Genomic DNA, 56,212 nt, shown 5'->3' with positions numbered 1-56,212 from the left:
CGGCCATCTGCTGCCGATGATTGCGACCACGGAAGAGGCGCATCTGGGAAAGGCGTCCCGCACCCTGCTCGCCCATGCCTATGACGAGATGTAGGGAAACCCCTAATATTTGTGTGGATATTGATTTAAAGCCCGCAATCGAAACTGACAGTACCTCAAGAATTTCCGCGTATGTCCACAAGCCAATGCTAATTTTTGGACCTACGATTGATGCTTCTCCCGATTCTTACCGGTCAGCCGCGCGACACGACGAGCTCCACCGGCAGCACATCCACCAAGCCACCATCGAATCCCACGCCAGCACCGACGCCAACAACGGAGCCGGTGGCGGAGCCATCTTCAGACTCCAGCCCAAATACGGACCCGAGCGACATCGACGACGGCACCTATCAGCCGCCTGTCGCCGAGGACGGCGGGGCCGAAGCAGCAATTCCAACTGAACCCGAGGCGACCACTGCTTCTGAAGAGCCGGCACCCGGAGAGCCTGATGCCGCACCGGTAGATGATGAAGCAGCGCCGGTGGAAGCTGAAGTGGTGCCGGACGATTCACCGGCAGAAGACACCAGCGCCGACGCGTCGGTTGCCGAGGAGCCCGCCCCTGCCCCCGCCCCTGGCGAGGATCGCGCTGCGGACGCATCGATCGACGCGAATGCGGCTTCGGATGACGTGGCCGTCGACGAGGCTGACACCCCACCGGATGAGCCGGCAGCAGACCCCGTCGCCTCCGATGGACCTCCGGAAACCGAAGCCTCGTCGCCCGAACCTGTCGTCATCCCCTCGCCGACCACCGGCGACAGGCCGGTCGCGGATGCCCAAACCGAACTGCAGCCGTCCCGTAGGCGCGCCGCGGTCGAAGCGATCGAAGCGGCGGCTCTGGCAGCCTATACTGGCGGAGCGCAACGCAACGACGCCTCGGCACAGCTTCGCGAACAGCTGCAATCGCTCGTGGCCATCGAACAGAATCGCGGCCGCGACCGGGCCGTCGATGCGCTCCAGTCGCGGCTCGTTTCCGGCCTTCTCGATGATCTGGCGAAACCGGACGATCAGCAATCTTCCCGTCTGCTGGCCAATGCCCCTGAGCGCTCGGCCGAGACGACAGGCGCCGCTGTGGAGCGCGCGGTTAAGGCCTATCGCCAGGTCTGAGCCAGCCGTTTTCATGCGCGCAATCATCAGGGCCCGCCGGAATGCGGGCCCTGTTTTTGTCTGCGGTCGCCGCCATTCCTTCCGCCAAGGCTTGCCCTTCGCGATCCCCTGTGGCATCAGGCGCCCTCTTCGAAGGCCGGCCCTGACCGGCGGTTCTGCCGGTTCGTCCGGCCCACCTCACATCGTCAGACGACAGAAAGCGACGGCCATGGCACAGGCGCTCGGACTGGATTTCGGCACAACCAACACCGTGATGTCGGTAACCAGCGAACAGGATGAAACGCGTTCGGTTTCCTACACCTCGTCGGCGGGCACAACGGATAGCATGCGCACAGCGCTTTCCTTCATGAAGGACGCACAGCTTGGTGCCGGCGTCCTTAAGGTCGAGGCAGGCCAGGCCGCCATCCGGACCTTCATCGACAATCCCGGCGAATGTCGCTTCCTGCAGTCGATCAAGACCTTTGCCGCCTCGGCCCTGTTCCAGGGAACGCTGGTGCATGCCCGGCGCTTCCAGTTCGAGGATCTCATGGAAGTCTTCCTCAAGCGCCTCGAAGCCTATGCCGCAGATGGCTGGCCGGGGGATGCGAAGCGTCTGGTTGTCGGCAGACCGGTGCATTTCGCCGGTGCCAGCGCCGATCCGGCGCTCGCCACCACACGCTACAACGAAGCGCTGACGCGGCTTGGTTTTCCAGAGATCCACTATGTCTATGAGCCGGTGGCTGCTGCCTTCTACTTTGCCCGCACGCTGAAGCAGGATGCGACCGTGCTCGTTGCCGACTTCGGCGGCGGCACGACCGACTTTTCGCTGATCCGGTTCGAAACCGAAGGCGGCAAGCTTAAGGCAACCCCGATCGGTCAATCGGGCGTCGGCATTGCCGGTGACCAGTTCGATGCACGCATCATTGATCAACTGGTCGCCCCCGAGATCGGCAAGGGCAGCCAGTTCAAGAGCTTCGGCAAGCTTCTTGACGTACCGAGCAACTACTTCCTCGCCTTCTCTCGCTGGAACCAGTTGTCCGTCTTCAAGACGATGAAAGAATTTGCCGACCTTAAGTCGCTTGTGCGTCAGGCCATGGAGCCGGAAAAGCTCGAGCTGTTCATCGACCTGATCGACCACGACGAGGGTTATCCGCTCTACCAGGCCGTCTCGGCCGCCAAGATGGCATTGTCCTCCGCCGAAGAAGCCGAATTCCGCTTTGCCCCACTCGGCAAGGCCGGTGAAAAGCGCGTGACGCGGGCTGCCTTCGAAAGCTGGATCGCAGACGACATTGCCAGAATGGAAGAGGCACTTGACCAGGTCCTGACCTCGACCAACACGGAAGCCGGCAGCATCGACAAAGTCTTCCTCACCGGCGGCACGTCTTTCGTACCGGCCGTGCGCGACATTTTCCGACGTCGCTTTGCCGAGGACCGGATCGAGACCGGCGGCGAGCTCGTCTCGATCGCTCATGGTCTCGCCCTGATTGGTGAACGTGACGACATCGCCCAGTGGGTGGCCTGAGCACAGGCCAGCCGTCGCTTTCCATTTGCCTTGCAGTGGCGGTTGGTTTTAGAACAGGCGCATGATCCAGGCCCGAGACATGACGCCCGCCGAACTGGCAGCGCTTCTGCATTTTCACGCAGATGCGGGCGTCGAATGGCTGCTGGAAGACGATCCGATCGACCGGATTGCCGCCTTTGCCGCCGAGAAGTCGGCACGGCAGGTCAACCGCGCCCCGGCAGTCACAGGAGGCCCCTCGCCCGCATCGGGACAGGCGCCGTCCAGAGCAGCCATCACAGGCCAGGCTGAGCGCAACCCGTCGCAGCCGGATCGCCAGCCGGCTCGGGCACAGCCCGCTCAGGGCTCGACATTGCCCGCCATCCCGGATGAAAATGCGGTCGCTGAAGCCCGATTTGCGGCCGAAAGCGCACGTTCTCTGGCCGAATTGAAGATCGCAATCGAGAGCTTTGCCAGTTGCAACCTGAAGACCTCGGCCCGCTCGACGATCACCGTTGCCGGAGGCGGCCAGTCCGGCATCATGATCATCGGCTCGATGCCAAGCGCAGATGACGACCGGGAGGGGGCTGCCTTTTCCGGCCGTGCCGGCTTGCTGCTCGATCGCATGCTCCTGGCCATTGGCCAGACGCGCGACAATGTCCACATCACCACCGTCATCCCCTGGCGTCCGCCCGGCGACCGCATGCCGTCTCAGCCGGAGATCGCAATCTGCCGACCCTTCATTGAAAGACAGATCGCGCTCTGCGAGCCGAAACAGATCCTTGTTCTTGGCAATTTTGCCGCGCGCTACTTTTTCGGCGAGACCGGCACCATCCATGCCCTGCGTGGAAAATGGCGGGAAATCGGCGCTGGCGGCCATGTTGCGCCAGCCATAGCCACCCTGCATCCGCAGGAGTTGCTGAACGCCCCGAGCAGCAAGGCGCTTGCTTGGATGGACATCAGCGCCTTTTCGAGGCGACTTTTGGGTGAAACTGCCTAGGCAACAGGCAATTTGACAGCAAGATGACGGGAGACCTGCGTCGGCCGCATGGCAGAAGCGCATTCCGTCACCTTGCCGAATCCATGCTGCACTGCGATATTGGCCTGGAGTGTGGGAGGAACGCCTCAAAAGGAACGACGCCGTGAACCTTCGCACCCGCCCCATCCACTGCAAATTCGAGACGCTGCGTCTTGCGGGCGAAGCCGGGCGCGTCAATGCCCCCTATCATCGCGTGGGGATGACCGCGACTGAGCAACTGACAGCCCGCTGCTCCGCGCATATTGGCCGGATCGCTCGCCCCGCCTCCCCCTTCCTCGACCGCCACCTCTGACGGGCTCATCATCGTCGAATTCCCGGCGTCGGAGAGGACCGGCCGAGCCCGACTTGCGGGCCGCGCATATCAGCCCTTCCGCATTGTGCATTGCATCAAAAGTTCATGCGTGAACATTTATCACCATCGAACGATCCATGCACCGAAAGCAGAGGAGCACATCATGGCACTCCCCTTCCATCCCGTCCGCAGCCTTCGCCGGGCAATGAGCCAGATCGAGCACGCGATCAGCGCCTCGGCTGGCCTTTCACAGGCCGCCCGGCACCGTCAGGTCGCGCTTGAGCGTGGCGAGACACCAACTTCGCGGCCGATCGAGTTCCAAGACATTTGACGTAATCGACTTCAGCCTCCGCTCCCGCTCGGGCGACGCATGACCGGAGAGGCCTGACCGTCAGGCCTCGCGTTTTGCGCTTCTGGGTGGCTCGCGCAGGCCGAGCCGGACGGGGCCGCACACCGCCTCATAGGCAAAGTCGACGATCGAGAATTTGATTGCCTGCCAGCGGCAGTACTCGACCAGAAACTCGTGCTTCAGCACGTAGTTTGCGCGCCCTTCCTCTGCGAGATCGAGGCAGCCGATATCGACGGCTCGGCGCAACAGGCGCTGGAGGTGGGTGCGGGAGATCATGAACTGTTCGGCAAGGCTGCGCGCATCCAGACGACCAATCGGATAGCCGCTGATCGATGGCTCGAACTCCATAGCCCGGCAGACAAGCTCATCCATCACCAGACCGCCAGCCTCGGTCCACAGGAAATGTGCCACGCGCGCCGGCGGATTTCGCCAGGCTGGATCATGGCATGTCCGATGGGCAATTTGCGGCTGGATCAGGCGAAAAAGTTCCGGCTTCCCCATGACCTGCGGTGCGCGGCCGCCCCCATCCAGCTCGTCGAGCAGGCTGAGATTGGTGATCAGCCACTGGAACATGGCACGGAGGCTGATCTCCGTTGCCTCATAGCGTCGCGGTCGACGACCAGGATCACCGGCTATGCGGACGAACTTGTAGCTCAACAGCTGATCGAGATAATTCAGAACCGTGTTGCGGCTGGCGGCATCAGTCGTGGTCACGATTTCGCGCAGATTGGTCGTGGTCAAGCCACTGCCGGGCTGGCCGGGATCATATTCGAGGTCAAGCGCGAGCGCGGCCTGGCTCAGCAGCCAGCGCTGATGCGACGCCAGCATGCGCGCCAGCCGTGGCGCCATATCGAACTGTCCACGCAGGCTCGCGGCATAATCCCGCAGGCTTGAAAGGTAGTGCGGATGATCGACAATTTCGGCAACGGACAGCGACATCAGATCCCCCTCAGGCACAGGCCGGCAAACGCCGGCACCGGACGGGCGTTTCCCGGCAGGCACCCTGCCGGTTGCATTGATATCGGTCTCGCTTCTGTGGCCGAAGCAGCATGAGCACCTTTCGCGAAGACCATGGCGTCTTGCCGTGGCGATGGAGTGTGATCTTTGCCAACCTAAACGAAATTGCTGCAGCTTTTCAATTCATTATTATTGCAAACAATCCACAGTCCCGGTACCCGACGTTATTTTAACGTAGCAGGTCGTATTCCAACCCTTGATGACGACGTTTTTCCGGGCAAACTCCGGCAAGCCGCCTGAGGAGACAGCATGATATCCAGCCTCGCATCCATCGCAACCCTGATGCTCTCCACACTGCTGATGATGGCGGGCTTCGGGCTGATGGGCTACATGCTGCCGATCCGCTCGCTGGCGGAAGGCTGGTCGACCCTGATCATCTCGGTGATCGCCACGGGCTATACCTTCGGCTTCACCCTGTCCTGCATTGTCACGCCGATCTTCGTGCGCCGCGTTGGTCATGTGCGGGTCTTCGGCGCACTCGTCACCTTGCTCACGGTGTCGATCCTGCTGTGCTCGCTTGTGGTCGAATGGTGGGCCTGGATGATTTTCCGCGGCCTTTCCGGCTTTGCCATCGCCGGTGCCTATCTCCTGATCGAGAGCTGGCTGAACGAGCGGGTGACAAACGAAAATCGGGGCGCCCTGTTTTCCGTCTACATGGTCACCTGCCTCGTCGGCTCGATCGGCGGCCAGTATATCGTGCCGCTCGGCGACGTGAACGGGCCGGAGCTCTTCATCATCTGCGCGCTGATCTTCTCTGTGGCCTTGCTGCCCGTCGCTCTGTCGACGGCGCAGTCGCCCTCCCCGATCGCCGAGGCGCGCTTTGATCTCAAGCGGCTGCTGCGCCGCTCGCCGATCGCGTTTTTCGGCTCGCTGCTTTCGGGCGCCCTGTCCGGCACCTGGGGCAGTCTCGGCGGCGTTTACTCCCAGAACATCGGCATGAATACGGCGCAAGGTGCGACGCTGCTCGCCGCCTTCCTGGCCGGTGGTGCCATCTCGCAGGTTCCGATCGGCAGGCTCTCCGATCGCATGGACCGCCGTAAGGTCATGATTGGCGCCGGTCTTTTCGGTGTCTGCGCCTGCCTTGCGATGATGTCTTTCGACAGCGACCAGCCGACCGCGATCTACATTGCCGGCTTCTTCGTCGGCGCCGTGCTCTATCCTGTCTATTCGCTCAATGTCGCCCATGCCAACGATCTCGCCGAGCCGCATGAATATGTCACGCTGTCGAGCGCAATCATGATCCTTTATGGCCTTGGGACCGTCACCGGCCCGATCATGGCGGGCTCTCTCATGCAGGCCTTCGGCCCGAATGGTCTGATCTGGTTCCTCGGCACAGCCTTTGCCCTCTATGCCGGTTATGCGGCATGGCGCATGACGCGCCGTCGAAGCGATATCAACATGGCCGACAAGACAGACTTCCAGGCTGTCATGCCCTCGATGCAAGGGGCGGATGCCGCTTCGCCTCTGCATGACGCGTCTGGCGAAAACGACTGAACCATTCGGATTAGGTCGGCGGCCCTGAAGCCTTGCGCGCGGCGCGGCGCTCAAGGCCAAGTTGGTGCTCGCGGAAAATGATGAAGATGCCCGCCGACACCACGATGGCAGCGCCGATCAAGGTGGTCGACGTCGGCACTTCGGAAAACAGCCAGTAGCCAACGCATGAGCCGATGATGATCGAGCAGTATTCGAAGGGCGCAATGGTCGAGACATCGGCGAAGCGATAGCTCTCGGTGAGCAGGATCTGACCGACACCGCCGAAGAAGCCGGCCAGAACCAGCAGCATCAGCGCCTCATTGCTCAGCGTGACCCAGCCGAAAAACCAGGTCAATGTTGAAAGAAGCGCGGCCAGGACCGAGAAAAACAGCACAATGGTCGGCGTTTTTTCCTCCTGCACCAGCTGGCGGACCTGCAGCATGGCACCCGCCCCCAGCGTGGCTGAAACAAGCACCGCAATGGCACCCACGGCTGCCTGCGATCCAAGCCCCTCGGATCCCAGGAGACTGAGTTTTGGCACGGAGATGATCAGAACCCCGACAAGGCCGATGACGACGGCGGTCCAGCGGTAGAGCCTGACGGTCTCCTTCAGGAAAACGGCAGCGAAGACGACGGCGATCAGCGGCATGGCATAGCCAATGGCAATCGCATCCGGCAGCGGCAGCTGCACCAGCCCATAAAAGCCAGCGCCCATGGACATGACACCAATCAGACCGCGCTTGACGTGGCCGAGGGGATTGTTCGTCTGGATTGCCTGCCGCAGCTCACCGCGCCAGGCGAGATAGGCGACAACCGGGAGAATGGCGAAGGCCGAGCGGAGAAAGGTGATCTGCCCAGGCGGGATACCCGCGCCGGCGAGTTTGATGCAGGTCGACATCCCCACGAAGAAGAAGATGGACGACACCTTGAGCAGGATGCCGCGAAGCGGGTTCTGATCGGGAAAAGCCATAAAAGGACAACTGCTTGTCAGGAATTCAAAAGAGGCGAAGCGGCAAACGCACAGACTCACTTGAACCAGCAGCGGTTGACCTGACGAACCGTTGCACTTCACCGGTCATCAGACAAGTCGAGATGAAACCGAATGCACCCAGAAATGCACGGAGAAACCTGGTTTTCTGGCCATCTGCCGTTAACCAGCCCTTCAATGCCTCAGTCGTATTTTGCGAAAAATTTAGCCAAACGACCAACGTGCCGCCAATTTCATCAAATGCTTTCAAGACGGGGACGATATGACCCAGACCCAATTGCAGATCGCTTCAAAGGCGGACATCCCGGCAACGCCGAGATCGATGCGGATCGTCACCGAAAGCATCGGAACTGATCTGGAGGTCTTCAGCGCAGACAATACCCAGGTCGTCCGACAGATCAGGCTTCTGGCCATCAATGCCCTGATCGAGGCGGCCAGGGCCGGAGAAGCGGGTAAGGGATTTGCCGTCGTCGCCAACGAGGTGCAGCGCCTCGCCCAGTTGGCCGCCGATATCTCCGACCGTTTCCAGCAGGATGTGCTCGGCCGTATCGGGCTCAGCCGCAGCATGGCGGATGCCCTGGTCACCGAGATGGAAGGCGCAAGGCTCACAGATCTGGCCCAGACGCTGGTGCAATTCATCGTCCGCAATCTGTTCGAGCGCACGGCCGACGTCCGCTGGTGGGCAACCGACACTGCGCTTTGGTCGGCGCTGGAAACGCCCTCGGCAGACATGTCCAGCCATCTGGCCAGCCGGCTTGCCGTGATCAACCGCTTCTACACCGTCTATCTCGACCTTGTCGTGACGGATATGACCGGCCGTGTCGTCGCTTCGGCCAATCCCCATTACCAGCGCCGGATCAAGGAACTCTCGCTGGCATCCGATCCCTGGTTCCAGGCGGCCCGCAGTTGCCGGAGCGGAGATGACTACATCGTCGACACCGTCAAGCGCAGCCCCTTGCATGACGATCGCGACGTGCTGGTCTATGCCACGGGCATCCGGGCCGGCGGAAAGTCGGATGGCGCGATGGTCGGCACGCTCGGCGTCTATTTCGACTGGCAGGCCCAGGGCCAGGCCATCGTCGAAAAGGAAGCCAATCTGCCGCCGCAGGTGGCCGAAAAAACCGAAGTCCTGCTGCTGGACGGCAGCAATATGGTGATCGCGTCCAATCGCCCGGAGCGGGTCTACACCCACTTCCCCCTGCAGAACCCGAAGAGCGAACCGCGCGGCAGCTATTATGACAAGAGCGGCGCAATCGTCGCCTTTGCCAAAACGCTCGGCTACGAGGATTACGATGGCCTGGGCTGGTCCGGTGTGATCATCCAGCAGGCGGAGCGTGACGAGACGATCCGCGCTCAGCTGAAGCTGAAATAGAAGCGGCTGGATAGATTTGCGTCCGATCGGGCGAAGTTGAACGCGTGACTATTCTTGGGCAGGGCACCAATGACGCATCTGCGACCACGAAACCACGGATTATTTCGAAAAGCTCATCGGCAAATTCGGTTGTGTTTTAACAATCGTTCAGGAATTGCTGCAATGATCGCCTGGATTTTGGCCCGGTCCGGGGCAGTCTCGCTCAGACTGCATCACTGCGGCCCACCTTGAAGCGACCAGGACATACAATGCGCACAGACACGGGCCGGATCGTTCATCTGGCAGACTACCGCCCCACTGACTTCGTTCTGGAACGGGTTGATCTGACCTTCGAACTGGACCCGACGGAAACCAAGGTGGAAGCGCGCCTGATCTTCCATCGCCGCGAAGGCGTCGATCCGAAGGCTCCGCTTGTCCTGGATGGTGACGACCTCACCATGACCAGCCTGCTGTTCGACCAGATCGAGATGGACCCGGCGCGCTATACGGCCCTGCCCGAGAGCCTCACCATCCGCGACCTGCCGGAATCGGCGCCCTTCGAGATCACCGTTGTCACGATGATCAATCCGGAGGCCAATACGCAGTTGATGGGGCTTTATCGCTCCAACGGCATTTACTGCACGCAGTGCGAGGCCGAGGGCTTTCGCCGCATCACCTATTTCCCCGACCGGCCGGATGTGCTTGCCGTCTACACGATCAACATCATTGCCGATAAGGCCGCCAACCCGCTGCTCTTGTCCAACGGCAATTTCCTGGGTGGTGCCGGCTTTGGCCCGGACAAGCATTTTGCCGCTTGGTTCGACCCGCATCCGAAGCCGTCCTATCTCTTTGCACTGGTCGCGGGCGATCTCGGCGTGGTCGAAGACACCTTCGTCACCATGTCGGAGCGGGAAGTCACGCTGAAGATCTATGTCGAGCATGGCAAGGAGGCCCGTGCGGCCTATGCCATGGACGCATTGAAGCGTTCGATGAAGTGGGATGAAGAGGTTTTCGGTCGCGAATACGATCTCGATATCTTCATGATCGTCGCGGTCTCCAACTTCAACATGGGGGCCATGGAGAACAAGGGCCTAAACGTCTTCAACGACAAGTATGTTCTGGCTGACCCCGAAACCGCCACCGACCAGGATTATGCGAATATCGAGGCGATCATCGCCCATGAGTATTTCCATAACTGGACCGGCAACCGCATCACCTGCCGCGACTGGTTCCAGCTCTGCCTGAAGGAAGGTTTGACGGTTTATCGCGACCACGAATTCTCGGCCGATATGCGCTCGCGCCCGGTCAAGCGGATCGCTGAAGTGCGCCACCTGCGCTCCGAGCAGTTCCCGGAAGATGCAGGCCCCCTCGCTCATCCGGTCCGCCCGACCAAGTATCGCGAGATCAACAACTTCTACACGACGACCGTCTATGAGAAGGGCTCGGAAGTGACCCGGATGATCGCGACCGTTCTCGGGCGCGACGGCTTCAAGAAGGGCATGGATCTCTATTTCGAACGCCACGACGGTGATGCCTCGACGGTCGAGGATTTCGTCAAGTGCTTCGAGGATGCCACCGGCACCGACCTCAAGCAGTTTTCGCTCTGGTATCACCAGGCCGGCACGCCGCAGGTCACCGTCTCCTCGGCCTATGACGCGACAGCCAAGACGCTGACTCTCTCGCTCGAGCAGATGGTTCCGGCAACGCCCGGTCAGGCGACGAAAGAGCCGATGCACATTCCGCTGCGGTTTGCGCTTCTCGGCGAGAATGGTGCCGAACTCACGCCATCCTCCGTCGAAGGCGGCAAGATCACGGCCGATGTTCTGCATCTGACCGAACGCGCCCAGACCTTCACCTTCTCCGGCATCGGCGCCCGTCCGGTCGTGTCGCTCAATCGTGGCTTCTCTGCGCCGATCACCCTGCATTTTGACCAGAGCAGTGCGGACCTCGCCCATATCGCCCGCCATGACAGCGACCATTTTGCCCGCTGGCAGGCCATCACCGATGTGGCGCTGCCGGTACTGACCTCTGCCGCACGCGCGGCACAGGCGGGTACGGCGATCACCGTCGACCCGGCCCTCATCGACATCCTCGTTGCGGTTGCCGCAGACGAGGCCCTGGAGCCAGCCTTCCGCGCCCAGGCCCTTGCATTGCCGAGCGAGTCCGACATCGCCCGCGAACTCGGCAGCGACAATGATCCCGATGCCATCCATGCCGGCCGGGAAGCCGTGCTTGCGGCCGTCGCCAAGGCGGGTGCCTCGGTCTTTGCAACGCTCACCACCACCCACGCGACAGCCGGCGCCTTTTCGCCGGATGCGACCAGTGCCGGTCGCCGCGCCCTGAAGAACGCCGCCCTGACCTTCCTGTCGATCGCAGAAGCCTCCCCGGCGCGTGCGGCGGAGGCCTTTGCCAAGGCCGACAATATGACGGACCTTGCCCAGGCGCTCAGCGTGCTTGCCCATCGGTTCCCCGAGGCCTCCGAAACGGCAGCGGCACTTTCCGCCTTCGAACAGCGGTTCCGCGAGAACCCGCTCGTCATCGACAAGTGGTTCGCCATCCAGGCGACCATCCCCGGCGCCGGTGCACTCGACCGCGTTCGCGCCCTGATGGAGAGCCCGCATTTCGACGCTGGCAATCCGAACCGGGTGCGCTCGCTGGTGGGCAGCCTCGCCTTTGGCAATGCGACGGGCTTCAACCGCAAGGACGGCGCTGCCTATAGCTTCTTCGCCGAGCAGATCCTCGCGATCGATCCGCGCAATCCGCAGCTTGCAGCCCGCCTTCTGACCGCGCTTCGGTCCTTTGGCCTGCTGGAACCGGCCCGCGCGGCCAAGGCCCGGGAAGCGCTGATGACGATCGAGCGCAGCGATACACTCTCGGCCGACGTCCGCGACATCGTCGACCGCATTCTCAAGGGCTGAGCCCCTCTCCGCACGTTCTGCAAGGCGCCGCCAAAAGCGGCGCCTTTCGCGTGTCAACGGCCCTTTCGCTGCTTTCGCGCATGCTGATTTTACATCAGTTTCAGCCGCTTGCCCTGTGCACCGCAAAAAAAGCGGATTCCGATTAAGGGCTTAAGACTTTCTTTACCCTGCCCGTCTGGACAAGAAGAATCCACCATGATTCCTTGGGGTCAGATTCGCGCGAGCGGCGCGTCGAATCACACGAGGACAGAGGCGGGAAGATGTTGAACGCGCGGCGGGTTACCGCAGCCGATGAGCGGTTGCGCATCAATTTTTGGGATGTGGGTACGCATTTTGAGAATCTGAGGCGGCGACTGGCGGGGGCGCCGCATCGGCCGAAGCACGAGAGCAGCACGCGGCAGCCAAGCCTTGTCGAAACCGTGCTGCGCCGGCTGATCCCGGTTCTCATTCTCGCCTTTCTCGGCGTGGTCGCCATGGCCCGCACCGCCGGCATTGTTGCTGAGTATAATCGCATGGAAGGCGCCGTCCGGCTCCAGACCGCGCTGATTGCGGCAACCGCCGACGCGTCTCTGTCCGGCCGGGCCGATCTCTTTGCCAACCGCGACCGGGCCGGCGCCCAGCAGGCCTTGTCGGCGCATCTGCCGCGCGAGATTGCCGATGCGGGCGTCTTCGTGCTGCTCGTTGATGGCAGCGGCCGCGTCTTTGCCTCCTCGCCGGGCGCCGAGGCCCAGGTCGGTCTGATGCTGTCGGCCATTCTGCCGCAAATGCTGACCATCCCCAATGCCGGCGACAAGACCGCCGTCGAGACGAATTTCGGCGGCAGCCCGCATTACGCTGTCATCAGCAGCGTCGGCACGGATGGCGCGCTCATCCTCGTTGCGCATTCGCTCCATGACGTCGATGAATTCTGGCGCCGCGAGCTTTCGCTCAATGTCACCCTCTTTACCGGCGTCTCCCTCATCCTGCTCGTCATCCTCTACGCCTATTTCTACCAGGTGAAGCGGGCGCGCGAGGCGGACGACATCTTCCTCGAGTCCAATCTGCGCGTCGAAACCGCGCTGACCCGTGGTCGCTGCGGCTTGTGGGATTTTGACCTCGTCAGCCGGCAACTGATCTGGTCGCGGTCGATGTATGAGATGCTCGGCCTCAATCCCTCCTCCGAACCCTTGAGCTTTGCCGAAGCAGCCCGGCTCATGCATCCCGATGACGGCAACCTGTTTTCACTGGCCCGCACCCTCAATCGCGGCCGCTCGCGCCATATCGACCAGCTGTTCCGCATGCGCCATGTCCAGGGCCACTATGTCTGGATGCGTGCCCGTGCCCAGATCATCTCGACAGCAACGGGCGGCTCGCATGTGATCGGCATTGCCATGGACGTGACCGAGCAGCATCGCCTCGCCCAGCGCTATGCGGAAGCCGACCAGCGGCTGGCCGATGCCATCGACTGCACGTCGGAAGCCTTCGTGCTCTGGGACAAGAACGACAAGCTCGTTACCTGGAACGGCCATTTCCAGAAGGTCTATGGCTTCCCGGACGACGTGCTGGTTCCGGGTACCGAACGCTCCGTCGTCTTGGCGGCAGCAGCCAAGCCGATCATCCAGCGGCGCATTGCCAATGCCGATGACGGCACCAATTCGCGCACCTCGGAAGTCCAGCTTGCCGATGAATGCTGGCTGCAGATCAATGAGCGCCGCACCCGTGACGGCGGCCTCGTCTCTGTCGGCACCGACATCACGCTTCTCAAGCGTCACCAGGAACGGCTGCGCGATCAGGAACGCAGGCTGATGGCCACCATCGGCGACCTCTCTGCCTCGCAGAAGATCCTCGAGCGCCAGAAGACCGAACTCTCCGATGCCAACGAGAAGTATCTGGCCGAAAAGCAGCGTGCCGAGGCCGCCAACAAGGCGAAGTCGGAATTCCTTGCCAATATGAGCCATGAGCTGCGCACACCGCTCAATGCCATTCTCGGCTTCTCGGAAATCCTGCTTGCCCGCATGTTCGGCCCGGTCGGCTCGCCGAAATACGAGGAATATGCCAAGGACATTCACGAGAGCGGTAAGCATCTCCTGAACGTCATCAACGACATCCTCGACATGTCGAAGATCGAAGCGGGCCAGATGAAGATCCGTTGCGAGACCATCGATCTGTCCATGTTGATCGAGGAAAGCATGCGCCTGACAGCCATTCCCGCCGTGGAAAAGAACATCACGGTCGAGCAGCGCGTGGCGCCTGGCCTGCAGCTGGCGGCTGACCGGCGTGCGATCAAGCAGATCATGCTCAACCTTCTGTCGAACGCGGTAAAATTCACCAATGACGGCGGGCGCATCGCGCTTCGGGCACACAAGGTCGGCGATGCCGTCCGGCTGACCATTGCCGATACCGGCATCGGCATCCCGAAGAATGCACTCGGCAAGATCGGCAATCCCTTCGAGCAGGTGCAGAGCCAGTATGCCAAGTCGAAGGGCGGATCGGGTCTTGGGCTTGCCATCTCCCGCTCGCTGGTGGCGCTGCATGGCGGCTCGCTGCAGATCCGCTCCTGCGAGGGCAAGGGAACGGTCGTTTCCCTCCTCATCCCCGACGCCATGGTCTTCCAGACCGTCCGCCGGAGAGCATGATCCGAGAACATCACGCCATGGGGTGCCGCAGGTCGCCGGTCTTCACCGGTCGCTAACCCTGCGGCACGGTTGGCGCCTGGCGATCAGAGTTCCGTAACCGGATTGCGCCAAGACGATTGAGACAAGACAGGCGGCCCGATTTGCCGCGCGACAGAGCAGGACCCCTGATGGCGACGGACGCCAAGCCACGCAATCGGCTCTACATCAATTTTCTGGTCAACCTGATCGGTGCCGTCGCGCCGATCCCCGTGCTGATCCTCACCGTCCCGCTTTATATCCACCATGTCGGCGATGCCCGTTACGGCGTGATTTCGCTGATCTGGGTGATGATCACCTATCTGAGCTTTCTGGAGCTCGGCCTTGCCCCCGCCACGATCAAGGCGCTGGCCGGCATTGACCTTGCGGATAAACGCGAACGCGCCCGCGTCATCGTCACATCCTTTTCCATCAATGCGACGATGACCTTCTTCGGCGCCTTCCTGCTCTATCTTCTCAGTTCCTACATTGTCGGCAGCGTCGTTGAAGTGCCGGTAGAGCTTGAAGGCGAGATCAAGACGGCCATGCCGTGGATCGCGCTCCTTCTACCGCTGGTGATCCTCAACGGCGCTGGCATCGATACGCTGGAAGCCCGCGAGGCCTTCAAGCTTGCCAATGTCCTTCAAGTCTCCGGCACGATCTTCGCGCAGATCCTGCCGCTCGCCTTTGCGATCTTCATCTCACCCGATCTTGGAACTGTCATTCCCGGCGCGGTGATTGCCCGCGTCATCCTGATGGTCGCGATCATGATCGCGATCCGCTGGCTGGAAGGCCCGATCCGGATCACCGATTTCGATCCCCTGCGCGCCCGCAAGCTTCTGTCCTATGGCGGCTGGGTGACGATCTCCTCGATCCTGTCGCCCATTCTCGGCTCGCTCGACCAGCTGATGATCGGCCGGTTCTTCGGCGTCGCCACCGTCACCTATTATTCGGTGCCGCTTAACCTGATCACCCGCAGCCAGATCCTGCCCGGTGCGATTTCCCGCGCCATCTTCCCGCGGCTGGCCAGTTCCGAAGCCGACGACGCGTCTGCGCTCAGCGCCCGCGTGCTCATCGTCACCGCCCTCCTCTATGGCGGCGTCTGTGCCTCGACGATCCTGCTCATGGACCCGCTTCTGACGCTCTGGCTCGGCGATGTCTTTACCGACAAGGCGAGCCTGCCGGCCAGCCTGCTGGTCTCGTCGATCTGGTTCAACGCGCTGATCTTTGCCCCCTATTTCCTGCTGCACAGCCAGCACCGGCCGGACCTGATCGCCAAGCTGCATCTCGGCCTGCTCATCCCCTTTGCCGTCGTCCTCATCATCCTGACCAAGGAGTTCGGCCTTGTCGGCGCAGCCACGGCTGCCATCCTGCGCACCATGGTCGATTTCGGCGGCCAGCTGGCGCTGAGCCGCATTCTCGGGCGCGTCTTCCTGAAACTCACTGTTCCGGCTGCCATGCTGGCTGCTGCAACCCTGCTGCATGCTCTTTACGGCACGCACTGGGTGCTGATGCTGGTGTCCACCTGCCTGGTCTGGCCGCTGATCGCCGTCATCCTGTTCTTCCAGGACCGCGCCACCTTCGATCTCCTCCTCGGCATTGCGCAAAAGCCGATGAAATATCTCGCGTCGCGACGCACCGCCTGACATCGTCACCCACAAGCAAAACGGCCACCCCGATTGGGGTGGCCGCATCCATTTCCATCGTGCGTGGGCGAGATCAGAACTCTTCCCAGCTGTCGGCTTTTGCGGCCGTCATGCCCAGTGCGCCTGCGACCTTCTTGATCATCCGGCGGGCCGGAGAGGCGACTGGCTGATGTTCGGCAGCGGCCACGACCGGCTGACGGGTGGTCGCCGGGCTGCCACTGCCAATCTGGAACTGTCCGATCAACTGGCGCAGCCGGTCCGCTTCCGACGCGAGCGAGGCGGACGCTGCGGTTGCCTCTTCGACCATCGCGGCATTCTGCTGCGTGGTCTGGTCCATCTGGTTGACCGCCGTATTGACCTCGGAGAGAGCGACGGACTGCTCGCGGGCCGACGTTGCAATCGCGTCGAGCTGGCCGTTGATGGCGATCACATGGTCTCCGATGATCTTCAGCGAGTCACCGGTTGCCGTGACGAGCCGGACGCCGCTATCCACTTCCTGAGCGGATTTGCCGATCAGTTCCTTGATCTCTTTTGCCGCCTGGGCCGAGCGCTGGGCGAGTTCGCGCACTTCCTGGGCAACGACCGCAAAGCCCTTGCCGGCTTCACCGGCGCGGGCCGCTTCAACACCGGCATTCAGCGCCAGCAGGTTGGTCTGGAAGGCGATTTCGTCGATCACGCCGATGATGTTGGAAATCTGGCTGGACGAGCTTTCAATCCGCTGCATGGCGTCGACCGCATTGGCCACGACTTCACCGGATTTCTTCGCCGATTCCGTTGCCTTCATGGCCATGCTGCGAGCGTCTTCCGTGCGCTTGGACGAGTTCTGAACATTGGTGGTGATCTGGTCCAATGCTGCGGCTGTCTCTTCCAGCGAAGCGGCCTGTTGTTCGGTTCGCTTGGAGAGGTCTGTCGCACTCTGGCTGAGTTCACGCGATCCGCCATCGATGGCGCCGATCGACTGGGAGACAGCGCCGAGCGTACCGCGCAGCTTGTCCACGGCCGTATTGAAATCGGCCCGCAGATTTTCGAAGTCTGCCGCGAAGGGCTTGGATAGCTGATAGCTCAGATCGCCATCGGAGAGACGCTGCAGGCCTTCGGCGAGACCCTCCGTCGCTTGCGCCATCTCGATGACGCGCTGACGATCGGTCTCTTCCTGGCGAACCCGCACCGCCTCGGTCTGCAGACGCGCAGCCTCGGCCTCGTTTTGCTGTTCGCGCGCCCTCAAGCCATTATCCTTGAAAATCTGGACAGAGCGGGCCATCAACCCGACTTCATCCCGGCGTTCGGTGCCCGCGATGTCGACAGAGAGATCTCCCCCGGCCAGCACGTCCATCGTATCCGACAGTGCACGGATCGGGCGGACCAACCAGCCGCGAATCGCGACAAAGCCGACGCCGAGCACGAGCACGATGCCGGCAACTACGCCCACCAGGGTATTGCGCGCGGTCGCATTCGATTCATCCGTGAGCGCCGAGCTTGCGGTATCAGCCTTCTCCGTCATTTTTGTCACCAATGCGGTGAACTGGGGTGCGACCTTGACGAATTCGGGTTGGCATTCCGTCAGAAAGATTCGCTGGCTGGCAAGGACGGCTTCCGTTTCAGTGGCGGCTCGTGCGGCAGCGACAGTGTTCGCGCAGGCCACATCGGCCACCTGGAGCACACTGGTTTTCAAAGCAGGAATTTCGGTCTCCGACGGCATCGCCTCGGCGGCGGTGTCGATGAATTTGATGAAGCTCTCCTTTGCCGTCACGAACTCCTTGTTGGCCGCATCGATCTGAGCCTGTTCGCTTGACATCAGAATGTCGCCAAGGGCGGCGCGCATGCTCTGCATCGCGCGGTTTGAGCGGGCGAGACTGAAGGCAGCGCGCGATTCCTGGGTCAAAAGGCCGCTGTAAGCCCTATCGACCGACTGGATTCTGCTGCCGGCATAGAACGCAACGCCGAGGGCGAAGACGCCAAAGACAGCCATTATGGCAATAAACTTGCCGACGATCGGTATGTTTTTCATGTCCCAAGTCACCCTATCCCAGCGCGGCCTTGCCCGCGCATCTCCGTGATCAAGGGAACTATCCAACGCTTTCATTAATTAGGCGTTACTTATATCGGCGCTGGCCGATATGTCTTCATTGTCTGGCAACCACCCGCAGGAACACCTTGCGCACGGCCTTGGACAAACGCTTCACCTCCGCCTCCGTCGTTTTCAGGTCGGGGCATTCGGCCGCCCGCGTCACGAGATCGATCAGACCGGCCGGCACTGCCTCAGGGTCGAAGCCGCCGTCGATGCACAGCCGGATGACCTGGGAGAGATCGGTATAGAGCTTCAAGGCTGCGAGGCACGTGTCGCGGTCATTCGGGTCGATCAGATCGCCAAAAGCCTTCAGCGCATCTCCCGTCGACAGCCCATTGGTCCGGACCGGCCGCCCCTGTGCAGGGGCCACCAGTGCCAGGTATTGCGCGATGAATTCAATGTCGATCAGCCCGCCCGGGATCAACTTCAGGTCCCAGCTGTCCTTCGCCGGCTTTTCGTCCTCGATCAGCTTGCGCATCTCGGCCACGTCTTTTGCAACGACCGCTTCGTCGCGCTTGGCCGCGAGGATCTCGGCGATGATCGCCTCCGCCTCTTCGATGAGCCGCTCGTCGCCGGAGATCATCCGCGCCCTCGACAGGGCCATATGTTCCCAGGTCCAGGCCTCCTCGCGCTGATACTTGGCAAAGGCCCGAAGCCTCGATGCCACCGGCCCCTTGTTGCCGGAGGGACGCAGCCGCATGTCGACCTCATACAGCACGCCCTCGGCAGTCGGCGCCGACAAGGCCGCAATCAGCCGCTGCGTCAGGCGGGTATAGTAGCGCACCGGATCAAGCGGTTTGGCGCCATCGCTTTCCACCGCGTCGTCGTCGTGTTCATAGAGCAGGATCAGGTCGACATCCGAGCCTGCGGTCAATTCGAAGGAGCCGAGCTTGCCCATGCCCGCCAGCGCCACGCAGCCGCCCGGAACCCGGCCATGGGCGGCTTCCATCTCGGCCACGACCGCCTTCAGCGCCTCGTCGATCACGAGGCCGGCAAGGTCGGTAAAGGCATGGCCCGCCTGCCCACCAGCGATCGAGCCGGTCAGCAGGCGAATACCGATCAAAAAGCGCTGTTCGGCGGCAAAGATGCGCAAGCGATCGAGGATCTCCTCGTAATGCCTCGCACTTGAGAGGAAACTCTTCAGGCGACGGCCGAGGTAGTCCCTGGTCGGGAGTTCAACCAGAAGCGCCGGATCGAGCATGCCGTCAAAGACATGCGGCCGCTCGGCAATGATCTCGGCCAGCCGCGGTGCCGCCGCCATGATCCGGACGATCAGATCCAGAAGCGCCGGATTATTGCCCAGCAGAGAGAAGAGCTGGATGCCGGCGGGAAGCCCGGCCAGGAAAGTGTCGAAACGCAATAGCGCCTCGTCTGCCCTTCGGCTTTCCCCGAAGGCCTTGAGCAGGCTCGGCGTCATCTCGGTCAGCCGCTCGCGCGCCTCCACCGATTGCGTGGCGCGGTAGCGGCCGTAATGCCAGGTGCGGATGACGCGGGAAATATCCTCCGGCCGCTCAAAGCCGAGACCGTTCAGCGTCTTCAGCGTGTCGGGATCGTCCTTCTGGCCAGTGAAGACCAGATTGCCGGTCGCAGTCGACAGGCCCTCTTCCTTCTCAAACAGCCGGGCGTAACATCTCTCGACGGTCTTCAGCACGGCTTCCAGCCTCTGCGAAAACTCTGTCGTGTCGATGCAGCCCAGCATGAAGGCAATGCGCTTCAGCTCGGCTTCCGTCTCCGGCAGAACATGGGTCTGCTCGTCATGCACCATCTGGATGCGATGCTCGACGTCCCGCAGGAACCAGTAGCACTGCGTCAGCTCCTCCGCCGTCTGCGGATCGACCCATTTCGCGGCGGCCAGCGCGTGAAGTGCCGCTTCCGTGGCGCGGATGCGCAGGTCCGGCATGCGTCCGCCGGCAATCAGCTGCTGGGTCTGGGCGAAGAACTCGATCTCGCGAATGCCGCCACGACCGAGTTTGACATTGTGGCCCTTCACCGCGATTGCGCCATGGCCCTTGTGCACATGGATCTGCCGCTTGATCGAGTGAATGTCGGCAATCGCCGCATAGTCGAGATATTTGCGGAAGACGAAGGGCACGAGTTCGAGCAGGAAGCCTTCGCCAGCCTTCAGGTCCCCGGCCACCGGCCGCGCCTTGATGAAGGCCGCACGCTCCCAGTTCTGCCCACGGCCTTCGTAATAGATCAGCGCCGCCTCGACGGGAACGGCAAGTGGTGTCGAGCCCGGATCGGGTCGAAGCCTGAGGTCCGTGCGGAAGACATAGCCGTCGCCGGTGCGTTCCTGCAGGATGCGCACAAGCCTGCGCATCATCCGGCCATAGGTCTCCATCGCATCCTCGGGATCCTTCAGGATGCCCGCGTCCGGATCGTAGAAGACAACGAGATCGATGTCGGAGGAATAGTTGAGTTCCCGCGCGCCATGCTTGCCCATGCCGAGCACGATCAGCCCGCTGCCCTCTGCCGGCTGCGCCCGATCCTTGACGACAAGCTTGCCGCCATCATGGCCCGCCAAAAGAAGATGGTCGATGGCGGCCGCAACGCTGGCATCGGCCACGGATGTCAGCCAGTCCGTCGTGTCGCGGGCGGTAAAGATCCGGGCGAGATCGGCAAGGGCAGTGAAGAAGGCGACCTTGCGCTTGGCGCGTCTTAGCCGCGCCATGACCTCGGCCTCACCAGGGTTCAGACCCGCCTCATCCGGCCGCCAGGCATTCCGCGCCTCGGCAACGGCTGCATCCAGCATCGGCTCAAGCGGCGCCTCGAGCGCTTGCAGAAGCAAAGCGGGCTGCAGACTGGCAATATCGCGCAGATAGGGGGAGAGCGTGAAGGTGGCGAGCAGGAAGCTGCGCAGGGGGCCGTCAACGCCGACATGGTCGGCAAGTCCGGGCTCCTGCTTGATCAGGTCCTTGAGGAGCGCCGTTGCCGCCTTCATTTCCGTCTGGTTAAGCGGACGGATCACGCCCTCCGCCACCTCGGCCAATCGTCTCGCGCGGTTGTGCTCCATGCCGGTCTCCCTCCCTGAGGCGAGACCGTCCCCCGAATCTCGCTGGCGGCGTCACGTTACGGCTTTGATCCCGGAAAGACCATGGTGGCCGTCAAGCCGGGAAACTCGGCATGGTCGCGTGTGTCGGAGAGGATCAGCCGTCCGCCATGCAGCGCCATGATCGCTTCCACCAGCGAGAGGCCAAGGCCGGTTCCGGGCTTGGAGCGGCTCTTGTCCAGGCGAACAAAGCGCTTGACCACGTCTTCGCGCTTGTCGGCCGGAATGCCCGGTCCCTCATCCGAAATGCTGACTTCCACGCCCTGTGCGCCGCGCGAAACGCGAATGCCGATGCTCGATCCTGTCTCGCCCTGCCCGCCATACTTGATCGCATTGTCGATGAGATTGGCAATCGCCTGACCAACCAGTTCGCGGTTGCCGCGCACGGAAAGCCCCGGCGCGATCTGGCAATCCATGACCTGCCCTTCTTCCTCGGCCACCGGCTCGTAGAGTTCGGCGCTGTCGGCGGCAATGGCCGATACGTCGATGTCGGAGAGTTCGGCGGCAATCGACCCGGCTTCCACGCGCGAGATCATCAACAGCGCATTGAAGGTGCGGATCAGCTGGTCCGACTCGCCGATAATGGTTTCCAGTGCCGCCCTTCGGCTCGCCGGATCGTCCTCGTCCAGCGCATCGGTCGCCTTGTTGCGCAGGCGGGTCAGCGGCGTCTTCAGGTCATGGGCAATGTTGTCGGAAACCTGTTTCAGCCCCTCGTTCAACTGCTCGATCCGGCCGAGCATGCCGTTCAGCGAGGAGGAAAGCCGGTCGAACTCGTCACCCGAGCCGGAAACCGGCAAGCGCTGCGACAGATCGCCGGCCATGATCTTCTGGCTGGCAGCAGACACCCGGTCGATGCGCTTCAGCGCATTGCGGCCAATGGCAAACCAGATGACGACCGCGCCGATACCCATGATCAGAAGCGCCACCATCAGCGCCTGGCGCACCAGCTGGCGCAGCTTGCCCGGCTCGCCCAGATCGCGGCCGATCAGCACGCGCAAGCCGTTTTCCAGAACGAAGATATGCGCCGTCGCCAAGTGCCGCTTGATGCCGCCGCTGTCGGTGTAACGCTGGTAGCGGAAGGGAAATTCGGTCCAGCCTTCGTGGTCGAAAACGCCCGGTTGCACGGAGGCGACGTTGCCGGCCAGGATCTCGCCATTCGGCCCGGCCATGACATAGAGATTGGCGCCCGGCTGTCGGGCGCGCCGCTCCAGCGTGCGCAAAAGCTGGTTGATACCGCCGCGATCAAAGGCGCCCTCGATCTCCTCCACTTCCTGACGCAGCGCATCGCGCGTCTGGTTGTTGAGGATACGTTCGGAAAGCCCCGTCACATAAAAGACGAGGAAGGCGGCGCAGAGCGCGAAGAGCACGATATAGAGCGCAGACAGGCGGACCGCCGTCGACTTGAACAGCACGCCGAAGCGGGACGAAGACGCCATGATGTCAGCCTTCGTCCTTGATCATGTAACCCGCGCCGCGCACGGTTTTCAGCAATGGCTTGTCGAAATCCTTCTCGATCTTCGAGCGCAGCCGCGAAACATGCACGTCGATGACATTGGTCTGGGGGTCGAAGTGATAGTCCCAGACATGTTCGAGCAGCATGGTGCGGGTCACCACCTGACCGGCATTCTTCATCAGATATTCGAGCAGGCGGAATTCACGCGGCTGCAACAGGATGTCCTTGCCAGCGCGTTTGACCTCATGCGACAGCCGATCCAGCTCGAGATCGCCGACGCGGTAGGCCATGTCCTGTTCCGGCTTGCCCTTGCGCCGGCCAAGAACCTCGACACGCGCCAGAAGTTCGGAAAAGGCGTAAGGCTTGGGCAGGTAGTCATCGCCACCGGCGCGCAGGCCCGTGACGCGGTCATCCACCTGTCCGAGAGCCGACAGGATCAGCACCGGCGTCTCGACGCCGCGCTTGCGCAGCTCGCTGATGACGGAAAGCCCGTCGCGGCGCGGCAGCATGCGGTCGACGACCATCACGTCATAGCTGTTTTCCGAGCCCATGAAGAGGCCGCTCTCGCCGTCGCTGGCGTGATCGGCAACGATCCCTGCCTCGCGAAAGGCTTTCGTCATGTAGGCGGCAGCTTCCAGGTCGTCTTCAATGACAAGTATTTTCATGTGCGCGACCTTAGCGCCGGCCTCAGGGCCCGTATAGACGGTTTCGCCGCTTGTCGGCTGTCCTTGGTCAGCGATCCCCATGCTCTTGTCCTTTCCATCACGTCTGGCCGCGCCGCCCCTGGCGGAGGCCACATCCGGATACGAAAAAGGGGCGCCGCCGGTCCGCGAACCGCCGACGCCCCGTCTTCACGTCATGATCAGCCCTGGTTGATCGGCAGTGCCACGAAGCGGCTGCCCGCTTCGGATTCCACCTGGAACAGCGCCCGGGTGCGGCCGTCCTTCTTCGCCTGGTCGATCACCTTCTGGACATCCGCCACCGAGGATACCTGCTGGTTGTTGACCGAGGTAATCGTCTCGCCGGCCTTCAGGCCCTTGTCGGCAGCATCGCTGTCCGGGTCGATATCGATGATCGACAGGCCCTTACCGCCATCCGCAGGCCGAACGGAGAGGCCGAGGCCCGACAGTTCCTGCTCTGCAGCCGGTGCCGGCGCTGCATCGTTCTCGCTCGGCTCTGCGACTGCCTGGTCTGCCGGCAGTTCGCCGAGCTTGACCTTGACCTCGGTCGCCTTGCCATCGCGCCACAGCGTCACATCCACGGTGGTGTCAGGGGCAAAGGCTGCGATGCGGCGCGCGAGATCGCGCGGGTCCTTGACCGGTTCGCCGTTGACGGCCGTTACCACATCGCCCTGCTTGATGCCGGCTGCCTCACCCGGAGACCCGGCCTGCGGGGCGACGACCAGTGCGCCGCTGTCTTCGGAAAGTCCGAGGCTATCGGCGATGTCCTGCGTCACCGGCTGGATCTGCACGCCAAGCCAGCCACGCGACACCGTGCCGCTGTCCTTCAGCTTGGCAATGACATCTGTCGCCACCGAAGCCGGGATAGCAAAGGCGATGCCGACATTGCCGCCGGAGGGCGAGAAGATCGCGGTGTTGATGCCGACCACTTCGCCGTTCAGGTTGAAGCCGGGACCACCGGAGTTGCCGCGGTTCACGGCCGCGTCGATCTGCAGGTAGTCGTCGTACGGGCCGGAGCCGATATTACGGCCACGGGCGGAAATGATGCCCGCCGTCACCGTACCGCCGAGACCGAAGGGATTGCCGACCGCAACGACCCAGTCACCGACGCGCACCTTCTCGTCATCGGCAAATTTCACATAGGTGAACTTCACATCCTTGGCGTCGACCTTCAGCAGCGCAAGGTCGGTGCGGCTGTCCTTGCCGACGAGCTTGGCATCGTATTCCTTGCCGTCGTTCAGCACCACGGTGAAGGCCTGACCATCGTCGATGACGTGGTTGTTGGTGACGATGTAGCCATCCTCGGAGATGAAGAAGCCGGAGCCTTGCGCGGTCGGACGCAGGCGTCCTTGACCACGTTCGCCGCGCTCACCGCGCTCACCGCGCTCGCCCCGTTCTGCGCGTGGGCCGCCGTCATGCGGGCCGTCCATGCCAGGACCGCCGAATTCGCGGAAGAAACGCTTGAGCGGATGATCGTCCGGCAGGTCGTCAAAGTTGCGACCGCCGAAATTGAAGGAGTAATTGCTGTCCTCGGATGCCTCTTCGGCAACATTGGACTGGACGCGGACGGAAACTACGGCCGGCAGGACCGCCGTGACGACGTCGCCAAAGCTCGGCACCTGCGGCGCGTTCACCTCGACCGGCGCGGCCAAGGCCGGAACAGCGGCGAAGGGGGCAGCCGTCACCAGCATCATGGCCGCAAGGCCAGCCGTGGTGGAAGTCTTGAGGATCGTCTTCAGCGAGCGACCTTTGATCTCGGACATGTGATCTACCTTCATCTGTTCTTCTGACTGGAGCCGCCGGACGATCCGGCGGTGGGGAAGCGGTGGATGAGGAGAGATATAGGCGCTGTCACCTTACGGCGAACTGTACGGCGGATGAAATCTTCGTAATGTTTGCGGGACATTGAGGCGACAGGGGCCGCAAATTGACTTGAGGCTGCATGGACCTATGCTCCGTATTACAATCGGAGTAAAAAATGATGTCAAAACAGCAATTGTCTGATCCCATCACACTTCGACTGCCGCTTGATGTTCTCGCCGGAACCGAAGCGGTTGCCGGTGCCTGCGACCGGAGCCGCAGCTGGATCATCGTGCGCGCGCTCAAGAGTTACTTGGCTCAGGAAGGGCGCGAGGTCCTGGAGATTGCGGAAGCGCGGAGAGCAATCGCTAATGGAGAGGGTATCGATGCCAAGGAGATGAGTGTACGCACCGGATGACCAGTAAATGACAAGAACTGCCAAGAGGCATGACCCCGCGACACCCCAAGGGCCACGGCCAGAGACGCCACTCAGAGAAAACTTAATCTCGTTCTTCTCGCCAACTTTCTGTCTAGACTTCTTCATCCGAAATACTTTGCTCCGTTTGCGTAAATAATACGCCCCAACAGAAGCTGCTTCGGAGGAAGCGGGTCAATATCCATCGATTTTTTATTGGGCTTTTTCGTCTTATCCCCAGCAATCAACAGCAGAGCGAGGGCACGCTTGACAGCCTAAGGCGCGATTCGGACGACCACGGCATGAACGCGGCCCACTTAGACTCCGGCAGCGGCTTCATCCGACAAGCTGGACAGAGCAGACCAAGAGGGCAGCGAACCGCGTTGACCTTCCGAAAAGACGGCCGTTCTGGGTGGCTATCACATCCACTATGACGTCGGTCCCGATGGCGTTCGAATTCTGACGATCCGTCATGGTCGCGAGCGAACACCGGACCTGCAGCTGGATGATGACACCGACTTCGAAACGCCCTGATCACTCGCCGTCGAGCAACCTGCCCAGCCGTGCCTCTTCCTCGGCCGACAGTTTGGCCGTCGGCCGCGCCGCCCGCCTGCGGGCACTGACCACCGCCACGATCAGGCCGATCACCACCAGCACAAAGGGTGCCCCCCAGAGCGCCAGCGTGCGCACGGATAGCCGCGGCTTCAACAGCACGAATTCGCCGTAACGCGACACGACATAGTCCAGCACCTGCGCGTCGCTGTCGCCATCCACCAGCCGCTCGCGCACCACGACGCGCAGGTCGCGGGCAAGCTCGGCATTGGAATCGTCGATCGACTGGTTCTGGCAGACCATGCAGCGCAATTCCGCCGACAGCGTTCGCGCCCGCTGTTCGAGCACCGGATCGGACAGCACCTCGTCGGGATTGACGGCATGGGCCGGGAGCGGAGCGAACAACAGCGCGAGCGTGAAAAGTGCGGCCCAAAGTCCCCCTCTGGCCTGCCGGCCATCTCCCCCACAAGGGGGGAGAAACCTCGCGGATGCCGCTTGCGCCTTCGTCCAAGGCTGCATGCGGCGCAAAAGCCCCTCCCCCTTGCGGGGAGGGGTTGGGGAGGGGTTCCTCGGCGCGCTCATTCCGCAGCCTCCAGTGCCGGTTTCACCGCGATCTTGGCCCGTTTCGGCGCGCCGACACGAAGCCTGCGATCCGACAGCGAGACGACCCCGCCCGCCATCATGACAAGCGCGCCGTACCAGATGCAGAGGATCCACGGCTTCCACCAGACGCGCACCACGATGCCGCCATCGGCCATGGGGTCACCCAGCGAGACATAGAGCTGGCTAAAGCCGAAGGTCACGATCCCGGCTTCCGTCGTCGGCATGCGCCGCGCCGGATAGAGCCGCTTCGACGACCAGACATCGGCCACTTCGACGCCGCCCTTGCGGATAGTGAAATGGCCCTGATCCTCGGTATAGTTCGGGCCGCTTGCAGCCCGCATGCCATCAAAGGTCAGCACATAGCCGCCGGCTTCCGCCGTCATGCCGGGCTTCATCTCGACCACGGTTTCCGTCTCGAAGGTGGTGACGGCCACAATCCCGATGACCGTCACGCCGAGGCCGAAATGGGCGAGCGCCGTGCCGAAAGCCGAGCGCGGCAGGCCCTTGAACCGGCTGAGCGCCACAGAAAAGCTCTGCTTGCCAAAGCCGCCGCGATAGAAGAGGTCGGCAATAGCACCGGCCATGACAAAGAAACCGAGCGCCAGGCCGCCAACGGCCATGACCGGTCCGCCATGCTCGACGTAATAGAGCGCCAGACCCAGCACGAGCGCAACGCCCGCCGCAAGGTACAGGCGCTGCAAGGCACCGAGCAGATCGCCCCGCTTCCAGGCAAGGAAGGGACCAAACGGGACGGCCAGCAGAAGCGGAATCATCAACAGCCCGAAGGTGATGTTGAAGAAGGGCGCACCGACAGAGATCTTCTCGCCGGTCAGCGTTTCCAGAAGCAGCGGATAGAGCGTGCCGATCAAGACGGTCGCGGTCGAGACCGTCAGGATCAGATTGTTGAGAACCAGCGCGCCTTCGCGCGAGATCGGCTGGAATAGGCCACCGGCCTTCAGCATCGGCGCACGAAAGGCAAAGAGCGACAGCGCACCGCCGATGAAGATCACGAGAATGCCGAGAATGAAAACGCCACGGGTCGGGTCGGTGGCAAAGGCATGCACGGAGGTCAAAACGCCTGAGCGGACGAGGAAGGTGCCGAGCAGCGACAGCGAAAAGGCGATGATCGCCAAAAGCACGGTCCAGATCTTCAAGGCATCCCGCTTTTCCATGACAAGCGCCGAATGCAGCAATGCGGTTCCGGCAAGCCACGGCATGAAGGAGGCGTTTTCGACCGGGTCCCAGAACCACCAGCCGCCCCAGCCGAGTTCGTAATAGGCCCAGTAGGAGCCCATGGCGATACCAGCCGTCAGAAACACCCAGGCGGCCAACGTCCAGGGTCTGACCCAGCGTGCCCAGGCCGCATCGATGCGGCCGTCCATCAGGGCGGCGATGGCAAAGGAGAAACAGACGGAAAAACCGACATAACCGAGATAGAGAAGCGGCGGATGGATGGCGAGGCCCACATCCTGCAACACGGGGTTCAGGTCCTGCCCCTCGCCCGGGATCGGCGAGAGCCGGTTGAACGGGTTGGAGGTCATCAGGATGAAGAGCGCAAATGCCGAGGTGATCCAGGCCTGCACGGACAGAACATTGGCCTTCAGTCGATCCGGCAGATTGGTGCCGAACCAGGCGACCATGGCGCTGAACAGCGTCAGGATCAGCACCCAGAGCATCATCGAGCCCTCGTGATTGCCCCAGACGCCGGAGATCTTGTAGATCATCGGCTTCAGCGAATGCGAGTTCTCGTAGACGTTCTGGACCGAGAAGTCGGACACGACATAGGCGTAGGTCAGAACGCCGAAGGAGAGCGCGACCAGGAGGAAGAGCGCATAGGTGCCTGATGTCGCGACCGCCATCATCGCCGCATCGCCCTTTCGGGCACCGATCACGGGGAGCACGGAAACGATCAGCGCGACCGCAAGGGCCAGAACCAGCGCATAGTGACCAAGTTCAACGATCATTGGAGCTTTTCCTTGCCGCTGAGTTCCACCCCTTGCGCCTTCAGACGATCCGCGACGTCCTTCGGCATATAGGTCTCGTCGTGTTTGGCGAGCACGGTATCGGCCACGAAGACGCGGTCGCCCTCGCGGAAACTGCCCTCGGCCACCACGCCCTGCCCCTCGCGGAAGAGGTCCGGCAGAATGCCCGTATAGGTCACCGGCACCGTCGCCAGCGTGTCGGTCACGGTAAAGGTGATCGTCGAGCCCTCACCGCGCTTCACCGAGCCATCTTCGACGAGGCCGCCGAGCCGGATGCGCGTGCCGGCATCGAGCTTCACCGTCTTCAAGTCGCCGGGCACGTAGAAATAGGCAATGGTCTGGCTGAAGGCGAACATCACCAAAAGCACGGCTGCCAAAATAAACCCCATGCCGCCGGCAATGACGGCCAGTCTCTTCTGCTTGCGGGTCACGGCGTCTTCTCCTCGACTTCAAGGCCAAGTTCGCTCGCCATGGCGATCAGCTGCCGGCCCTCGGCGGTCTCCGCCGGAAAGGCCTTGAGGCCATCCCGCAGCGCGCCTTGAGCGCGGTCCTTGTCCTTGAGCATGGCATAGGATCGCACGAGACGCATCCAGCCTTCAAAATTCTTGGGGTCGTCCTTCAGCTTGGCGTCGAGGCTTGCCACCATGCCGCGGATCATCTCGCTGCGGTCGCCCGTCGACATGGCCTGCGCATTGGCAATATCCTCGGCGGTCGGGTTGCCGAGCGGTGCCGGCGCGCCACTGGCTGCCGGATTGGCGGCAAGACCCGGCGGCGTTGCCGCACCACCGGCCAGCGGCAGGCCGGCGCTGTTGGTCGCGATATGCCGGTTGATCAGCTCCATCCACGGGGCTTCCGGCGGCGATGCCTTGGCGATGTTCTCGAAGGCAACGAGTGCCTCGGCCCGGCGGCCGGATTGCTCCAGCGCCAGCGCCAGATAATAGTCGGCGCGCGGATTGTTCGGCTCGATCTTCAGCGACGCTTCGAACGCCTGCTGCGCATCTTTCACGACAATGCCGTCATTGCGGGTCACGAGCGTTTCGCCAAAACCGGTCATGCGTTCCGCATCTGGGCCGAGAAGCCGAATGGCATTGCGATAGGCAAGCTCTGCATCCTCAAGCCGTCCCATGCGGAAATAGACCGGCGCCACCACGGCCCAGCCATTGCCGTCCTCGGGATTGGTCGCAAGATGTCGCTCGACCTGGGCGACCAGAAGCTCGACATTGTCGCCGGGATTGGCAAGCCGTGCCGCAAGCGGGGCATCCGGCATGCCGGGATTGCCGGACGCCAGATAACCGGCAAGGCCGATTGCGGGAAGACAGAGAAGGATGAAGGCCTGCGACAGCCGGTAGCGGCCGGGTTTCGGCGCCTTGGCAGCCTCACCCTTGGCACCCTCACCCTTGGCGTCTTCGCCTGCCGCGCCCGCGTCGGGCTGCGGTGAAGCCTTGGCGCGCGCATCGACACCCAAAAGCCGCCGGCCGATTTCGGCCCGCGCATAGTCGGCCTCCTCGGCGGAAATCAGTCCGCCGGCGCGGTCGCGTTCGAGTTCGCGCAACTGGTCACGATAAACCGCCGCCTCCCCCTCTTCATAGCGCGATGCGAGGGCCCTGGCCCTGAGCAACGGCGACAGGAGAATGAATGCGACGACGACCGTCAGAAGCGCGGCGATGATCCAGAACAACATGAGAACCGATTACTTCAAGGCAATGAGCTTTCCAATCGACAAACCGCCTCTGACGTAAAATTGAGGCGATTGGCCGCAAGCTCTCTCTAGGACGCCATAACCTGCCCATCCTTGATGCAAGTCAAGTGGTGGCCGCGCTGCAGCCGCACATCCAACCCGTCAAAGCCTTGTCAGCTCAGCGGCGTCCAGGTCCCGTCGCTGTTGCGGCAGGCCGCACCGCGTGCCTGGAGTTCGCGACCCTCGCTGATCACCTTGTGGGTAAACTGGCGGCAGTTCTGCTGGCCGACCTGATAGGGTGCTGCCGCAACCACCTGGCCGCGCACTTCGCCGCCAACCCAGGTCACGGGCTGGCCGCCAGGGGCTGCTTCCAGCGCCCGGTATTCGGCTTCCAGCGCACGCTGGGTCTCGCTGTTCGACAGCTTCACGCCGGTGCGCGAGACGATGCCGCCCTGCAATGCGGATATGTACAGGGCCGAGCCCGTCGCAGCGCTGCCCTGCGTCGTCGTGCAGGCCGACAGTCCAACAGTGGCAGCCAAGGCCACGGCGACAACTCCAAAGCGCGATACACCCATCAGATCAACCCAGTTTCCGTCGACATTTCGTATACCGCGCAAAGCGCCCTCGCCCGAAGCCCGCGACAACGAGCGCTTCTGACACGTTCTCATACAACTATGGAATTTCACAGGAAAATCAATCACGCAGTCTCCTTGCTCACAGCTGGGAGTATCACCTGTGCGCGAAGTCCGCCGAGCGGGCTGCGGGAAAGACCGAGAGACCCCTGGTATTCGCCCGAGATTTCCTTGACGATCGACAGGCCGAGCCCCGTTCCCGGCTTGCTCTCGTCGAGCCTGCGGCCGCGCTTCAGCGCCTCGCCGATCTGGTCGGGCGCCAGTCCCGGCCCGTCATCCTCGATGATCAGTTCCACCCAGCGGCGGCGCCCCTCCGTCGCGTCTTCTTCACGGACCACGGAGGAAAGCCGGGTGACGACCTTGGAACGGGCGAAACGCGCAGCGTTTTCCAGGAGATTGCCAACCACTTCCTCGACGTCCTGCTGCTCCATGGCAAAGGTCAGGTCAGGAGCGACCTCCAGGTCGAAGCTCACTTCGGCATTCAGCTTGCGCATGACGCGCACCAGCCGCTCAAGCGCGGGCTGGGCTTCGGTGCGGGCGAGCACGCTGTCGCGCTGGGCGGCAATGCGGGCGCGGTTGAGATAGGTCGCGACCTGCGCCTGCATCGCCTCGGCCTGTGTCGTCACGACACCGGCATGGGTCTTGTCGAGCGTGCGCGCCTCGTTGAGCAACACGGCAATCGGCGTCTTCAGCGAATGGGCGAGATTGCCGACCTGCATGCGGGCGCGCTCGACAATGCGTCGGTTGCTCTCGATCAGGGCGTTGATTTCCGTCGCAAGCGGCATGATCTCGCGTGGGAACTCGCCCTCCAGCCGTTCGGCCTCGCCGCGCCGGATGCGCTCCAAGGCGCGCCGCGCCCTGTCGACGGGGCGCAGTCCATAGACGATGGCGCCACCGTTCAGGATCAGACTGCCAATGCCGACCACGGCCAGCGCCAGGTTCAGACGGCTGGCGAAGAAGGCGATTTCCTCTTCCACCACCTCGATATTGCCGGTCACCCGAAAGCGCGCCGCCCGCCCCTGGTCGTCCAGCACCACTTCGGTTTCAACGACGCGGATAAGGTTTCCGACCTCGTCCTTCATCTCGTAGAAGCGCTCATAATTGATGTCGAAAGGCGTCTCGGCCACATCGGGTGTCGCGAGGTTGGAAACGCCAAGCGAGGCGGATGCGAGCGGTGCTGCCGTATAATTGCCGATCGGCTCGACCAGCCAGTACCAGCCGGTCTCGGGCTGGGAAAACCGGAGGTCGCCCAGCGCCGGCGAGCCGGTCAGGCTTTCGCCGTCACCGATCGAAACGGAATTGACGACATTGTAGAGCTGGGCGCGCAGGAGATTGTTGAAGCCGCGCTCGACGCCCTCGCGGTAGAGGGCGGAAATCGCCACCGCAATCGTCACCAAAGCCAACGCCGACCAAAGGGTGGCGAGGATCAGGACGCGCGCGGTGAGCGAGCGGATCTTCATGCCGTCGGGGCTTGGATGCGATAGCCAAGGCCGCGCACGGTCTCGATCATGTCGATGCCGAGCTTCTTGCGCAGCCGGCCGACAAAGACCTCGATCGTGTTACTGTCGCGGTCGAAATCCTGGTCGTAGAGATGCTCGACCAGTTCGGTGCGCGAGACCACCTCGCCCATGTGGTGCATGAGATAGGAGAGAAGCCGGTATTCATGCGAGGTCAGCTTCAGCGTCACGCCATCGACGCTCGCCTTGGAGCTCTTGGTGTCGAGACGCACAGGGCCGCAGACGATTTCGGAGGATGCATGCCCCGCCGCCCGGCGGATCAGCGCCCGAATGCGGGCGAGCACTTCCTCGACATGGAAAGGCTTGGTCACATAGTCATCGGCACCGGCATCGATGCCCGCCACCTTGTCCGACCAGCGGTCGCGGGCCGTCAGGATCAGCACGGGCATGACCCGGCTTGCGGCACGCCATTTCTCCAGCACGGTGATCCCGTCCATCTCCGGCAGGCCGATGTCGAGAATGACGGCGTCATAGGGTTCCGTGTCGCCCAGGAAGTGGCCTTCCTCGCCGTCAAAGGCCTTGTCGACGACATAGCCCGCTTCCTGCAGGGCTTCGACGAGCTGGCGGTTGAGGTTGATATCGTCCTCGACGACGAGAATGCGCATGCTGTTCCCCTTGGTTCGGCAGAGATCGGCGGTGTCGCCGGTTTTACTGCGACACCCGCCGGGTGACCTTGCGGGGCCGCTCATTGCCGCTGCCCTGTACGAGCACGACGATCACGCATTCACCGCCCGATTCGCGTACGGAAAGCAACTGTCCGCCCTCCTCGGCCGCCACCCGCATCGCGGCTGCCCGGCAGTCGACGGCGCGTTGCGCCAACATCTGTTCGCCCGCGGCGAAGGCCTCGCCACTGGTCACCGGCTGGACAGCCACGGCGAGCGCAAGCGCCAGTCCGGTGATGTTCATGAATGCTGCCATTGCGTCCACTTCTGCATGGGGATCGATTGTTATCGACTATGTACTGCAGAGCGTCTGAATGGCAAATGAATGCTCATAAAGCTTCCGCCACTGTCAACCGTCACCGGTCACAGCCCGGCGGAAGCGGTTCACCCACCCACCTTCACGCCTGCCCGGCCTCACCGGGTTGAGATCGCGACAGCCGTTCGAGCGCCTTGGGATCAGAGGCCGCCTTCAGCAGCATGGGCCAGTCATCGGGTGGGTTGCCATCGTCCAGCATGCCGGCGAAGACCCGATAGGCGTCGGTGCGGGCTCCATAGGTCCTGAGGCTCTGATCGTCATTGACCCAGGCATAGATGATGATCCGCGCCGCAGAATTGTAGCGAAAGAACAGGCGAAACCGCCCATTGCCGAATTTCGCCCTGAACCAGTGCTTGCGATCGGGGCCGAGCGTGCCACCCTGCCGGAAAAAAGACGATGCGGGATCGGCCGGGATCCTGTCGAAGATCAGGGCGTGGATCGCCGCCAGAAGCTTGGCATTGGCAGTCGGTGGCGGTCTATTCCCCGCCTTCGCCGTCTGGCGTTCAACCGCCGCCGTCAGCCGCTCCATCTGGTCGAGAAACAGCGGATGGGCAAGGATGATCCAGCCATTGACCGTCAGCATGGCATCAGAGGTCGACCTCTCCCTCTATCGGCTGATCGAGGTCCACCGCCTCTCGTCCAACCAGCGCCTCCATCCTTGCCTTCAGTGCTGGCGGAAAAGCCGCGATTGAGCGTTCCGGATGGGCTGTCATATCCTTCGCCAGGAAGTCGAGGAAGCTGTCCATCACGGGATCGCTCTCCTCCACGTCGTCACGCTCGACATAGACGCGGTTGGCCTCATCGATGCAAAAGGCAATCCGGCCGCCGAAATCGACACCCAGCGCCTCGCGAATGGGTTTCGGTACGGTGGTCTGCCCCTTGTCGGTGATGGTGCTGACCTTGCGGAAAGTCTGGTTCATGGGACGTCCTCCAGGATCAGCACCAGAGTAAGGAATAATCCTTACTTTGTAAAGTCACCCGCCCACGCTCTTGGTCGCCGTCACGCGGCCGTAAAGGGCGAGCAGACCGCCGAACGTGCCGGCGAGAAGCGTCAGCGCGTCGGCGAGTTCGGCCTGATCGGCGTCGCCGAGATCCAGGCCCGCCTGGCGCAGAAGGGGCGAGGCAATGGCAATCAGCGCCCCCCAGACGGTTTTCGACTGATACCAGGGTTTAAAGTCCAGCATGGTCCTACTCCTTCTTCCTGCTGTAGATGGCTTCCTGTTGATCTAGCTTGCTGTTGATCTGGCTTGCCGGTGATCGTGATGGGTCATTCGACCGGCAGAACCGCCTCGAGCGGCGCGCCGGCCACCAGCCGACCCAGCTGGCGGATGCGCACGGAAAGCGCCGTTTGCGGCGCGCCGAAATCGGCTGTCTCTTCGGCCGCGGCATAGAGAAACCGGGGTTCCGTCACCTCGGCGCTTCGCCGCAGCACGCCGCCATCGAGGATCTCGATCCGGTAGCGCGCTTCGCTCTCGTCGAGCGGGATCTCGCCCTCCGTCCAGCCATCGGCCTCGATCCGGCCCCGGCGGATGAAGGTGAGCGTGATGTCGCCGGCCAGTTGGCGAACCGCGCGTGCATGCACCGGCGCAAGCGGCGTCTCGGCCTGCAAGCCGCCAGCCTGAACAAAGGGTCCGGCGCGGTCGCTCAGAAGCCCGATCGGTTCCAGAATCCAGTTGGTCGCCACACCGCGCTCGGCAGCGGCAAGCCCAAGCGGCCGCACCGCATCGTCGAGCAAAACGAGATCGGCCCCGACAGCGGCCGTTGCCCGCATCGCCGCTTCCGTGCCGCCCAGCCCGCGCAGCAACCCGGTCAGCCGGAATCGGCCAGGGCTGACTTCCTCCGCATCGCGAAAACCGATCACCTCCCAGCCGCCCGTGATTGCGCGCACGGCAATCCGGTTCTGCCCGGCAAGCACCGCCAGCCGGCTGACCGAGGCAAAGGCCCCGCCAAAGAGATCGACCACAACCGAATTGCCTTCGTCGAAACGCCCGCTCGGCCCCGGCCCCAAAGGCTCGACCAGTTGGCCCATGGTCGCCGGCCGGTCGAGCGTCAGCCGCAGCCGATAGCCTTCCGCCTCCGGCGAGGACGACACCGCGATCCGCCGCCAGGGTCGGCCGAAAGCCGCGACCGAGGCATCTCCTGTGCTGGCTCCGCCCTCCAGTCGCGGCAGGTCGAGAAAGATCACGCGGGGCGCAAAGCCCTGAGAGCCGCCCGTATCCGGCAGCCGTCCCGGCTCGTTCGTTGCGCTCGGGGCCGCCGCCCTGCCGGCAAAGGCGCGCAGCGTCAGGCGTCGCTCAAAGCCCTCGTCGATCTCGGAAACCAGAAACCGCCCCTGCGGCCCATCGGGGAAGCGCAGCACATCGCCCGGCTCGACCGCGATCTCCTGTGGTGACAGCGTCAGTTGCAATGTGCGCCGCGCCAGCCGGTTGTCGCGCAGCCAGCCTTCGGCCGCGGCCAGCGCCGTCTCCTCGGGCATCACCGCCGGCAGATCCCGCGCCAGCTGCCTCAGCGTTGCTGCCTCCACCTTGCGTGAGCGCACGCTTGCCTCGCCATAGTCTGCGGCCGGATCGTAAAAGGTGATCAGCGCCTCGGAGGCAAAATCGCTGTCATGGCCGCGTGTCTCGCTCCACAACGGCTCTCCCTCGGTGGCCGCCAGCACATCGATCACCCGCGCCGGCAGGCTCGCATGGGCGCGGCGGCGGAACCGGAGCGTGCCGCCATCCTCCACCACGTCGATCTGGAAGATCGCGATCAGCGGCTCGATCAGGTCGCGCGCCGCGTTCAGGTCGCCCTTCACATAGCCGCCGAGATCGCCCGCCACGGCACTGACATCGAAATCCTCAAAGCCGTGATCGGTCAGGATCGCTGCAATCGTATCGGCCAGTGTTGCCGTGCCCAACCGTCCGTTCAGCCAATGGCCCGTGCGCCAGTTGCCGCCGTCAGACCATTGGCCGCGATCCTCGGGAAAGGCCGGATAGGGCCGCGCATCCCAGGTCCAGAGAAAGATGCGGGCAGGATCGACCATGCCGGCCGGCGCATCGCCATCCGCCCAATGGTCGAGATGGGCTTCGAGAAACCGCCGCTGCGCGCTATCGGATCGGCTGCCGGTGGAAAAATACGGCCGCCCGCTTTCCGCCGATTTGGCGTCGACAAAGACATTCGGCTGGTTCGCCCCCTTGTCGACCGCCGCACAGCCAAGTTCGGTAAACCAGATCGGCTTCATCCCCGACACCCAGGCCGTCGGCGCGGCCTGTTCAATACCGCCGATCCGGTTGTGATGCGGATTTGCCCACCAGCCCTCCAGATCCTTGAAGCGATAGACCCAGGGCTTGCCATGGGCGCCATCGGTGATCGGCGTTCGGATACGGGCCTGCCGGTCCGCCTCGCTTCCATAAAACCAGTGATGCCCCTCGCCTCCCGTCAGCATCCGGGCAAAACCTTGGGCGTCGTCGACGCCCGAAAATCCATCGGGGCTTTCCGCTTCGAGATCCTCGTCGCGCCAGTCGGCCAGCGGCATGTAATTGTCGATGCCAACCGCCGTAATGTCAGGGCTCGCCCAGAGCGGATCGAGATGGAAGAAGACATCGCCCGAGCCATCGGCCGGCTGATGGCCGAAATATTCGCTCCAGTCCGCCCCATAAGTAATCGCCGTCGAAGCTCCGAGCAGGTCCCGCATTTCGCCCGCCAGGCCCACAAGCGCCTCGACAAAGGGAAACCGGTTGTCCCCGTCCCGCAGTGTCGTCAGCCCACGCAGTTCCGAACCGATCAGAAATCCGTCAATACCGCCCGCTTCGCTGGCAAGCTCCGCATAGTGCCGCAGAAACCGCCGATAGCCCTCCGCCCTTGCAACAAACGTCTCCACCTGCGTCCGTGCTGCCGCCGTGCGGTCGACACTGGCCGGATAGGCCGTCACGCGCCCGCGCCAGGGATAGGCCGCCTGCGCCGCTCCGCCATAGGGATCCGGCAGCGCATTGGTCTGCGGAATGTCCATCATCAGGAAGGGATAGAGCATCACCTTCAGCCCCCGCGCCTTCAGGTCGCGGATCGCTTCCACCACACTGTCATCGCTCGGCGATCCGCCATAGGCCGGTCCGCCCTCATGGCGCGAGACCAGATGCGCCTCGGCGCGGGTCAACCCGCCCACGCGCCATGCCCGGCTCTCGCTCGTTCGTGCCGCAACCTCGACGCCCGGCACGATCCGGCACTCGCCGCAGCGCAGATCCGTGCCGAACCAGGCAACAACCAGCGCCACGGTCTCCAGATTCGGGCAGAGCGCCTGCAACTCATCCATCGAGGCCTGCCAGTCGGTGTCGGCCGTCAGCGTGTTGCGGTTCAGCCAGCGCTTTTCGCCCGGAGCCGGCGCGTCCGACACCCGTGTCGTCGCATAGCCATGTTCGGTGGCGCCGGGGATGATCGTCACCGCCCGGATCTTCTCCTCCAGCGCCCCCACCGGCCACATCACTTCAAATTGCAGGAGCGGAATGCGATTGCCGAAATCATCGAGCGGCAGGCGCTCGAAGACGACATAGGCAAGCCCGCGATAGGCAGGCACCTTGCCCGCCCCCTGTTTGGCCTCAATCAGCGGATCGGCCTGCTGGCCGTCTCGTCCGCTATAGACGCGCATTTCGATCTCGCTCAGGTCCAGTTCGCGGCCATCGGCCCAGACCCGCCTGATGCCGGCAATCGACCCCTCGCAGAGCCCAAGCGCCAGATTGGCGAAATAGCGATAGGTCGTGGTCCGGGTGCCGCCGGTCGATTTCGACCCGCTCCTCTCGGTCACCGCCTGCTCCTCGAAACGCGTCGCCCAGATCAGCGTGCCGCCAAGCCGGGCCGTGCCGTAAAGCCTTGGGATCGCCGTGCCTTCGCTGGCACCGGCCAGCCGCGCCGAAGACAGTCTCGCCCCGGTCACCGAACTGCCGCCAAGCAGGCTGCGGTCGATCGCACTGCCGGCGAGCGCCCCGGCTGCCCGGCCGAGAATGCTGCCAACCGGCCCGAAGACCGAACCAAGCGCGGCACCGGCCGCCTGCAGGAGAATGGTCGCCATCAGCGCGTCCTTTCGGGAAACCGATAAATCCCCGCAATCCGCCGCCGCCAGCCCGGCACCAGCGCCGAGCGGATCACCGCTGATTGCTCATAAGCATGAATGAAGGCATCGGGCGTTTGGCTGAAGGCGGCAGGGGTATGCTCCCCCCTCTCCATCCGCGCCAGAATGCCCGCATGTTTCGCCGCCATGCCGGGGCGAAAGCGAAACAGCACGAGATCGCCGGCCTGGGCTTCCACCAGCGACCCCACCGCCTGAAAATGCCGCTCGGCGGCGCCGATCAGCCGCTCCTCGCCGGATCGTTCCGCCCAATCCGGCGCATAGGCCGGCACCACCTCGGCTTCTGTGCCATACAGCGCCCGCCAGATCCCGCGCACGAGCCCCAGGCAATCGCAGCCGACACCCCTTGCCGAGCCCTGATGCCGATAGGGCGTGCCGATCCAGCCCTCTGCAAGGGCCAGGATCTCATCCTGGATGGTCATGGAAAAACTCCCGGCGGATCGAAACAAGACCAAGCCACAAGCCGCAGCCTACTCTTCTCCCCATCGGGGAGAAGGTGGCCTGAAGGGCCGGATGAGGGTCCGTGGAGCGCGTGCTCCAAGGGAGACATACGCGGCCCGCACCACCCCAAAAGCCCCAGCTTTACAAGCGCTGAACCGCCTGCTTCATTGCACCCACTCGAAAAGGATGGTGGCATGAACCGGACACTCATCAGCGCACTCGACTTGATCAACACCTTGCTGGCGCTCGCCATCATCGGCGGTTGCACCGCCTTCGGCCTGTTCATGAAACCGGCCGAGGGCGCCAATATCCTGCTCGGCATTGCCGGTCTCGGCGCCGGCACCGTGCTTGCCGCCATCATCTGCGGCCTGTTTGCGCTGCTGCTCGAGGTCGAAGACCACCTGCGCCGCCTGGTCATCCTGCGTGAGGCCGAGCTTAACCGCGACAACCCGAATTTCGGGCGCTGACAACAGCCTCTCCCGCCCGATCAAGAGCACCCGATCAACCGCTGCAGATCGCGGGGCTTTCTGCCGAAAACCCCGCAACCGTCTTGAGCCTTGCCCGCCTCAGCTCCGGCTGACCTTGCAATAGCTCACCTGCTGGTCAGGCCCGACCAGACCTTCGGTCATGTTGCGATAGATGCCGTATTTGAAATAGACCGAGGTCGCCGCAGCCGGCACCAGGGCAAGCCCCGTCTCTTTGATCACCGTCGCGCCGTTCAACCGCACGGTCATTGCGCCCGCCGTCTCGTGCCAGACGAAGGTGTAGACGAAGGCGTTCCAGCTGCCCTTGTTCACCGTCACCGGAAACTCGACAAAGCTGTCAGTGTCGTGATTGTTGAGGCAAATGGTGAATTCGCCTTCCTCATAGCGGTTGAAGACGCTGTCATAGGCCCCGTTGTGCCACTGGCCGAGCGTCTGTTTGGGGCTGAATTCCGGATAGTTGGACGGGATCTTCAGCTGGAAGGCATAGACATGGGTCGAGCCGATGTCGTCTTCCGTCGTCGCCCGCGCCTCGCAGCGCTCGCGATAGTTCAGCGCATCGCTGCCATCGGCACCATTCCAGTAGTCGCCGGAGCGCACCTGAAACGTCTCGACGCCGTTGACGCGGCTATAACGCGTCTCGTCAGCCGCCTGCACATAATAGGAATAGCCGTTTCCATCAGGGCAAATAATCTTCATGTAAAATACCTTTTATAAAATAGGACATCTTGCTTGGGAGGCGCCCGGCCCATTGTGATGCCGGACGAGCGGCGGAGGTCCTGTCTGCGCCGTTTGGGAGTGCGTACCATCGAGTGTATCCGACCGAAAAGGTCACTCGAACAGCACGCTGCCGTCATGCGTGCTGTCGCCACTCACATAGGAATAGGCAAAGTCACTGCCCGGCATATGGGGAAATCCTCGAAAATTCAGCGCGTTGCCGAAGCGTGTTCGACAGGTGGCAAAGCTCTTGTCGCAGCCAACCGTCAGCACCACCGGATCGCCCGGCGCAGGGGCCGCCTCCATCGGCAGCCAGAGCCGGAGTTCCACCGTGCCCCCGGCCGCGGCCGCAAACGCGGCCTCTGCCTCTGCCCCTGCCGCCCCCTCGGCCTCTACGGGGGCTGCCCCCTCGACCTCTGGCGATGCCGGCACCGTCGCGCCGCTGTCCTCGATTGCCAGCCGCTGCCCGGCCAGCACACCGCCATCGAACCGGCAATGGCCGAGGCGAAAATGCCCCGCCGCCAGATCCGCATCAAGCGCCGGCAAGCCTGATATCACCAGCCGGTCGGCGGCCTTGACGCTACCCACCAGACCCGCCATCCGCCGCACACCGGCCGCCATGTTCACCCCGCAACGCCCATCGCCCAGATCGGCATCGCAGCGGCGATTGTAGATCCGTCCTGCCGGCTGCTGCAGCCGATGCGCGACGCTTCTGAGTTCCGCCGAAAAGCCGGGGCCCGCCCTCGTCACCTCGCCGATCTCTTCCACCGAAAGCCGCGCATGTGCCGCCTCGGGCGCCTGCCAGTTGACCAGGAAGACCTCGACCCTTGCCCCGTCATAGCGTCCCGCTGCAAGATCCACCTCGGTGATCGCCTCGCTTGAAAACCCGCCTTGGATCTCGGCACCGGTCGCCGCCAGCCCGCTCATCGCGCGCGCCTCGGTGGCGGCAAAACCGCTTGCCGGCGCAAAACGCGTGCCGGCAAATTCCAGCGCCGCGTCATGCTCGGTAAACCCCAGCACCGCGCCATCTCTCCGCGTCACCCGCCAGGCCCGGCAGAGCGTCGTTTCACCGCTTGCGATATGCGCCGCCAGCGCCTGTGAAAACCGTCTCATGGCAGCACCTCGATCAGCGGAATGGAGGGAATGCGCCCTGCCCGGAAGGCTTCGAGATCGATCTCGATCCGCTCGGTGTCGAAGCGCACGGGCACGTCGAAGTCAAAGCCGGCGCGGATCTCCGCCCCTTCGTTCGGCACATGGCCATTCTCGAAAGTCACCATGCCGGTCGCCGCATCAACGGCAAATCCCGCGAGCTGCTCCACCCCGTCGACCGCAACCCGCACACTGCCCACCACCGGCTTTTGCACCGGCCGCCGCTCGATCGCGGCGTGATCGCCATAGGCTTTGACAAGCGCAAACCGCCTGGTGTCGCCATCGCCCACGCCCAAAATCTGGTCGAGCGGCCCCACGGCTTCACCCGGTCTCGCCGAGGAAAAATCCACCGGATCGCGAAAGCGAAACCCATGCAGCCGCCCGCCCCGCGCCTCGAAGAACTCCAGGACCGCATAGAGATCGGCGACCGAGCGCAGCGCCGAGCCGACATCATAGCGACGCCTTGAAAACCGAAACCGCCGATTGCGCGCCTCCCGCCCATTGGTCAACGACACCACATCCGTCAACCGCTCCGGCCCACCCCGTGTCGTCAGCGACAGCCGCAGCGGAAACCGTATCTCATGAAAAGCCATCCCGGCCTCCGTTTGCTGTGTGTGTGTGCCGCGTGAAAAATCGTCAGCCGTGGCAGGTGTAGCCGCAGGCCTCGGTCCTTCGAGGCCCTCGCTTGCGCGAGCGCGCCTCAGGACGAGGGGAAACGTGATTGGCGCAACGGCCAGCCCTCACCCTGAGGTGGGAGCGGCACAACGGTTAGCCCTCACCCTCAGGCGGGAGCGCAAGCGACCCTCGAAGGACGAGGGCGGGTGGATGTCTCTGCTGAGGGTTGCTCGCGAGGCCACGATCCTTCGAGGCCCTCGCTTGCGCGAGCGCGGCCTCAGGATGAGGGGAAACGTGATTGGCGGAACGGCCAGCCCTCACCTTTGAGGCAGGAGCCACAACGCTTAGCCCTCACCATCGAGGCGGGAGCGGCACAACGGTTAGCCCTCATCCTGAGGCGGGAGCGCAAGTGACCCTCGAAGGACGAGGGCGGGTGGATTTCTCTGCTGAGGGTTGCTCGCGAGGCCTCGATCCTTCGAGGCCCTCGCTTGCGCGAGCGCGCCTCAGGATGAGGGGAAACGTCGGGGCCAGCCCCTCAAAGCCCCCGCCGCCCGCGGGCAACGGAGCGCGCCAGCATGGCCGAGATCTGGCCCTCGCTGCGGGCAAAACTGGCCGCATCGGTCGCCGTCACGTTGAAATGCACCGTCACCGCCCCGCCGCCATCGGCGGCCACGCCAAGCGCGCCGTCCGAGCCGCGTTTCAATGGCAGGATCGCCTCCGCCCCCGCCTCGCCCATCAGCCCGGTCCCGCCGGCCATGGGAAAATAGGTGGGCGCTGCCACCACGCCGCCATCGGCAAAGGGCATCACCCGCCCGGGCACGCCGCCATTGGCAAAGGCGGCAACATCCGCGCCGAGCCCCGCCCCCACAGATGAACCCCCAGACGACCCAAAGGCCGAACCCAGGCTGCCCACCAGCCCACCCGCCACCTGGCCCAGCAAATTTTCAAGCGGCTTCAGCCCGGCCGACAGCGCAATATCGGTGAGCCTTGAGCCCACCATGCGCAGCACATCCTCCAGCCCCTTGCCGCCACTGGCCGCACTCGTCAGCGCCGATGTCAGCGCCCGCCCGAAACTCGCCGACCGGCTCTCCAGATCCTCCAGCACCGCCAGCGCCTGAGCCCCGTCCAGATCGACGGAGAGCGCGAGTGTGTCGTCATCGGTCATGGTTTTGGTCCTTGTCCTTTGGAATGGGAGGGAGCGAGAGGGAGACAGGGAGGAAGGATTTTGAGGCCGCCGATGCTTGTCTGCGGAGCGCGCACTCGACGGCCCTTGACGGTTGGCACGTCTGGCGAAAACCCGTGACACGGTGCCTGCAACCGGAGACGCACTCCGCCACTTGGCACCCGTCACCCGCTCCATCGAAGCCCGTCACCCGCTCCAGAGAGGCCCCTGTGCAGCCTCACGGACCCGGCACACCCGTTCCCCTCACCCTGAGGCGCCGGGCACCAGCCTGGCCTCGAAGGGCGAGGCCGCAGACAGAGCGCCACACCGCTGATCCATGGAGGCTTCGAGCCAGACGGGGCCGGCTCCTGCGGCATGAGGGGAAACCGGAACCCGCGCCATCAACGGCTTCCAGGAAAAGGGCAGCGCGCTAGAGTTGCGGATGTCCGCTATTGGCCCGGAGCGGTCATATGTTCTTGCCATATTTTTCTTCTATATATATCAAACAGCTTGCCTTGTTCGTCCCGGAAATTGTGCATGCGTCGCCTCAAAAAGTTTTTTGCTGTAATTACGGCACGTCTTCTGCCGATGAGTGCGACGACGGAAGACGCTTACTTTGTGGCTACGGGCGAGGAAGATGGAGCGGCGCTGGTTATTCGGGGCCTGAAAGCTATCCCCGCCAGGGTGCACGAGACCGATCTTCCGAACCGTGTGGTCATTCATTGGCGCTATGAAACTGTCTTGAATGGCATGCCAGATGCTGATGCCAACAGTGCGCAAATCGCATTGGAAGACGCTCTTATGCCATTGGATGTGAATCAGATCGGCCGCCAAGTCCTCGTCGTTACCGGAAACAACCGCAAAGAGTGGCATTGGTATGTCAAGGATTTTGATAGTTGGATAGCTGAGCTTGATCAAAAGCTCGCAATGAGCCCTGCCTACCCCATCGATATTTCGCACACCTACGAGCCACAATGGTCTTCATACAAAGCCTTCCTAGCCGGGATGAACGGATTGTAAGCTGGAAGTAAGAACGCATGCTCTGAAGCCTGATGTCTGCTGTTGGCGCAGAGGCGACGTGCGCCGCCACGGAGCAATGTCCGCTCTCGAACATGAGCGATGACGACCTCTGCGACCGAATTGAAGGCGCATTCCCGCCACGGCAGCACTCGCTTCTAGCCGGAGCTTACGCCTATTACGGTTAGCGGCCTCGACGGAATGACTGCCTTGATTCCTTTGCAGAATCCGAAAAGCTCGGAGGCTTGTTTCTCACCCAAGTGACGAATGTTTGCACCGCAGGGTCTTCCACGATGGTTTCGATCGTGGAAAACTTCTTCGCGAGTTGCGCATCTGTAAAGATCGAATGGATCTGATCGTGGCAGATTCGGTGCAGGAGGACGGTTTTCTTTCCACCCTTGCTCTTGGGAACGAGATGATGCTCGTCTCTCTGATCCTCCGGGATTACGCGCTCGCATATCGGACAGAACACCGGCTCCGGCGTAGGCTCGTCCCATGAAGCTAGCTCATCTCTGTTCTTGCGGGCCAAGGCTCGATCTTTCCTGCTGTATTCTCGGATGCTGTTCCCGAGGATGGGTGTCAGTCTCAACACATGCACGTCAGTAGCACGAAACCATCGGAGCCATATGGCTCCTTGTGGCGCAAACCTGCCCAGATCTACCCTCTCGCCGATACCCGCCTTTCTTTGCAGCCACGCGAGCAAAGCAGCACCCCTCCCCTCAATCCGGAAACCGCGCCATCAGCGCCTCGACATCCCGCCGCGAAATCGCCGCCGAACGGTCCGAGCCGCCCGCCATGGCCGCCAGTTCCGGCAGGGTGAGCTGCCAGAAAACCTGAGGCGAAAGCCGCAGGCGGGAGAGCCCGAGCGTCATCACCGCTTCCCAGGGAAACGGCCGTGCCCGGACCAAATCTCCGCCTGCGGCCCTCAAGGGAAAGGCGCATCCGCCCTTCCCGCCTGCGCACCGCTCTCGGCCGCGCCGCCGTTCGTCGGACCACCCATCGCGCCACCCATTGCCCCACCCGGCGCCCCATCCGGCGCACCACCGGTCGAAAACGTCACCGTCAGCAACGCCCCCACCACGGCCGCCGCCCCGGCCACGCCGCCTTCCACCGCCATGCCCGCCACATCGGCATCCGAGACCCGGTTGCCGCCGCCGCGCAGGCCGCAGCTCAAAACACGGATGAGATCGGCGCTTTTCAGCCGCCCGGAGGAAAACCGCCCCGCCAGATCGCTGAGGCTGTCTGCCCCGAAAGCCGTTTCCAGTTCGGCGAGTGCCCCGAGCGTCAGGCAGAGAATGCGCCGCTCGCCGTCGATCACCGCCTCCACCTCGCCGCGATGGCGGTTGGCGCGGCGGAGTGTTGCGGGCTCGCGCCCCGGATGGTCGCCAAAGCTGTGCATCGCCACCTCACAACGCGGCAAAGGAAACGGCACCGGCCGATTCCAGCGCGATCTCGAAGGTCAGCTCGCCGTCGTGATTGCCGGCATAATCCAGCGCCGTCACCTGAAACGGCGCCGTCACTGTGCCGAAATCCGGGATCACCACCTGATAGGTCAGGGTCGCGCCTGCAAAAAACGCCGCCCGCAGCGTCGCATCCGAAGCCTGGTCGCGAAACAGGCCGGAGCCGGTCAGCCCCGCCCGCCGCACACCGGCCCCTGCCAGCAATTCCCGCCATTGCCCGGCGCTCTCCTGGTCGGTCACATCAACCGATTGCGCATTAAACGACAACCGCCGCGCCCTCAGCCCCGCCACCGTCACAAACCCCGCCCCATCCTCAACCTTCAACAACAGATCCTTGCCCCGCTGCGCGCCCATGGCCATGCTCCTTTGATGTGTGTGTGGTGTGGTGTGAACCGTGTGGCGTGGGAGAGCAGGCTTGAAGACCTGCCCCATCCCGAAGGTGGGAGCCCCAACGATCAGCCCTCCTCCCGAGGTGGGAGCCCCAACGGTCAGCCCTCATCTCGGAGGTGGGAGCCCCGACGGTCAGCCCTCATCTCGGAGGTGGGAGCCCCGACGGTCAGCCCTCATCCTGAGGCGGGAGCGTGAGCTCCCCTCGAAGGACGAGGGCGGGTGGCGGGCATCCGCCGTCGCTGCCGTGGCCGGTGGCCTCGACCCTTCGAGGCCCTCGCTTGCGCGAGCGCACCTCAGGATGAGGGGACATGGTGGTGGGCGACGGGAGCCCCAACAGTCAGCCCCCTCCCGAGGTGGGAGCCACAGTGGTTAGCCCTCATCCTGAGGTAGGAGCGACAGCGACCCTCGAAGGACGAGGGCGGGTGGGGTGCGCGCGCGGCTGGCGTAGAGCGGGCGGGTGGCGGTGCGCGCGGTGCCGCTGCACCACTCCGCACCCGTCAACATTTCCCCTAGCCCAATCCGCCCGACACCCTTAAGACGAGCGCGCACGCCGCAATGCCCCATCTCGTTGAAAGCTCCGCATGCTCTCCCCCCGCCTCATCCTCGTCGTCACGCTTGCGCTCAGCCAGATCATCAGCTGGGGCACGACCTTCGAAATGCCCGCCGTCTTCGGCCGCCAGATCGCTGCCGATTTGGGCATGGCCAATGAGACCGCCTTTGCCGGGCTCACCGTGATGATGCTGGTCATGGCAGCCCTTGGCCCCTCGACCGGCCGGCTGATGGCGCGGATCGGGGCGGCCCGCGTGCTCGCCCTCGGCTCCGTCACCATGGCGACCGGGCTTGGTCTGCTCTCCGTTTCGCACGGTGTCGTCACCTACGGGCTCGCCTGGCTGGTGCTTGGCGCCGGCGGCTCCTTTGCCCTCTCGGTCCCAGCGCTTGCCGCCGTCGTCGAGCGCGAGGGGCGGCAAGCGCGGCGCACCATCGGCATCCTGATGGTCTTTACCGGCCTCTCGTCCGCCGTCTGCTGGCCGCTTCTGGCGCTCGCCGGCGAAGAGTTCGGCTGGCGCGGGGCGCTGCAGATGGCAGCCCTTGCCCATATCCTGCTCTGCCTGCCGCTGCATCTGTCACTGCTGCGCCTTCAGATCGCCCGCTCGGCCGAAGACCGGGCCCAGGATGCGGTCGCGCCGCTTGTCATGAGCCGGCGCACCGGAATTCTTGCCTTCCTGCTGATTGCGCTTGCCAGTGCCCTTGCCAGCCTGATGACCTTCGGCCTCTCGCCGCAGCTCTTGCATATCCTCGAACTCTCCGGCGCCACGCCAGCACTGGCACTCCAGCTCGGCGCGCTGCGCGCCGTGTTCGGTATTGCCGCCCGCGCCGTCGATCTCGTTGCCGGAAAATACACCTCACCGGTCGCGACCGGCCTTGCCGGCACCGCCATGCTGACCGCCTCGACCGTGCTCCTGATCTTCACCTCCGGCACGCCGGCGAGCCTTCTGCTGTTCACCGCGCTTTACGGCTTCGGCTCCGGCGTCACCACGCTTGCCCGCGCGCTCCTGCCGCTTGCCTTCTTCTCCGCCAGCCGCTTTGCCGAACAGTCCGCAAGGCTGGCTTTGCCGCAAAACCTCGCCAATGCCATCGCCCCGGTCCTCATCACCGCCGTGATCGACCGCGCCGGCATCCAGACCGGCCTCCTCGTCACCACCACCCTCGCCGCCTCTGCCTTCCTCGCCATCATCGGCCTTGCCGTGATCGCCAGGCGCAGCGCTCCCAATTCCCACGCAGAACCCTCACCCTGAGGTGCCCGACACCGTCGGGCCTCGAAGGGCGAGGCCTCCTTGAGCCACAAAACCGCCACCCGAAAATATCACTCCACCACCGCCCGCAGCCGCATCTCCGCCACGAACAGCCCGGTCTTTGCCTCCCGCCGGCTGGTGATGCCGCGCTGCACGAGATTGACCAGCCGCAAGGCGCCAATCCCCGCCGGCAGCGCCTCGGCCACCCGGCCGAGATCCGACGCCAGTGCCTCGGCCTCGCGGCGGGAGATCTCGCTCCAGAGCTCCAGCACCATCAGGATCTCGTGCCCCTTGCTGTCGCCGGTGGAAAAATCCCGCGTCTCGATGGCCCCCGGCAGCAGAACCGGAAAGCGGGTGCCGCGCTGCCTTCGGTCGGCAAGTCCTTCGCCGCCAAGCGCTGCTGAGAGCGCGGCATCGGCTTTCACCGCCAGATGAAGGGCTTGCAGCAAGCCGTTGACCGGGCTCGTCATGGCGCCGCTCCTACCGTTGCGTTCGCTCTGTGCCGCAGCCGCGCCTGTTGACCGTTGCGTCCGCGCCCAGCCTGCAGCGGAGACTGCCTCTTCGCCGCAGGCCCGTCCTCTTCGACGGCCCGATCGGCGCCATCCTCCTCGCCAGAAACACCCCGCACCAACCGCCGGGCCAAGGCCCGCGACAAAAGCCGTGCCATTTCCCGCCCCGTCTCATCCAGCGCCGTCATTCTCGATCCCCTCATCCCACCCGTTCCCGGCACAGGGCGAGCGTAAACCGCCCCGTCTCGTCCGGGTCGCGCAGTGCTTCGATCAGCAAGACCCGCGCGCCTGCCACAAATCTCTGCCCGGGGGAAAGCGCGCGACCGGCCCTCACCGTCACATGATGCGTCACCGTCGAGACCGGGCCCGGCCCGCGGTTTTCCTCGGCAAAACCTCGCGGCTCGACCCTTGCCCAGAGCCGCGCCTGTTGAACGAACACCGTCGCCACCCCGCCCTGCCCGTCTGCCACCGTTTCCGGCGCTTCCAGTACGAGCCGCGTCGACAAGTGCCCGGCATCGATATCGATCATCGCCGCCATGGTCAGAGCCCCCGCCGGCAAAAGGGCGCAATCAGCCGGTCATAACCTAGCGGCACCACCGCCGGCTGGGCGTCGGGCGCCACCACGCCCCGGCAGGCAAACATCGCCGCCAGATGCAAAAGCATGGCCCGTTTCAGCGTTTCCGGCACGGACGCCCCCGCCTCGCCAAAGCCGGCTGCAAACTCCACCTCGATGCCGTTGATCCCCCGTCCGGGCTTCGGCACGTCGCGCAGATAAAGCCGCGCCGGCCGCGCTTGCCCATCCAGCAGATGCCCGTCAAGCGAAACGCTCGCCGCATCCCCCGCGCCGTCATAGACGAGCACGGCCGTAACCTCCCGCACCGGCGCCCGCGGGATCTTGAGGATCCCGTCGGCCGGCCATTGGTCGAGGCAGAGGCGAAAATCACGCGCCGCCAGCACCAGCCCGGTCTCGCGCTCCAGATGCTCGCGCGCCGCGGTGATCAGCGCGGCGAGAAGCTCGTCCTCGTCTTCGGTATCAAGCCGCAGATGCGCCCTGACCTCGGCAAGCGTCAGCGGCTCCGCCAGCGGCGGAGAAAGGTCGATGATGGTCATGGAAGATCCTTTGAAAATGGTCACTATACTGGGCACCACAGCATCAGGGCGGCGGGTGCCTGCCTCTTCTCCCCGGCGGGGAGACGGTGCCCCGAAGGGGCGGATGAGGGGGAGCGAAGCTTGGGCGCAATGCTCGATGCCGTGCCGGACCGCCCCCTCATCTCGCCTCCGCTACGCTCGGCGATCCTCTCCCCGAGGGGAGAGGCGGTCACGCAAGCCCTCCCCAACCCCGGAGCTGCGCTCCGACCCTCTCCCTCAAGGGGAAGGGTGGCCCCCCCTCAAGCCGAAAACTTCACCAGCTTGATCGCCTCGAAATCCTGCACGCCGCCGCCCACGCGCTTGGTCGTGTAAAACAGCACGTAAGGTTTCGCCGAATAGGGATCGCGCAGCACCCGCACGCCCACCCGGTCGACGATCAGATAGCCCGCGCGGAAATCGCCGAAGGCGATTGCCGTGGCATTGGCGGCGATTTCCGGCATGTCCTCGGCTTCACAGACCGGAAAGCCGATCAGCGAGGCCGGATCGCCGGCCTTGGCCGGTGGCGTCCAGAGATAGTGGCCGTCGGCATCTTTCAGCTTGCGCACCGCCCCTTGCGTCCGGCGGCTCATGACAAAGGTTCCGTTCTGCCGATGGCCCGCCTTCAGCGCATAGACCACATCCATCAGCACGTCCGAGGCCCCGCTTGCCGCAAAAGCCCCGGCCGCCCCGGTTGACAGCGTGCCGATCCGTCCCCATTGCCAGGCTGCATCCGCCACCTGGTCATAGGCGAGAAACCCCTTCGGCTTCAGCACGCCGTCGCCCGAAATGAAGGCAGCCCCTTCCTGCTCGGCAAAGGCCATGTCCACTTCCGCCGCAATCCAGGCCTCGATATCGACGGCCGTATCGTCAAGCAGGCTCTGCGTGGCCGCCGGCATGGCATAGAGTTCCATGGTCGGGAAGGAGAGTTCGGAAAGCTCCGGCGTGCCGGTTTCCACCCGCGCCTGGGTTTCCGCCACCCAGCCGCTGGCAAAGCCCGTTGCGGCAAACGGCTTCTTCAGCACCGCGCCGGAAACCTGCCGCACGGTTGAAAGCGACCGGATCGGCGACATGACTGACAGCCTGCGGCCGATCTCGCCATCCATCTGCGGCGGCACCAGATAGCCGCCATCGCCGGAAACACCCGCCGAGAGCGCCTTCTGGTCGAGGTCGCGCAGCCCATGGTCATCACCGCGCCGCACATAGGCCTCGAAAGCCGCCTTGTGCTCGGCGGCCAGCGGATCGTGACCACCCCCGGCATGGGCCAGCTGCGGCCTCAGCTTCTTCAGCACCAGCTCGTCCAGCATCCGGCCCTGGTCGTCAATCGCCTTGTTGATCCGCTCCACCTTGTCGCGGGTTACGACATCGCTTGTCAGCTTGTCCTCGATCTCGCCCAGCCGCTCGTCATTGGCCTCCTTGAAGGCCTCGAAGGCGCTCATGAATTCGGCAAAGGCCGAGGTCACCGTATCCGGCGCCGCCTTCACCTCCGGCGCCACGCGGATGCCAGCCATTGCCCCGGCGGCCCCGGCCGCCGCCTTGGCGTCTGCCCCACGCGCGTGTCCACCGGGCCCGCCGGCCAGATCCGCCAGATCGGCACCCATAGATGCCACCATCGTCTGCACCTCATCCCCAGCCCCAGCCGCCATCTTTCGCGCTCGCATCCGTTTCGTCCCCATCGTCCCTGTCCCCATCGTGCCCATCGTCTTGGTCATGCCGTCATCCTTTCGTGAAATGATTGTTGGCCATCGAGCGTGCCGCCCGGCGCATCAGCCGAACGAGTTCGGTTTCCCGGTCGCGGTAAAACCGCCTGTGCTTGACATTGGAGACACGCGCCGTCGGCAGCATGGGAAAGGTCACCACCGAGATCTCCCAGAGATCCGCCTCGACGATGCGGCGCACGCCGCTTTTCCGCTCGTTGCGGGTCTTCACGGCGCGAAAGCCGATCGACAGCCCGTCCAGGGCCCCCGCCTTCATCAGCGCATGCACCTCGCGGGCGCGGCTGACCTCGGTCGCCAGCTGCCCCTCGACATAGAGCCCGCGCTGATCCTCTTTCAGCACCGTCCAGCGCCCGATCACCTCGGTCGGGTCATGCTGGTAAAGCATGCGCACCCCGCCTGCGCCGCGCGCTGCAATCGAGGCCGCAAACGCCCCCGGCTCGATCGCATCACGCCCCAGATCGACCTCGCCGAACAGGCTCGCATAGCCGGAAAACATGCCGGCCCCATCGACCCCCTTCAGCGTCAACCCGGCATAGGTAAACCGCGGCGCATCCGCACCGTCTCTCTCTCGCATCGATGTCTCCTCATGTGATTGTTTGCTCGGGCTGGCCAACGCATCCCCTTTTCGGGGCGGTTGTCGGGTCGGTTGTCGGGGCCGATTTCCTGGCAGATTTCGGGGCCGTTATCCGTGCCGCCGACAGACGGGCGGCCGCCCCACCTTCCCCCTCATCCTGAGGCGCCCTCGCCGTGCGAGGGCCTCGAAGGACCGAGGCCCCGACGCATCCCAAACACCCCGCCACCCGCCCTCGCCCTTCGAGGGTCGCTCGCGCTCCCACCTCAGGATGAGGGCTCACCGTTGTGCCGCCCCACCTCAGGATGGGGGCTCACCGTTGCGGCCCCACTTCAGAATGAGGGCTGATCATTGCGGCCCCACGTCGCGATGACGGCTGGCCGTCTGCCTCTCACCTTTCCCCTCATCCTGAGGCGCCCGCTTGCAAAGCGGGCCTCGAAGGACCGAGGCCCCAACGCATCCCAAAACGCCCCGCCACCCGCCTCTCCCCGCAGGCGGGTGAGGCGCATCATGGCACCCCCGCACCCGCGTCAAGCAGACACAACAACCTTTTGGCGCGCTTCATCTCCGATACTCGGCTAGACTGCACCCGAAACAGTCAGACGTGGCGCATTCGTCCGATACCTCACGATGCTCCTGCAAAGGTGAACAGGCTCTATGATCAAAACCCTTCTTATCGCTGGTTGCCTCTCGCTCTTGCCTGCCGTTTGGGAATTCAAACATGTCTCGAAACGGCGCGGTCGGCTCTGGGGTTCTGCTGCGGGAGCAGTAGTCTTTCTCTCTGTTTTTCTCTGGTTGCGCGTGTCGATGCTGTTTTGGGATCAGAACTTTGCGGATCCGGCGCGACAGCATTTCTGGCTCGTCGCGACATCGGCAACAGTCGTCTTGCCGAGCGCCGCAACAGCTCTCCTGAGACGTCGTTTCGGCCTCACCGCCGGTGTCGTCGCAGGCCTGGTGATCGCGGTGCTCGTCTGGATCGTCACGCTTTGGGTCAGCATAGCGACCTGGGGCCTGTAGACTGCGGGCGCCAGCCAGGCGGATGAGGGGCATCATAGAACCCCCTCACCCCGTCTTCCCCGCCCGGTTCGTCAACCGCACCAGAAGCCGGCCGCACCTCAAAAGACCAGCATCATTGCGACCCTCCGACACGGATCGAGACCCTTCTCCGCCTCAGCCTCTAGAACTTTGTGTAAGCGTGGCGACAGGGTGTCCCCTTGGACGATCCGAAAGCCGAGGCTCTCATAAAATCTCGCGTTGAATGGCGCATATCGATCGGTCGTCAGCGTCGCGCCTTTAAGGCCCCTTGTCCGCGCGTCCTCTATCATGGTCGTGATCAAACGCCTGCCGATCCCTTTCCTCTGCCAGGTGGGGTGCACGTCCATTTCTCCGATATGAAGATGGTTCTCCTCAACCGTTCCACCGCAATAGCCGATGACCTTGCCATCGCTGTCGCAGGCGGCGAGCAGGAAGTCATGGTCGAGATAATGCTGCAGTTCAACGTCAGTGCTCGCCATCGCGTCCCCGCTGACGGCGCCGGCTTCCCGAAGGGTTTCGAACGACGCGAATTCTACGCGCCTCAGATCGCCAAAATCGGCAGCAAAGCCACGTCTTATCTGCATTCTCGGTGTCTCCTGGCTCGGGTTGCGATGAGTTTCTTAACCGGCGGCAACCTTAAGACACTTCCCTCACCCCGTCTTCCCCGCCCGGCTGGTCAGCCGCACCAGCAGCCCCAGCCCCCACCAGGCGATGAAGGACGCCAGCGTCGCGCCGGCCAGCATGATTTCCGAGGCGGAAAGATAGGGCAGAAGCTGGAGCCGCGTTGCGCCCCAGACGCCGGCCGGGCCACCGAAGATCAGGCCGCAGGCAATGCCGGTCAGGAAGCGCAGGGCTGCCTCGCGCCGGCCATGCGGCACGAGATAGACCAGCGACAGCGCAGACCCGGCAAAGGCCCCGATCAGGCGCGCCGAAAGCACGCCGCCGTCATGGCTGAAATCAGTCATTTGTTCATCTTTCTCGCTCAAGATTGTCCGTGGCGCCGGCCGGTACGATCCCGCCCCACAAGGGCCGCGGCCGGCGCTCCTTGTCTCTTCCCCAGCCGCCCCATGCCGCCCCCATGGCGCCCCCCCATGGCGCCCCCCATGCCGCCAGCCGCCCTTCATGCGTCACATGAAGACGGGGCAGATTGCGGAGTCGCGGCAACAGCTTGGCCCCGGCCGTTCATCAACCACACGCAGGGCGAGAGCCCCTTCCCGGCAACCCGATTGAGGGTCCGGATCACCCTTCGCCAAGCCGGCGGAAACCCGCGCCCCCGCCGCATGCCCCCGCCGCATGCCCCTTCCGCTGCAGGCCCTGACGAACCGTCATCAGGCCTTCATCAAGGGCTGCTCATCTATGCCGGGGTTTACCAGCATCGGGGTCACATCATGGTCTATGTCATCGACACGGCGCGCGCGCCGCGCGGAACGAGCGCGGAAAAGCCGCTTCTGTTCGTGCTGCTCGTCACGCTGACGCTGTCGGCGGTCTTCGTCTCTTTCCCGCAGATCGATCTTGCCGTCAGCCGGCTCTTCTATGTCGAGGGTGAGGGCTTTCCAGCGGCCAAGATCCATGCGCTCAATACCTTCCGCGCCTTCGGCCAGTATTTCCCACTGACGCTGACCATTGTCCTGGTCATCGGCCTTGTGCTGAAACTTCTCTATCCGTCGCGGCCCTCGCTGTTTCCGCCGCGCTTCACGCTCTATTTCGCCAGCCTCTTCCTTCTCGGGCCGGCCCTTCTGGTCAACGGCATCTTCAAGCCGCTGTTTGACCGCCCGCGGCCGCGCAGCATCGTCGACTTCGGCGGCAACGACCTCTTCGTCCATGCCTGGGGCCTGGGCGGTGATTATTTCGATGACCGCTCCTTCGTCTCGGGCGAGGCCGCCGTCGTCGTCTGCCTGATCCCGCTCGCCTTCTTCGTGCCCGCCGTCTGGCGCGTTTCCGTCTTCGCCCTGCTCAGCCTGTTCGCCGCCCTGACCGCGCTCAACCGCATCGCCTTTGGCGCGCATTTCCTCTCCGACGTGCTGATCGCTGCCGGCCTCATGGCCCTCCTGGCCATCGGCCTTGCCTATCTCTTCTACGGCCGCGCCGGCTCGAAAACCTGCGACATCAAGCTCGAAGCCGCCATGACCGCGCTCGGCCACGCCCTGCATGCGGGTCGCCGCAAAGCGATTGCCAACCTCGCAACCACTGCGGCCACTGCCACCACTGCGACCCGCCGCCTGTCGCTTTCACCGGCTTTTGTCCAACCGGCACCGTCGCCAGAGCTAGAGCTAGAGCCCGAGCGTAAGGCGTAGGCGCCGCACACCCTTTCGCCTCACCCTGAGGTGCCCGACACCGTCGGGCCTCGAAGGGCGAGGCCACCATCGCAAGCCAAGATCCTTCGAGGCCCTGCTCATGCAGGGCACCTCGGGATGAGGGAGACGGCACCACCGCCCCAACCAGGCCAGCCGTCAAAACCGCATGGTCCGAAACGTCAGCGACACCCGCCGCCCGCGCGCGATCCGCACACCGTCGATCACATCCGACCGTCGCGCCGGGATTGCATGCGTCCAGTCATGCCGCGCCGGCCCTGCTACCACCAGCAGGGAGCGTGGCGTCAGGACGACAGCCCGCATCTCTGGTGTGTGCAGATCCCGAAACTGCATCTCGCAGGCCGACAAGAGGCTCACCGAGCCGATCACCGCGCCGAAACACGGCGCACAATCCACATGCGCGCTGATCCCCTGTCCCGGCAGATATTCATTGGCAATCACCTGGTCCGGGGTGGTGGCGAACATCCCCTCCGCAACCAGCCGCTCCGCCAGTCCCTGCAGCGCGTCCGGCAGCGGCCCGATCCGGCTCTCCCGCGTCGCCACCCGCGCCCGGTAGTCATAGCGATAGCCGAAATGCTGCACCCGCCGCTTGAGCTCGCCGCTCCAGTCACCAGCGTCGAGGAAGGCGATGAGTGCCGCCTCGTCTGCAGGGGTGATCCAGTCGGAGATGAGCTTTGCGCCTTGCGGAACTAACTTTGGGAAATTCATTCGATGCGCCTATGCACGGCGAGGTTTCACCTGAAAAATAAATGCAACAAAATTATCATCAACCTCAATTGCAGGTTTGCCGTCAATATGATCGGCCCTTTGGAAGTGCCAACTGAACCGATCCCCTCACTTGCGAAATCTGAAGTTTAGGCGGCTTGCGCTCGCCTAAGCCTTCGA

54 protein-coding genes (1 of these 54 cut by a window edge) are annotated in these 56,212 nt (G+C 63.6%); 17 read left to right on the top strand and 37 right to left on the bottom strand.

The genetic code is table 11. The features are described 5' to 3' along the window. From IP76_RS22415 to IP76_RS23000, 6 genes are all read left to right on the top strand, one after another. Positions 1-94 carry the end of a hypothetical protein gene (locus tag IP76_RS22415; RefSeq protein ID WP_156318697.1) on the top strand. It extends 164 nt beyond the left edge of the window, so the window shows 94 of its 258 coding nt (coding positions 165-258); the start codon falls outside the window, past its left edge; it ends in the stop codon at positions 92-94. A 116-nt stretch (positions 95-210) separates the two neighbouring features. Continuing rightward, entirely contained in the window at positions 211-1,143 is a 933-nt protein-coding gene (locus IP76_RS22410; protein ID WP_054160462.1) for a hypothetical protein, read from the top strand. 208 nt (positions 1,144-1,351) lie between these two features. Further along, positions 1,352-2,644: an Hsp70 family protein gene (locus tag IP76_RS22405; protein WP_054160461.1), complete on the top strand. Its 1,293-nt coding sequence runs from the start codon at positions 1,352-1,354 to the stop codon at positions 2,642-2,644. 61 nt (positions 2,645-2,705) lie between these two features. Then, positions 2,706-3,620: a uracil-DNA glycosylase gene (locus IP76_RS22400; protein WP_054160460.1), complete on the top strand. Its 915-nt coding sequence runs from the start codon at positions 2,706-2,708 to the stop codon at positions 3,618-3,620. Positions 3,621-3,762: 142 nt separating this feature from the next. Further along, positions 3,763-3,951 carry a hypothetical protein gene (locus IP76_RS23005; protein WP_082352682.1) on the top strand — a complete coding sequence of 63 codons (189 nt, stop codon included), beginning with the start codon at positions 3,763-3,765 and terminating at the stop codon, positions 3,949-3,951. Positions 3,952-4,114: 163 nt separating this feature from the next. Then, a complete protein-coding gene (locus IP76_RS23000) occupies positions 4,115-4,282 on the top strand; it encodes a hypothetical protein (protein ID WP_156318696.1) in 168 nt (55 codons plus the stop codon). A gap of 60 nt (positions 4,283-4,342) precedes the next feature. Here IP76_RS23000 and IP76_RS22385 read toward each other — a convergent pair whose 3' ends face one another. Continuing rightward, complete coding sequence (locus tag IP76_RS22385) at positions 4,343-5,239, bottom strand: hypothetical protein (RefSeq protein ID WP_054160457.1); 897 nt, start codon at positions 5,237-5,239, stop codon at positions 4,343-4,345. Positions 5,240-5,566: 327 nt separating this feature from the next. On the opposite strand from IP76_RS22385, the gene IP76_RS22380 reads away from it, so the two are divergent. Next, positions 5,567-6,811, top strand: a complete 1,245-nt coding sequence (locus tag IP76_RS22380; protein ID WP_054160456.1) for an MFS transporter — start codon at positions 5,567-5,569, stop codon at positions 6,809-6,811. A gap of 10 nt (positions 6,812-6,821) precedes the next feature. Here IP76_RS22380 and IP76_RS22375 read toward each other — a convergent pair whose 3' ends face one another. After that, positions 6,822-7,760, bottom strand: coding sequence for a DMT family transporter (locus IP76_RS22375; RefSeq protein WP_054160455.1), 939 nt, complete (start codon positions 7,758-7,760; stop codon positions 6,822-6,824). 280 nt (positions 7,761-8,040) lie between these two features. On the opposite strand from IP76_RS22375, the gene IP76_RS23670 reads away from it, so the two are divergent. From IP76_RS23670 to IP76_RS22355, 4 genes are all read left to right on the top strand, one after another. Beyond that, a complete protein-coding gene (locus tag IP76_RS23670) occupies positions 8,041-9,150 on the top strand; it encodes a methyl-accepting chemotaxis protein (protein WP_054160454.1) in 1,110 nt (369 codons plus the stop codon). Between the two features lie 248 nt (positions 9,151-9,398). Then, complete coding sequence (gene pepN / locus IP76_RS22365; protein ID WP_054160453.1) at positions 9,399-12,047, top strand: aminopeptidase N; 2,649 nt, start codon at positions 9,399-9,401, stop codon at positions 12,045-12,047. Positions 12,048-12,307: 260 nt separating this feature from the next. Further along, positions 12,308-14,662, top strand: coding sequence for a PAS domain-containing sensor histidine kinase (locus IP76_RS22360; protein WP_054160452.1), 2,355 nt, complete (start codon positions 12,308-12,310; stop codon positions 14,660-14,662). Between the two features lie 167 nt (positions 14,663-14,829). Then, entirely contained in the window at positions 14,830-16,323 is a 1,494-nt protein-coding gene (locus tag IP76_RS22355; protein ID WP_054160451.1) for a flippase, read from the top strand. 73 nt (positions 16,324-16,396) lie between these two features. On the opposite strand, the gene IP76_RS22350 is transcribed toward IP76_RS22355, so the two are convergent. The 5 genes from IP76_RS22350 to IP76_RS22330 all read right to left on the bottom strand — a co-directional run bounded on the left by IP76_RS22350 (position 16,397) and on the right by IP76_RS22330 (position 25,336). Next, positions 16,397-18,331 carry a methyl-accepting chemotaxis protein gene (locus tag IP76_RS22350; protein WP_054160450.1) on the bottom strand — a complete coding sequence of 645 codons (1,935 nt, stop codon included), beginning with the start codon at positions 18,329-18,331 and terminating at the stop codon, positions 16,397-16,399. A 115-nt stretch (positions 18,332-18,446) separates the two neighbouring features. Beyond that, positions 18,447-21,404: a bifunctional [glutamine synthetase] adenylyltransferase/[glutamine synthetase]-adenylyl-L-tyrosine phosphorylase gene (locus tag IP76_RS22345; protein WP_054160449.1), complete on the bottom strand. Its 2,958-nt coding sequence runs from the start codon at positions 21,402-21,404 to the stop codon at positions 18,447-18,449. 56 nt (positions 21,405-21,460) lie between these two features. Beyond that, positions 21,461-22,876: a HAMP domain-containing sensor histidine kinase gene (locus IP76_RS22340; protein WP_054160448.1), complete on the bottom strand. Its 1,416-nt coding sequence runs from the start codon at positions 22,874-22,876 to the stop codon at positions 21,461-21,463. Positions 22,877-22,880: 4 nt separating this feature from the next. Continuing rightward, positions 22,881-23,639: a response regulator transcription factor gene (locus IP76_RS22335; RefSeq protein WP_306765502.1), complete on the bottom strand. Its 759-nt coding sequence runs from the start codon at positions 23,637-23,639 to the stop codon at positions 22,881-22,883. 116 nt (positions 23,640-23,755) lie between these two features. Then, on the bottom strand, positions 23,756-25,336 hold the full coding sequence (locus tag IP76_RS22330; protein ID WP_054160509.1) for a Do family serine endopeptidase: 1,581 nt from the start codon (positions 25,334-25,336) through the stop codon (positions 23,756-23,758). 218 nt (positions 25,337-25,554) lie between these two features. Here IP76_RS22330 and IP76_RS22995 point away from each other — a divergent pair, with 218 nt between their 5' ends. Then, positions 25,555-25,791 (top strand): CopG family ribbon-helix-helix protein, encoded by a 237-nt coding sequence (locus tag IP76_RS22995; RefSeq protein WP_082352684.1) that lies wholly within the window; start codon positions 25,555-25,557, stop codon positions 25,789-25,791. Between the two features lie 531 nt (positions 25,792-26,322). On the opposite strand, the gene IP76_RS22320 is transcribed toward IP76_RS22995, so the two are convergent. The 13 genes from IP76_RS22320 to IP76_RS22260 all read right to left on the bottom strand — a co-directional run bounded on the left by IP76_RS22320 (position 26,323) and on the right by IP76_RS22260 (position 39,253). Beyond that, a complete protein-coding gene (locus IP76_RS22320; RefSeq protein ID WP_054160446.1) occupies positions 26,323-26,745 on the bottom strand; it encodes a cytochrome c-type biogenesis protein in 423 nt (140 codons plus the stop codon). Between the two features lie 173 nt (positions 26,746-26,918). Beyond that, positions 26,919-28,907 (bottom strand): heme lyase CcmF/NrfE family subunit, encoded by a 1,989-nt coding sequence (locus IP76_RS22315; RefSeq protein WP_054160445.1) that lies wholly within the window; start codon positions 28,905-28,907, stop codon positions 26,919-26,921. Beyond that, the gene (ccmE, locus tag IP76_RS22310; RefSeq protein WP_054160444.1) at positions 28,904-29,356 is read right to left on the bottom strand and encodes a cytochrome c maturation protein CcmE; all 453 of its coding nucleotides are present in this window, start codon (positions 29,354-29,356) and stop codon (positions 28,904-28,906) included. Before ccmE ends, IP76_RS22315 begins: the two co-directional genes overlap by 4 nt. Beyond that, the gene (gene ccmI, locus IP76_RS22305; protein WP_054160443.1) at positions 29,353-30,606 is read right to left on the bottom strand and encodes a c-type cytochrome biogenesis protein CcmI; all 1,254 of its coding nucleotides are present in this window, start codon (positions 30,604-30,606) and stop codon (positions 29,353-29,355) included. Before ccmI ends, ccmE begins: the two co-directional genes overlap by 4 nt. A gap of 170 nt (positions 30,607-30,776) precedes the next feature. After that, positions 30,777-31,178, bottom strand: coding sequence for a hypothetical protein (locus tag IP76_RS22300; RefSeq protein WP_054160442.1), 402 nt, complete (start codon positions 31,176-31,178; stop codon positions 30,777-30,779). A 122-nt stretch (positions 31,179-31,300) separates the two neighbouring features. Continuing rightward, complete coding sequence (locus IP76_RS22295) at positions 31,301-32,695, bottom strand: ATP-binding protein (protein ID WP_054160441.1); 1,395 nt, start codon at positions 32,693-32,695, stop codon at positions 31,301-31,303. Beyond that, positions 32,692-33,357, bottom strand: a complete 666-nt coding sequence (locus tag IP76_RS22290) for a response regulator transcription factor (protein ID WP_054160440.1) — start codon at positions 33,355-33,357, stop codon at positions 32,692-32,694. Before IP76_RS22290 ends, IP76_RS22295 begins: the two co-directional genes overlap by 4 nt. Positions 33,358-33,400: 43 nt before the next feature. Continuing rightward, on the bottom strand, positions 33,401-33,670 hold the full coding sequence (locus IP76_RS22285; RefSeq protein WP_156318695.1) for a hypothetical protein: 270 nt from the start codon (positions 33,668-33,670) through the stop codon (positions 33,401-33,403). Positions 33,671-33,812: 142 nt separating this feature from the next. Then, positions 33,813-34,313 (bottom strand): type II toxin-antitoxin system YhaV family toxin, encoded by a 501-nt coding sequence (locus IP76_RS22280; RefSeq protein ID WP_054160439.1) that lies wholly within the window; start codon positions 34,311-34,313, stop codon positions 33,813-33,815. Between the two features lie 4 nt (positions 34,314-34,317). Beyond that, the gene (locus IP76_RS22275; RefSeq protein ID WP_054160438.1) at positions 34,318-34,650 is read right to left on the bottom strand and encodes a type II toxin-antitoxin system PrlF family antitoxin; all 333 of its coding nucleotides are present in this window, start codon (positions 34,648-34,650) and stop codon (positions 34,318-34,320) included. Positions 34,651-34,704: 54 nt separating this feature from the next. Then, positions 34,705-34,914 (bottom strand): hypothetical protein, encoded by a 210-nt coding sequence (locus IP76_RS22270; protein WP_054160437.1) that lies wholly within the window; start codon positions 34,912-34,914, stop codon positions 34,705-34,707. An 83-nt stretch (positions 34,915-34,997) separates the two neighbouring features. Then, positions 34,998-38,774, bottom strand: a complete 3,777-nt coding sequence (locus IP76_RS22265) for a glycoside hydrolase TIM-barrel-like domain-containing protein (RefSeq protein WP_054160436.1) — start codon at positions 38,772-38,774, stop codon at positions 34,998-35,000. Beyond that, the gene (locus IP76_RS22260) at positions 38,774-39,253 is read right to left on the bottom strand and encodes an NlpC/P60 family protein (RefSeq protein ID WP_054160507.1); all 480 of its coding nucleotides are present in this window, start codon (positions 39,251-39,253) and stop codon (positions 38,774-38,776) included. Before IP76_RS22260 ends, IP76_RS22265 begins: the two co-directional genes overlap by 1 nt. Before the next feature lie 213 nt (positions 39,254-39,466). Between IP76_RS22260 and IP76_RS22255 the strand changes: the two genes are divergently transcribed. Next, complete coding sequence (locus tag IP76_RS22255; RefSeq protein ID WP_054160435.1) at positions 39,467-39,739, top strand: hypothetical protein; 273 nt, start codon at positions 39,467-39,469, stop codon at positions 39,737-39,739. A 99-nt stretch (positions 39,740-39,838) separates the two neighbouring features. Here IP76_RS22255 and IP76_RS22250 read toward each other — a convergent pair whose 3' ends face one another. From IP76_RS22250 to IP76_RS23400, 5 genes are all read right to left on the bottom strand, one after another. Further along, complete coding sequence (locus IP76_RS22250; RefSeq protein WP_054160434.1) at positions 39,839-40,453, bottom strand: heparin lyase I family protein; 615 nt, start codon at positions 40,451-40,453, stop codon at positions 39,839-39,841. Between the two features lie 132 nt (positions 40,454-40,585). Beyond that, a complete protein-coding gene (locus tag IP76_RS22245) occupies positions 40,586-41,584 on the bottom strand; it encodes a DUF2163 domain-containing protein (RefSeq protein WP_054160433.1) in 999 nt (332 codons plus the stop codon). Continuing rightward, a complete protein-coding gene (locus IP76_RS22240) occupies positions 41,581-42,213 on the bottom strand; it encodes a DUF2460 domain-containing protein (protein WP_054160432.1) in 633 nt (210 codons plus the stop codon). The genes IP76_RS22245 and IP76_RS22240 overlap by 4 nt, the downstream gene beginning before the upstream one ends. 557 nt (positions 42,214-42,770) lie before the next feature. Further along, a complete protein-coding gene (locus IP76_RS22235; RefSeq protein ID WP_054160431.1) occupies positions 42,771-43,400 on the bottom strand; it encodes a phage tail tape measure protein in 630 nt (209 codons plus the stop codon). Between the two features lie 261 nt (positions 43,401-43,661). Beyond that, positions 43,662-43,880: a hypothetical protein gene (locus tag IP76_RS23400; protein ID WP_197278404.1), complete on the bottom strand. Its 219-nt coding sequence runs from the start codon at positions 43,878-43,880 to the stop codon at positions 43,662-43,664. Between the two features lie 54 nt (positions 43,881-43,934). Here IP76_RS23400 and IP76_RS22230 point away from each other — a divergent pair, with 54 nt between their 5' ends. Next, complete coding sequence (locus IP76_RS22230; protein WP_054160430.1) at positions 43,935-44,417, top strand: DUF695 domain-containing protein; 483 nt, start codon at positions 43,935-43,937, stop codon at positions 44,415-44,417. 181 nt (positions 44,418-44,598) lie between these two features. On the opposite strand, the gene IP76_RS22225 is transcribed toward IP76_RS22230, so the two are convergent. From IP76_RS22225 to IP76_RS22215, 4 genes are all read right to left on the bottom strand, one after another. Then, positions 44,599-44,943 carry an HNH endonuclease gene (locus IP76_RS22225; protein ID WP_054160506.1) on the bottom strand — a complete coding sequence of 115 codons (345 nt, stop codon included), beginning with the start codon at positions 44,941-44,943 and terminating at the stop codon, positions 44,599-44,601. A 190-nt stretch (positions 44,944-45,133) separates the two neighbouring features. Further along, on the bottom strand, positions 45,134-45,322 hold the full coding sequence (locus tag IP76_RS22990; RefSeq protein WP_197278403.1) for a rcc01693 family protein: 189 nt from the start codon (positions 45,320-45,322) through the stop codon (positions 45,134-45,136). Between the two features lie 17 nt (positions 45,323-45,339). Next, positions 45,340-45,813, bottom strand: coding sequence for a gene transfer agent family protein (locus tag IP76_RS22220; RefSeq protein WP_082352677.1), 474 nt, complete (start codon positions 45,811-45,813; stop codon positions 45,340-45,342). Between the two features lie 7 nt (positions 45,814-45,820). Beyond that, positions 45,821-46,228 (bottom strand): phage major tail protein, TP901-1 family, encoded by a 408-nt coding sequence (locus IP76_RS22215; protein WP_054160505.1) that lies wholly within the window; start codon positions 46,226-46,228, stop codon positions 45,821-45,823. 617 nt (positions 46,229-46,845) lie between these two features. On the opposite strand from IP76_RS22215, the gene IP76_RS22210 reads away from it, so the two are divergent. Then, the gene (locus tag IP76_RS22210) at positions 46,846-48,060 is read left to right on the top strand and encodes an MFS transporter (protein WP_054160429.1); all 1,215 of its coding nucleotides are present in this window, start codon (positions 46,846-46,848) and stop codon (positions 48,058-48,060) included. A gap of 68 nt (positions 48,061-48,128) precedes the next feature. On the opposite strand, the gene IP76_RS22205 is transcribed toward IP76_RS22210, so the two are convergent. From IP76_RS22205 to IP76_RS22180, 5 genes are all read right to left on the bottom strand, one after another. Continuing rightward, positions 48,129-48,527 (bottom strand): DUF3168 domain-containing protein, encoded by a 399-nt coding sequence (locus IP76_RS22205; RefSeq protein ID WP_054160428.1) that lies wholly within the window; start codon positions 48,525-48,527, stop codon positions 48,129-48,131. A gap of 238 nt (positions 48,528-48,765) precedes the next feature. Next, on the bottom strand, positions 48,766-49,104 hold the full coding sequence (locus tag IP76_RS22195) for a phage head closure protein (RefSeq protein WP_054160426.1): 339 nt from the start codon (positions 49,102-49,104) through the stop codon (positions 48,766-48,768). A gap of 2 nt (positions 49,105-49,106) precedes the next feature. Next, the gene (locus IP76_RS22190) at positions 49,107-49,676 is read right to left on the bottom strand and encodes a head-tail connector protein (protein WP_054160425.1); all 570 of its coding nucleotides are present in this window, start codon (positions 49,674-49,676) and stop codon (positions 49,107-49,109) included. 278 nt (positions 49,677-49,954) lie between these two features. Beyond that, positions 49,955-51,202, bottom strand: coding sequence for a phage major capsid protein (locus IP76_RS22185; RefSeq protein ID WP_054160504.1), 1,248 nt, complete (start codon positions 51,200-51,202; stop codon positions 49,955-49,957). A 205-nt stretch (positions 51,203-51,407) separates the two neighbouring features. Further along, positions 51,408-51,983, bottom strand: coding sequence for an HK97 family phage prohead protease (locus IP76_RS22180; protein ID WP_054160424.1), 576 nt, complete (start codon positions 51,981-51,983; stop codon positions 51,408-51,410). A gap of 654 nt (positions 51,984-52,637) precedes the next feature. Between IP76_RS22180 and IP76_RS22175 the strand changes: the two genes are divergently transcribed. Then, positions 52,638-52,997: a hypothetical protein gene (locus IP76_RS22175; RefSeq protein ID WP_054160423.1), complete on the top strand. Its 360-nt coding sequence runs from the start codon at positions 52,638-52,640 to the stop codon at positions 52,995-52,997. Positions 52,998-53,095: 98 nt separating this feature from the next. On the opposite strand, the gene IP76_RS22170 is transcribed toward IP76_RS22175, so the two are convergent. Continuing rightward, complete coding sequence (locus IP76_RS22170) at positions 53,096-53,599, bottom strand: GNAT family N-acetyltransferase (RefSeq protein ID WP_054160422.1); 504 nt, start codon at positions 53,597-53,599, stop codon at positions 53,096-53,098. A gap of 66 nt (positions 53,600-53,665) precedes the next feature. Next, entirely contained in the window at positions 53,666-53,980 is a 315-nt protein-coding gene (locus tag IP76_RS22165; protein ID WP_054160421.1) for a DUF6107 family protein, read from the bottom strand. 423 nt (positions 53,981-54,403) lie between these two features. Here IP76_RS22165 and IP76_RS23395 point away from each other — a divergent pair, with 423 nt between their 5' ends. Beyond that, positions 54,404-55,309 carry a phosphatase PAP2 family protein gene (locus tag IP76_RS23395; RefSeq protein WP_197278402.1) on the top strand — a complete coding sequence of 302 codons (906 nt, stop codon included), beginning with the start codon at positions 54,404-54,406 and terminating at the stop codon, positions 55,307-55,309. Between the two features lie 156 nt (positions 55,310-55,465). On the opposite strand, the gene IP76_RS22155 is transcribed toward IP76_RS23395, so the two are convergent. After that, positions 55,466-56,035: an alpha-ketoglutarate-dependent dioxygenase AlkB gene (locus IP76_RS22155; RefSeq protein ID WP_054160419.1), complete on the bottom strand. Its 570-nt coding sequence runs from the start codon at positions 56,033-56,035 to the stop codon at positions 55,466-55,468. Positions 56,036-56,212: the final 177 nt, after the last annotated feature.

The organism is Rhizobium sp. AAP43 (assembly GCF_001296045.1).
In the GTDB taxonomy this organism is placed as follows: domain Bacteria; phylum Pseudomonadota; class Alphaproteobacteria; order Rhizobiales; family Rhizobiaceae; genus Allorhizobium.
Note: the sequence above shows the minus strand (reverse complement) of the source record. Positions and strands in the feature narration are given on the sequence as shown.

Bases quoted from the DNA above. Each gene is read 5' to 3' on its own strand.
- IP76_RS22410 (WP_054160462.1), top strand. From the start codon at position 211: ATGCTTCTCCCGATTCTTACCGGTCAGCCGCGCGACACGACGAGCTCC.
- IP76_RS22405 (WP_054160461.1), top strand. From the start codon at position 1,352: ATGGCACAGGCGCTCGGACTGGATTTCGGCACAACCAACACCGTGATG.
- IP76_RS22400 (WP_054160460.1), top strand. From the start codon at position 2,706: ATGATCCAGGCCCGAGACATGACGCCCGCCGAACTGGCAGCGCTTCTG.
- IP76_RS23000 (WP_156318696.1), top strand. From the start codon at position 4,115: ATGGCACTCCCCTTCCATCCCGTCCGCAGCCTTCGCCGGGCAATGAGC.
- IP76_RS22385 (WP_054160457.1), bottom strand. From the start codon at position 5,239: ATGTCGCTGTCCGTTGCCGAAATTGTCGATCATCCGCACTACCTTTCA.
- IP76_RS22380 (WP_054160456.1), top strand. From the start codon at position 5,567: ATGATATCCAGCCTCGCATCCATCGCAACCCTGATGCTCTCCACACTG.
- IP76_RS22375 (WP_054160455.1), bottom strand. From the start codon at position 7,760: ATGGCTTTTCCCGATCAGAACCCGCTTCGCGGCATCCTGCTCAAGGTG.
- IP76_RS23670 (WP_054160454.1), top strand. From the start codon at position 8,041: ATGACCCAGACCCAATTGCAGATCGCTTCAAAGGCGGACATCCCGGCA.
- pepN (WP_054160453.1), top strand. From the start codon at position 9,399: ATGCGCACAGACACGGGCCGGATCGTTCATCTGGCAGACTACCGCCCC.
- IP76_RS22360 (WP_054160452.1), top strand. From the start codon at position 12,308: ATGTTGAACGCGCGGCGGGTTACCGCAGCCGATGAGCGGTTGCGCATC.
- IP76_RS22355 (WP_054160451.1), top strand. From the start codon at position 14,830: ATGGCGACGGACGCCAAGCCACGCAATCGGCTCTACATCAATTTTCTG.
- IP76_RS22350 (WP_054160450.1), bottom strand. From the start codon at position 18,331: ATGAAAAACATACCGATCGTCGGCAAGTTTATTGCCATAATGGCTGTC.
- IP76_RS22345 (WP_054160449.1), bottom strand. From the start codon at position 21,404: ATGGAGCACAACCGCGCGAGACGATTGGCCGAGGTGGCGGAGGGCGTG.
- IP76_RS22340 (WP_054160448.1), bottom strand. From the start codon at position 22,876: ATGGCGTCTTCGTCCCGCTTCGGCGTGCTGTTCAAGTCGACGGCGGTC.
- IP76_RS22335 (WP_306765502.1), bottom strand. From the start codon at position 23,639: ATGGGGATCGCTGACCAAGGACAGCCGACAAGCGGCGAAACCGTCTAT.
- IP76_RS22330 (WP_054160509.1), bottom strand. From the start codon at position 25,336: ATGTCCGAGATCAAAGGTCGCTCGCTGAAGACGATCCTCAAGACTTCC.
- IP76_RS22995 (WP_082352684.1), top strand. From the start codon at position 25,555: ATGTCAAAACAGCAATTGTCTGATCCCATCACACTTCGACTGCCGCTT.
- IP76_RS22315 (WP_054160445.1), bottom strand. From the start codon at position 28,907: ATGATCGTTGAACTTGGTCACTATGCGCTGGTTCTGGCCCTTGCGGTC.
- ccmI (WP_054160443.1), bottom strand. From the start codon at position 30,606: ATGTTGTTCTGGATCATCGCCGCGCTTCTGACGGTCGTCGTCGCATTC.
- IP76_RS22300 (WP_054160442.1), bottom strand. From the start codon at position 31,178: ATGGGTGTATCGCGCTTTGGAGTTGTCGCCGTGGCCTTGGCTGCCACT.
- IP76_RS22295 (WP_054160441.1), bottom strand. From the start codon at position 32,695: ATGAAGATCCGCTCGCTCACCGCGCGCGTCCTGATCCTCGCCACCCTT.
- IP76_RS22290 (WP_054160440.1), bottom strand. From the start codon at position 33,357: ATGCGCATTCTCGTCGTCGAGGACGATATCAACCTCAACCGCCAGCTC.
- IP76_RS22285 (WP_156318695.1), bottom strand. From the start codon at position 33,670: ATGGCAGCATTCATGAACATCACCGGACTGGCGCTTGCGCTCGCCGTG.
- IP76_RS22280 (WP_054160439.1), bottom strand. From the start codon at position 34,313: ATGCTGACGGTCAATGGCTGGATCATCCTTGCCCATCCGCTGTTTCTC.
- IP76_RS22275 (WP_054160438.1), bottom strand. From the start codon at position 34,650: ATGAACCAGACTTTCCGCAAGGTCAGCACCATCACCGACAAGGGGCAG.
- IP76_RS22270 (WP_054160437.1), bottom strand. From the start codon at position 34,914: ATGCTGGACTTTAAACCCTGGTATCAGTCGAAAACCGTCTGGGGGGCG.
- IP76_RS22265 (WP_054160436.1), bottom strand. From the start codon at position 38,774: ATGGCGACCATTCTCCTGCAGGCGGCCGGTGCCGCGCTTGGTTCGGTC.
- IP76_RS22260 (WP_054160507.1), bottom strand. From the start codon at position 39,253: ATGACCATCCAGGATGAGATCCTGGCCCTTGCAGAGGGCTGGATCGGC.
- IP76_RS22255 (WP_054160435.1), top strand. From the start codon at position 39,467: ATGAACCGGACACTCATCAGCGCACTCGACTTGATCAACACCTTGCTG.
- IP76_RS22250 (WP_054160434.1), bottom strand. From the start codon at position 40,453: ATGAAGATTATTTGCCCTGATGGAAACGGCTATTCCTATTATGTGCAG.
- IP76_RS22245 (WP_054160433.1), bottom strand. From the start codon at position 41,584: ATGAGACGGTTTTCACAGGCGCTGGCGGCGCATATCGCAAGCGGTGAA.
- IP76_RS22240 (WP_054160432.1), bottom strand. From the start codon at position 42,213: ATGGCTTTTCATGAGATACGGTTTCCGCTGCGGCTGTCGCTGACGACA.
- IP76_RS22235 (WP_054160431.1), bottom strand. From the start codon at position 43,400: ATGACCGATGACGACACACTCGCGCTCTCCGTCGATCTGGACGGGGCT.
- IP76_RS23400 (WP_197278404.1), bottom strand. From the start codon at position 43,880: ATGGCAAGAACATATGACCGCTCCGGGCCAATAGCGGACATCCGCAAC.
- IP76_RS22230 (WP_054160430.1), top strand. From the start codon at position 43,935: ATGCGTCGCCTCAAAAAGTTTTTTGCTGTAATTACGGCACGTCTTCTG.
- IP76_RS22220 (WP_082352677.1), bottom strand. From the start codon at position 45,813: ATGCACAGCTTTGGCGACCATCCGGGGCGCGAGCCCGCAACACTCCGC.
- IP76_RS22215 (WP_054160505.1), bottom strand. From the start codon at position 46,228: ATGGGCGCGCAGCGGGGCAAGGATCTGTTGTTGAAGGTTGAGGATGGG.
- IP76_RS22210 (WP_054160429.1), top strand. From the start codon at position 46,846: ATGCTCTCCCCCCGCCTCATCCTCGTCGTCACGCTTGCGCTCAGCCAG.
- IP76_RS22205 (WP_054160428.1), bottom strand. From the start codon at position 48,527: ATGACGAGCCCGGTCAACGGCTTGCTGCAAGCCCTTCATCTGGCGGTG.
- IP76_RS22195 (WP_054160426.1), bottom strand. From the start codon at position 49,104: ATGGCGGCGATGATCGATATCGATGCCGGGCACTTGTCGACGCGGCTC.
- IP76_RS22190 (WP_054160425.1), bottom strand. From the start codon at position 49,676: ATGACCATCATCGACCTTTCTCCGCCGCTGGCGGAGCCGCTGACGCTT.
- IP76_RS22185 (WP_054160504.1), bottom strand. From the start codon at position 51,202: ATGGCTGGCATCCGCGTGGCGCCGGAGGTGAAGGCGGCGCCGGATACG.
- IP76_RS22180 (WP_054160424.1), bottom strand. From the start codon at position 51,983: ATGCGAGAGAGAGACGGTGCGGATGCGCCGCGGTTTACCTATGCCGGG.
- IP76_RS22175 (WP_054160423.1), top strand. From the start codon at position 52,638: ATGATCAAAACCCTTCTTATCGCTGGTTGCCTCTCGCTCTTGCCTGCC.
- IP76_RS22170 (WP_054160422.1), bottom strand. From the start codon at position 53,599: ATGCAGATAAGACGTGGCTTTGCTGCCGATTTTGGCGATCTGAGGCGC.
- IP76_RS22165 (WP_054160421.1), bottom strand. From the start codon at position 53,980: ATGACTGATTTCAGCCATGACGGCGGCGTGCTTTCGGCGCGCCTGATC.
- IP76_RS23395 (WP_197278402.1), top strand. From the start codon at position 54,404: ATGGTCTATGTCATCGACACGGCGCGCGCGCCGCGCGGAACGAGCGCG.
- IP76_RS22155 (WP_054160419.1), bottom strand. From the start codon at position 56,035: ATGAATTTCCCAAAGTTAGTTCCGCAAGGCGCAAAGCTCATCTCCGAC.